Annotated in this window: 56 protein-coding genes, 1 tRNA gene and 2 pseudogenes (2 of these 59 running past the window's edge); 31 read left to right on the forward strand and 28 right to left on the reverse strand. The window is 70.3% G+C overall.

The annotated features are described in order from the left end of the window. Together ACTWOL_RS10965 and ACTWOL_RS10970 are read left to right on the forward strand one after the other, a co-directional pair. On the forward strand, positions 1-657 hold the 3' portion of the coding sequence (locus ACTWOL_RS10965; RefSeq protein ID WP_474296432.1) for an ECF transporter S component. The gene continues 219 nt to the left of window position 1, outside the view; only the last 657 of its 876 coding nucleotides appear in the window; its start codon lies beyond the left edge, outside the window; the stop codon is at positions 655-657. A 462-nt stretch (positions 658-1,119) separates the two neighbouring features. Then, positions 1,120-1,365: pseudogene (locus tag ACTWOL_RS10970) on the forward strand (aggregation-promoting factor C-terminal-like domain-containing protein); the annotation flags it as partial. Positions 1,366-1,545: 180 nt separating this feature from the next. Here ACTWOL_RS10970 and ACTWOL_RS10975 read toward each other — a convergent pair. Further along, entirely contained in the window at positions 1,546-2,715 is a 1,170-nt protein-coding gene (locus ACTWOL_RS10975; RefSeq protein WP_474296434.1) for a steroid 3-ketoacyl-CoA thiolase, read from the reverse strand. Between the two features lie 237 nt (positions 2,716-2,952). Here ACTWOL_RS10975 and ACTWOL_RS10980 point away from each other — a divergent pair, with 237 nt between their 5' ends. Then, positions 2,953-4,206, forward strand: a complete 1,254-nt coding sequence (locus ACTWOL_RS10980; protein ID WP_474296435.1) for a cytochrome P450 — start codon at positions 2,953-2,955, stop codon at positions 4,204-4,206. Between the two features lie 105 nt (positions 4,207-4,311). Here the strand turns inward: ACTWOL_RS10980 and ACTWOL_RS10985 are convergent, their stop codons facing one another. The 3 genes from ACTWOL_RS10985 to ACTWOL_RS10995 form a co-directional block, all read right to left on the reverse strand. Then, positions 4,312-4,857 (reverse strand): Clp protease N-terminal domain-containing protein, encoded by a 546-nt coding sequence (locus tag ACTWOL_RS10985; RefSeq protein WP_474296436.1) that lies wholly within the window; start codon positions 4,855-4,857, stop codon positions 4,312-4,314. Position 4,858: 1 nt separating this feature from the next. Next, positions 4,859-5,101 carry a helix-turn-helix domain-containing protein gene (locus ACTWOL_RS10990; RefSeq protein ID WP_474296437.1) on the reverse strand — a complete coding sequence of 81 codons (243 nt, stop codon included), beginning with the start codon at positions 5,099-5,101 and terminating at the stop codon, positions 4,859-4,861. A gap of 126 nt (positions 5,102-5,227) precedes the next feature. Beyond that, positions 5,228-6,421 carry an alpha/beta hydrolase family protein gene (locus ACTWOL_RS10995; protein ID WP_474296438.1) on the reverse strand — a complete coding sequence of 398 codons (1,194 nt, stop codon included), beginning with the start codon at positions 6,419-6,421 and terminating at the stop codon, positions 5,228-5,230. Between the two features lie 212 nt (positions 6,422-6,633). Here ACTWOL_RS10995 and ACTWOL_RS11000 point away from each other — a divergent pair, with 212 nt between their 5' ends. The 6 genes from ACTWOL_RS11000 to ACTWOL_RS11025 all read left to right on the forward strand — a co-directional run bounded on the left by ACTWOL_RS11000 (position 6,634) and on the right by ACTWOL_RS11025 (position 12,413). Beyond that, entirely contained in the window at positions 6,634-7,215 is a 582-nt protein-coding gene (locus ACTWOL_RS11000; RefSeq protein ID WP_474296439.1) for a Chromate resistance protein ChrB, read from the forward strand. Positions 7,216-7,352: 137 nt separating this feature from the next. Next, a complete protein-coding gene (locus ACTWOL_RS11005) occupies positions 7,353-8,552 on the forward strand; it encodes an MFS transporter (protein ID WP_474296440.1) in 1,200 nt (399 codons plus the stop codon). Between the two features lie 105 nt (positions 8,553-8,657). Then, positions 8,658-9,359, forward strand: a complete 702-nt coding sequence (locus ACTWOL_RS11010) for a DUF6882 domain-containing protein (RefSeq protein WP_474296441.1) — start codon at positions 8,658-8,660, stop codon at positions 9,357-9,359. Positions 9,360-9,506: 147 nt separating this feature from the next. Beyond that, positions 9,507-10,388 (forward strand): GNAT family N-acetyltransferase, encoded by an 882-nt coding sequence (locus ACTWOL_RS11015; RefSeq protein WP_474296442.1) that lies wholly within the window; start codon positions 9,507-9,509, stop codon positions 10,386-10,388. Between the two features lie 262 nt (positions 10,389-10,650). Then, positions 10,651-11,748 carry a DUF2330 domain-containing protein gene (locus ACTWOL_RS11020; protein ID WP_474296443.1) on the forward strand — a complete coding sequence of 366 codons (1,098 nt, stop codon included), beginning with the start codon at positions 10,651-10,653 and terminating at the stop codon, positions 11,746-11,748. Beyond that, the gene (locus tag ACTWOL_RS11025; RefSeq protein ID WP_474296444.1) at positions 11,745-12,413 is read left to right on the forward strand and encodes an O-methyltransferase; all 669 of its coding nucleotides are present in this window, start codon (positions 11,745-11,747) and stop codon (positions 12,411-12,413) included. The genes ACTWOL_RS11020 and ACTWOL_RS11025 overlap by 4 nt, the downstream gene beginning before the upstream one ends. Before the next feature lie 347 nt (positions 12,414-12,760). On the opposite strand, the gene ACTWOL_RS11030 is transcribed toward ACTWOL_RS11025, so the two are convergent. Further along, positions 12,761-13,984, reverse strand: a complete 1,224-nt coding sequence (locus tag ACTWOL_RS11030) for a serpin family protein (RefSeq protein WP_474296445.1) — start codon at positions 13,982-13,984, stop codon at positions 12,761-12,763. 25 nt (positions 13,985-14,009) lie between these two features. Here ACTWOL_RS11030 and ACTWOL_RS11035 point away from each other — a divergent pair, with 25 nt between their 5' ends. The 3 genes from ACTWOL_RS11035 to ACTWOL_RS11045 all read left to right on the forward strand — a co-directional run bounded on the left by ACTWOL_RS11035 (position 14,010) and on the right by ACTWOL_RS11045 (position 15,613). Further along, positions 14,010-14,339 carry an antibiotic biosynthesis monooxygenase family protein gene (locus ACTWOL_RS11035; protein ID WP_474296446.1) on the forward strand — a complete coding sequence of 110 codons (330 nt, stop codon included), beginning with the start codon at positions 14,010-14,012 and terminating at the stop codon, positions 14,337-14,339. A 150-nt stretch (positions 14,340-14,489) separates the two neighbouring features. Continuing rightward, a complete protein-coding gene (locus tag ACTWOL_RS11040; RefSeq protein ID WP_474296447.1) occupies positions 14,490-14,990 on the forward strand; it encodes a GNAT family N-acetyltransferase in 501 nt (166 codons plus the stop codon). A 143-nt stretch (positions 14,991-15,133) separates the two neighbouring features. Continuing rightward, entirely contained in the window at positions 15,134-15,613 is a 480-nt protein-coding gene (locus ACTWOL_RS11045) for a GNAT family N-acetyltransferase (RefSeq protein WP_474296448.1), read from the forward strand. A gap of 44 nt (positions 15,614-15,657) precedes the next feature. Here ACTWOL_RS11045 and ACTWOL_RS11050 read toward each other — a convergent pair whose 3' ends face one another. Continuing rightward, a complete protein-coding gene (locus ACTWOL_RS11050; RefSeq protein WP_474296449.1) occupies positions 15,658-17,742 on the reverse strand; it encodes an MDR family MFS transporter in 2,085 nt (694 codons plus the stop codon). 213 nt (positions 17,743-17,955) lie between these two features. On the opposite strand from ACTWOL_RS11050, the gene ACTWOL_RS11055 reads away from it, so the two are divergent. Then, positions 17,956-19,245, forward strand: coding sequence for a peptidoglycan-binding domain-containing protein (locus tag ACTWOL_RS11055; RefSeq protein ID WP_474296450.1), 1,290 nt, complete (start codon positions 17,956-17,958; stop codon positions 19,243-19,245). Between the two features lie 57 nt (positions 19,246-19,302). Here the strand turns inward: ACTWOL_RS11055 and ACTWOL_RS11060 are convergent, their stop codons facing one another. Then, the gene (locus ACTWOL_RS11060) at positions 19,303-19,788 is read right to left on the reverse strand and encodes a hypothetical protein (protein WP_474296451.1); all 486 of its coding nucleotides are present in this window, start codon (positions 19,786-19,788) and stop codon (positions 19,303-19,305) included. Positions 19,789-20,190: 402 nt separating this feature from the next. Between ACTWOL_RS11060 and ACTWOL_RS11065 the strand changes: the two genes are divergently transcribed. Then, entirely contained in the window at positions 20,191-20,859 is a 669-nt protein-coding gene (locus ACTWOL_RS11065; RefSeq protein WP_474296452.1) for an HAD-IA family hydrolase, read from the forward strand. A 190-nt stretch (positions 20,860-21,049) separates the two neighbouring features. Here the strand turns inward: ACTWOL_RS11065 and ACTWOL_RS11070 are convergent, their stop codons facing one another. After that, entirely contained in the window at positions 21,050-21,634 is a 585-nt protein-coding gene (locus ACTWOL_RS11070) for a TMEM165/GDT1 family protein (RefSeq protein WP_474296453.1), read from the reverse strand. A gap of 394 nt (positions 21,635-22,028) precedes the next feature. Next, entirely contained in the window at positions 22,029-22,778 is a 750-nt protein-coding gene (locus ACTWOL_RS11075; RefSeq protein ID WP_474296454.1) for an ABC transporter permease, read from the reverse strand. Between the two features lie 188 nt (positions 22,779-22,966). Here ACTWOL_RS11075 and ACTWOL_RS11080 point away from each other — a divergent pair, with 188 nt between their 5' ends. Further along, positions 22,967-23,620, forward strand: a complete 654-nt coding sequence (locus ACTWOL_RS11080) for an HNH endonuclease family protein (RefSeq protein WP_474296455.1) — start codon at positions 22,967-22,969, stop codon at positions 23,618-23,620. A gap of 128 nt (positions 23,621-23,748) precedes the next feature. Here ACTWOL_RS11080 and ACTWOL_RS11085 read toward each other — a convergent pair whose 3' ends face one another. After that, positions 23,749-24,159, reverse strand: coding sequence for a hypothetical protein (locus ACTWOL_RS11085; RefSeq protein ID WP_474296456.1), 411 nt, complete (start codon positions 24,157-24,159; stop codon positions 23,749-23,751). 401 nt (positions 24,160-24,560) lie between these two features. Here ACTWOL_RS11085 and ACTWOL_RS11090 point away from each other — a divergent pair, with 401 nt between their 5' ends. The 3 genes from ACTWOL_RS11090 (at position 24,561) to ACTWOL_RS11100 (ending at position 27,956) form a co-directional block, all read left to right on the forward strand. Continuing rightward, complete coding sequence (locus ACTWOL_RS11090) at positions 24,561-26,267, forward strand: alkaline phosphatase D family protein (protein ID WP_474296457.1); 1,707 nt, start codon at positions 24,561-24,563, stop codon at positions 26,265-26,267. 242 nt (positions 26,268-26,509) lie between these two features. Next, positions 26,510-26,980 carry a DoxX family protein gene (locus tag ACTWOL_RS11095; RefSeq protein WP_474296458.1) on the forward strand — a complete coding sequence of 157 codons (471 nt, stop codon included), beginning with the start codon at positions 26,510-26,512 and terminating at the stop codon, positions 26,978-26,980. Between the two features lie 322 nt (positions 26,981-27,302). Then, the gene (locus ACTWOL_RS11100) at positions 27,303-27,956 is read left to right on the forward strand and encodes a DedA family protein (RefSeq protein WP_474296459.1); all 654 of its coding nucleotides are present in this window, start codon (positions 27,303-27,305) and stop codon (positions 27,954-27,956) included. On the opposite strand, the gene ACTWOL_RS11105 is transcribed toward ACTWOL_RS11100, so the two are convergent. Together ACTWOL_RS11105 and ACTWOL_RS11110 are read right to left on the reverse strand one after the other, a co-directional pair. Further along, complete coding sequence (locus ACTWOL_RS11105) at positions 27,916-28,173, reverse strand: DUF2277 domain-containing protein (protein WP_474296460.1); 258 nt, start codon at positions 28,171-28,173, stop codon at positions 27,916-27,918. The two genes, ACTWOL_RS11100 and ACTWOL_RS11105, sit on opposite strands and share 41 nt — an antisense overlap. Before the next feature lie 147 nt (positions 28,174-28,320). Then, the gene (locus tag ACTWOL_RS11110; protein WP_474296461.1) at positions 28,321-28,557 is read right to left on the reverse strand and encodes a hypothetical protein; all 237 of its coding nucleotides are present in this window, start codon (positions 28,555-28,557) and stop codon (positions 28,321-28,323) included. 53 nt (positions 28,558-28,610) lie between these two features. Here ACTWOL_RS11110 and ACTWOL_RS11115 point away from each other — a divergent pair, with 53 nt between their 5' ends. After that, entirely contained in the window at positions 28,611-29,252 is a 642-nt protein-coding gene (locus tag ACTWOL_RS11115; protein WP_474296462.1) for an HAD family hydrolase, read from the forward strand. A 245-nt stretch (positions 29,253-29,497) separates the two neighbouring features. Then, complete coding sequence (locus tag ACTWOL_RS11120; protein ID WP_474296463.1) at positions 29,498-29,986, forward strand: protein-tyrosine phosphatase family protein; 489 nt, start codon at positions 29,498-29,500, stop codon at positions 29,984-29,986. Positions 29,987-30,177: 191 nt separating this feature from the next. Here the strand turns inward: ACTWOL_RS11120 and ACTWOL_RS11125 are convergent, their stop codons facing one another. Next, complete coding sequence (locus tag ACTWOL_RS11125) at positions 30,178-30,435, reverse strand: hypothetical protein (RefSeq protein WP_474296464.1); 258 nt, start codon at positions 30,433-30,435, stop codon at positions 30,178-30,180. Positions 30,436-30,726: 291 nt separating this feature from the next. Continuing rightward, on the reverse strand, positions 30,727-31,716 hold the full coding sequence (locus ACTWOL_RS11130; RefSeq protein ID WP_474296465.1) for a glycerophosphodiester phosphodiesterase family protein: 990 nt from the start codon (positions 31,714-31,716) through the stop codon (positions 30,727-30,729). Between the two features lie 345 nt (positions 31,717-32,061). On the opposite strand from ACTWOL_RS11130, the gene ACTWOL_RS11135 reads away from it, so the two are divergent. Then, a complete protein-coding gene (locus tag ACTWOL_RS11135) occupies positions 32,062-33,810 on the forward strand; it encodes a protein kinase domain-containing protein (protein WP_474296466.1) in 1,749 nt (582 codons plus the stop codon). A gap of 105 nt (positions 33,811-33,915) precedes the next feature. On the opposite strand, the gene ACTWOL_RS11140 is transcribed toward ACTWOL_RS11135, so the two are convergent. Beyond that, entirely contained in the window at positions 33,916-34,809 is an 894-nt protein-coding gene (locus ACTWOL_RS11140) for a LysR family transcriptional regulator (RefSeq protein WP_474296467.1), read from the reverse strand. Positions 34,810-34,891: 82 nt separating this feature from the next. Between ACTWOL_RS11140 and ACTWOL_RS11145 the strand changes: the two genes are divergently transcribed. Then, positions 34,892-35,767 (forward strand): DMT family transporter, encoded by an 876-nt coding sequence (locus ACTWOL_RS11145; protein WP_474296468.1) that lies wholly within the window; start codon positions 34,892-34,894, stop codon positions 35,765-35,767. A 176-nt stretch (positions 35,768-35,943) separates the two neighbouring features. Here ACTWOL_RS11145 and ACTWOL_RS11150 read toward each other — a convergent pair whose 3' ends face one another. Continuing rightward, positions 35,944-36,294, reverse strand: coding sequence for a hypothetical protein (locus tag ACTWOL_RS11150; RefSeq protein ID WP_474296469.1), 351 nt, complete (start codon positions 36,292-36,294; stop codon positions 35,944-35,946). Positions 36,295-36,521: 227 nt separating this feature from the next. Here ACTWOL_RS11150 and ACTWOL_RS11155 point away from each other — a divergent pair, with 227 nt between their 5' ends. The 3 genes and pseudogenes from ACTWOL_RS11155 to ACTWOL_RS11165 all read left to right on the forward strand — a co-directional run bounded on the left by ACTWOL_RS11155 (position 36,522) and on the right by ACTWOL_RS11165 (position 37,384). After that, positions 36,522-36,782, forward strand: coding sequence for a hypothetical protein (locus tag ACTWOL_RS11155; protein ID WP_474296470.1), 261 nt, complete (start codon positions 36,522-36,524; stop codon positions 36,780-36,782). A 40-nt stretch (positions 36,783-36,822) separates the two neighbouring features. Then, positions 36,823-37,065, forward strand: a pseudogene (locus ACTWOL_RS11160) (DUF6879 family protein); the annotation flags it as partial. A gap of 43 nt (positions 37,066-37,108) precedes the next feature. Then, a complete protein-coding gene (locus ACTWOL_RS11165; protein WP_474296471.1) occupies positions 37,109-37,384 on the forward strand; it encodes a Scr1 family TA system antitoxin-like transcriptional regulator in 276 nt (91 codons plus the stop codon). A 260-nt stretch (positions 37,385-37,644) separates the two neighbouring features. Here ACTWOL_RS11165 and ACTWOL_RS11170 read toward each other — a convergent pair whose 3' ends face one another. From ACTWOL_RS11170 to ACTWOL_RS11180, 3 genes are all read right to left on the reverse strand, one after another. After that, positions 37,645-37,995 (reverse strand): hypothetical protein, encoded by a 351-nt coding sequence (locus ACTWOL_RS11170; RefSeq protein WP_474296472.1) that lies wholly within the window; start codon positions 37,993-37,995, stop codon positions 37,645-37,647. Positions 37,996-38,204: 209 nt separating this feature from the next. After that, the gene (locus ACTWOL_RS11175) at positions 38,205-38,738 is read right to left on the reverse strand and encodes a DUF4279 domain-containing protein (RefSeq protein WP_474296473.1); all 534 of its coding nucleotides are present in this window, start codon (positions 38,736-38,738) and stop codon (positions 38,205-38,207) included. 522 nt (positions 38,739-39,260) lie between these two features. Continuing rightward, positions 39,261-39,332, reverse strand: a tRNA-Val gene (locus ACTWOL_RS11180). Positions 39,333-39,593: 261 nt separating this feature from the next. Between ACTWOL_RS11180 and ACTWOL_RS11185 the strand changes: the two genes are divergently transcribed. The 4 genes from ACTWOL_RS11185 to ACTWOL_RS11200 all read left to right on the forward strand — a co-directional run bounded on the left by ACTWOL_RS11185 (position 39,594) and on the right by ACTWOL_RS11200 (position 42,867). Continuing rightward, positions 39,594-40,394 carry a DUF4097 family beta strand repeat-containing protein gene (locus tag ACTWOL_RS11185; RefSeq protein WP_474296474.1) on the forward strand — a complete coding sequence of 267 codons (801 nt, stop codon included), beginning with the start codon at positions 39,594-39,596 and terminating at the stop codon, positions 40,392-40,394. A gap of 73 nt (positions 40,395-40,467) precedes the next feature. Further along, a complete protein-coding gene (locus ACTWOL_RS11190) occupies positions 40,468-41,847 on the forward strand; it encodes a hypothetical protein (RefSeq protein ID WP_474296475.1) in 1,380 nt (459 codons plus the stop codon). Positions 41,848-42,054: 207 nt separating this feature from the next. After that, entirely contained in the window at positions 42,055-42,633 is a 579-nt protein-coding gene (locus ACTWOL_RS11195) for a DUF4383 domain-containing protein (RefSeq protein ID WP_474296476.1), read from the forward strand. 21 nt (positions 42,634-42,654) lie between these two features. Next, positions 42,655-42,867 carry an FmdB family zinc ribbon protein gene (locus tag ACTWOL_RS11200; RefSeq protein ID WP_474296477.1) on the forward strand — a complete coding sequence of 71 codons (213 nt, stop codon included), beginning with the start codon at positions 42,655-42,657 and terminating at the stop codon, positions 42,865-42,867. Between the two features lie 47 nt (positions 42,868-42,914). Here the strand turns inward: ACTWOL_RS11200 and ACTWOL_RS11205 are convergent, their stop codons facing one another. Genes ACTWOL_RS11205 through ACTWOL_RS11215 form a run of 3 tightly spaced genes read right to left on the reverse strand, consistent with a single transcriptional unit; the run spans position 42,915 to position 47,565 of the window. Then, complete coding sequence (locus ACTWOL_RS11205) at positions 42,915-43,820, reverse strand: HAD family hydrolase (protein ID WP_474296478.1); 906 nt, start codon at positions 43,818-43,820, stop codon at positions 42,915-42,917. Beyond that, a complete protein-coding gene (locus ACTWOL_RS11210; RefSeq protein WP_474296479.1) occupies positions 43,817-46,393 on the reverse strand; it encodes a phosphoribosyltransferase in 2,577 nt (858 codons plus the stop codon). Before ACTWOL_RS11210 ends, ACTWOL_RS11205 begins: the two co-directional genes overlap by 4 nt. An 8-nt stretch (positions 46,394-46,401) precedes the next feature. Then, entirely contained in the window at positions 46,402-47,565 is a 1,164-nt protein-coding gene (locus ACTWOL_RS11215) for an HpcH/HpaI aldolase/citrate lyase family protein (RefSeq protein WP_474296481.1), read from the reverse strand. 209 nt (positions 47,566-47,774) lie between these two features. On the opposite strand from ACTWOL_RS11215, the gene ACTWOL_RS11220 reads away from it, so the two are divergent. After that, complete coding sequence (locus ACTWOL_RS11220; protein WP_474296482.1) at positions 47,775-48,659, forward strand: TerD family protein; 885 nt, start codon at positions 47,775-47,777, stop codon at positions 48,657-48,659. 60 nt (positions 48,660-48,719) lie between these two features. Here ACTWOL_RS11220 and ACTWOL_RS11225 read toward each other — a convergent pair whose 3' ends face one another. The 6 genes from ACTWOL_RS11225 to ACTWOL_RS11250 form a co-directional block, all read right to left on the reverse strand. Beyond that, positions 48,720-49,457, reverse strand: coding sequence for a TerD family protein (locus ACTWOL_RS11225; protein ID WP_474296483.1), 738 nt, complete (start codon positions 49,455-49,457; stop codon positions 48,720-48,722). A 246-nt stretch (positions 49,458-49,703) separates the two neighbouring features. Next, complete coding sequence (locus ACTWOL_RS11230; protein ID WP_474296485.1) at positions 49,704-50,825, reverse strand: DUF475 domain-containing protein; 1,122 nt, start codon at positions 50,823-50,825, stop codon at positions 49,704-49,706. 62 nt (positions 50,826-50,887) lie between these two features. Next, entirely contained in the window at positions 50,888-51,463 is a 576-nt protein-coding gene (locus ACTWOL_RS11235) for a TerD family protein (protein ID WP_474296486.1), read from the reverse strand. A 117-nt stretch (positions 51,464-51,580) separates the two neighbouring features. Continuing rightward, the gene (locus tag ACTWOL_RS11240) at positions 51,581-52,156 is read right to left on the reverse strand and encodes a TerD family protein (RefSeq protein WP_474296487.1); all 576 of its coding nucleotides are present in this window, start codon (positions 52,154-52,156) and stop codon (positions 51,581-51,583) included. A gap of 113 nt (positions 52,157-52,269) precedes the next feature. After that, complete coding sequence (locus ACTWOL_RS11245; RefSeq protein WP_474296488.1) at positions 52,270-52,737, reverse strand: peroxiredoxin; 468 nt, start codon at positions 52,735-52,737, stop codon at positions 52,270-52,272. A gap of 220 nt (positions 52,738-52,957) precedes the next feature. Then, positions 52,958-53,395: a DUF3052 domain-containing protein gene (locus ACTWOL_RS11250; protein WP_474296489.1), complete on the reverse strand. Its 438-nt coding sequence runs from the start codon at positions 53,393-53,395 to the stop codon at positions 52,958-52,960. 361 nt (positions 53,396-53,756) lie between these two features. Between ACTWOL_RS11250 and aceE the strand changes: the two genes are divergently transcribed. Next, positions 53,757-55,906: the 5' portion of a pyruvate dehydrogenase (acetyl-transferring), homodimeric type gene (gene aceE / locus ACTWOL_RS11255; RefSeq protein WP_474296490.1), read on the forward strand. Its footprint extends 598 nt past the window's final position; 2,150 of the gene's 2,748 nt are visible here — the first part of the coding sequence; the start codon lies at positions 53,757-53,759; the stop codon falls past the right edge of the window.

Genomic DNA, 55,906 nt, shown 5'->3' on the forward strand with positions numbered 1-55,906 from the left:
CTCGTCGCCGTCGTCGTCGCGACGGTCTCCGACGGTGGTGTCGACGCGAAGGCCGTGGCGATGCTCGGGGTGCTCGCCGCGGTCGGGGCCGCACTGCGCCCGCTGGGTGCGGGGACGGCGGGGCTGGAGCCCATGTTCTTCCTGATGGTTCTGAGCGGCCGGGTCCTCGGTCCCGGCTTCGGCTTTGTCCTCGGCTCGGTGACGATGTTCGCGTCCGCCCTGCTCACCGGCGGTGTCGGGCCCTGGATGCCGTTCCAGATGCTGGCGATGGGCTGGTTCGCGATGGGCGCGGGGCTGCTGCCGGGCCCGCGGCGGGTACGGGGCCGCGCCGAGGTGGTGATGCTCGCCGGATACGGCTTCGCCGCGGCCTTCGCGTACGGCACGATCATGAACCTCTACGGCTGGACGATCGTCCCCGGCCTGGCCACGGGCGTCTCCTTCCAGCCGGGCGCTCCGGTGCACGAGAACCTGGTGCGTTTCGCGGCGTACTGTCTGGCGACCTCGCTCGGCTGGGATCTGGGGCGCGCGGTGCTGACCGCCGTACTGACGCTGGCGGTCGGATCCACGCTGCTGAAGGCACTCCGAAGGGCCACGCGACGGGCCGCCTTCGAGTCCCAGGTCACATTCGGGGCCCCGGAGGACCTCCCCAGCAGGTGAAGCGGCCCACAGGACCAAGGTCCCGAAACTACCCGTCTTCGTAGACATCTCCCGAGGACGGGTTTTTTGCTGACACGGCCACTGACCTGCACATACACCCCATATGTCCACTTAGGGACTTTGGTCCTCGATCCACCCTTCCTACTCGTATCCGGTAGGTGAGCCCGGTCACGGCAGGGGCCCTTCCCCCGCAGCTACAACTGTTCCCGTCGCAAGGCGCAGCAGGGCCTCGAGCCCGGCACACACGCCCCACTCGGCCCCGCCCTCGCGACCGAAATGCCCCCGACGTTAGGTATCGCCTTGTCTCGCTCGCTGTTCACCCGACTCGCCGCCCGCAACAAGTCCGTTGTCGCCGGCACCGCCGTGCTCCTCGGTGCGGCCGGTGCGGTGATGGGGACGACGACGACGGCTTCCGCCGCCACCGCCACCCCGCAGGACATCGCCAAGCAGATGATGCCCGCCGACCAGTTCCAGTGCTTCGACAAGATCGTGGAGCACGAGTCCAACTGGAAGCACACGGCGACCAACGCATCCTCCGGCGCCTACGGTCTGGTCCAGGCCCTGCCCGGCAGCAAGATGGCCAGCGCCGGCGCCGACTGGAAGACCAACCCCAAGACCCAGATCAAGTGGGGTCTGGAGTACATGAACGAGCGCTACGGCAGCCCCTGCGGCGCCTGGAACTTCTGGCAGGCCAACCACTGGTACTAAGCCAGTACCAAGCCACACCCGCCACGGGGACAGGGCACGCCTGACTTCGCAGGGCTCCGGAGCGACGACCGTCGCACCGGGGCCCTGTTCCCGTACATACGGGGCCCGTTCCCACAGGCGCCCGGTGAAGACGCCCGTGGGAACGGCAAGATCCAAACGAAGACCCCAGGTCGTGTCTTCCTAGAGCCGCTGGATGATCGTCCCCGTCGCCAGTGCACCGCCGGCACACATCGTGACCAGCGCGAACTCCTTGTCCCTGCGCTCCAGCTCATGCAGGGCCGTCGTGATGAGCCGAGCCCCGGTCGCCCCCACGGGGTGTCCCAGCGCGATGGCCCCGCCGTTGACGTTCACCTTCTCCAGGTCCTGCCCGAAGACCTGGGCCCAGCTGAGGACGACCGAGGCGAACGCCTCGTTGATCTCGACGAGGTCGATGTCGCCGAGCGACATCCCCGCCTTCCCCAGCACGGCTCGCGTCGCGTCGATCGGCCCGTCGAGGTGGTAGTGCGGATTCGCGCCGACCAGCGCCTGTGCGACGATCCTCGCGCGCGGCTTCAGCTTCAGCGCCCGCGCCATCCGCTTGGACGCCCACATGATCGCCGCGGCCCCGTCCGAGATCTGTGACGAGTTCCCCGCCGTGTGGACCGCGGTCGGCATCACCGACTTCAGACCGGCCAGAGCCTCCATCGAGGTGTCCCGCAGGCCCTCGTCGCGGTCGACGAGCCGCCACATCCCCTGCCCCGCGGCCTGCTCCTCCTCCGTGGTGGGCACCTGGACCGCGAACGTCTCCCGTTTGAACCGCTCCTCGGCCCAGGCGACACCCGCCCGCTCCTGCGAGAGCAGCCCCAGCGAGTCGACCCGCTCCCTGGTCAGCCCCCGGTGGCGCGCGATGCGCTCGGCGGCCTCGAACTGGTTGGGCAGATCGACGTTCCACTCGTCCGGCCATGGCTTGCCCGGGCCGTGCTTCGAGCCACTGCCCAGGGGCACCCGCGACATGGCTTCGACGCCGCAGCTGATGCCGATGTCGATGACGCCTGCCGCGATCATGTTCGCGGTCATGTGCGCGGCCTGCTGCGACGAACCGCACTGGCAGTCCACGGTCGTCGCGGCGGTCTCGTAGGGAAGCCCCATCGCCAGCCAGGCGTTGCGGGCGGGGTTCATGGACTGCTCGCCGGCATGGGTCACGGTGCCGCCGACGATCTGTTCGACGCAGTCGGCGTGGATGCCGGTGCGGCCCAGGAGTTCACGGTAGGTCTCACCCAGCAGATACGCCGGGTGCAGATTGGCGAGCGCGCCGCCGCGCTTGCCAATGGGTGTGCGTACGGCTTCGACGATGACGGGTTCCGCGGCCATGAGCTCGTCCTCTCCTCGCACCCGGCGGAGGTCGTCCCGGTGCCCCCGCGCGGCGCACAGCGAAGAACTAGTACGCGTTCTAGTTCTCCTTGCAGTCTTATGAGGCTTACCCCCGGTACGCAAGGGTCTTGCACGGTCCCCGCACGCAACAGTTCCCGCCGTATCCCTTGCCAGTTGTAGAACCCGTTACTACCTTGCGGATAAATCTGATGGGTCGTCAGACGATGGAGCCGCCCCATGTCCTGTCCAGCGCTGCCCGACGGGTTCGACGCCACCGACCCCGACCTCCTCCAGAGCCGCATCCCCTTCCCGGAGTTCGCCGAACTGCGCCAGGCCGCGCCGGTCTGGTGGTGCCCCCAGCGCCGCGGCATCACCGGCTTCGACGACGACGGCTACTGGGCCGTCACACGGCATGCGGACGTCAAGTACGTCTCCACACACCCGGAGTTGTTCTCCTCGACCGAGAACACGGCCATCATCCGCTTCAACGAGCACATCAACCGCGACCAGATAGACGCCCAGCGGCTGATCATGCTCAACATGGACCCGCCCGAACACACCCGGGTCCGCCAGATCGTCCAGCGCGGCTTCACTCCACGCGCGATACGGAGCCTGGAGACGGCGCTGCGCGACCGGGCGCGGAAGATCGTCGAGGAGGCGAAGCGCAACACCGGGCCCGACGGCACCTTCGACTTCGTCAACAGCATCGCGGTCGAACTGCCCCTGCAGGCCATCGCCGAACTGATCGGCGTTCCCCAGGAGGACAGGGCCCGCATCTTCGACTGGTCCAACAAGATGGTCGCCTACGACGACCCCGAGTACGCCATCACCGAGGAGATCGGCGCCGAGGCGGCGATGGAGCTCATCGGCTACTCGATGAACATGGCCGCCGCCCGCAAGGAGTGCCCGGCCAAGGACATCGTGACGCAGCTCGTCGCGGCGGAGGGCGAAGGCAATCTGTCGTCGGACGAGTTCGGCTTCTTCGTGCTGCTGCTCGCCGTCGCCGGCAACGAGACCACGCGCAACGCCATCAGTCACGGCATGCACGCGTTCCTCACCCACCCCGAACAGTGGGAGCTCTACAAGCGGGAGCGTCCGGCGACGGCGGCCGACGAGATCGTGCGCTGGGCCACGCCGGTCGTCTCCTTCCAGCGCACGGCGACCCAGGACACCGAACTCGGCGGCCGCCAGATCAAGAAGGGCGACCGGGTGGGGCTGTTCTACTCGTCGGCAAACAACGACCCGGAGGTCTTCGACCACCCCGGCGTCTTCGACATCACCCGGGACCCCAACCCCCACCTCGGCTTCGGTGGCGGAGGCCCGCACTTCTGCCTCGGCAAGTCGCTCGCCATCCACGAGATCGACCTCATCTTCAACGCCGTCGCGGACACCCTGCCCGATCTGCGCCTCACGGGCGACCCCCGGCGGCTGCGCGCCGCCTGGCTCAACGGCATCAAGGAACTCCAGGTCAGTGTGGGCGGCGGCGCCTGAGCCGCCCACGCCGCGCCCGGACAGGGGGGACGGGGGCTTTCCCCACGCCCGCCCCCGTCTCCCGCCCGGGCCGCCGTCCGTCCGTTCCAGGGACCTCGGGGAACCTCAGGGGGCGCCCTCGTCCAGATGGCTGAGCAGGTCGGGCTGCAGCGATCCGACCCGCACACCGAGCGCGGTCAGGACCTCCATCGCCACCGTGTCGCCGTGCGCGAGGAGTCCGAGGAGCATGTGCCCGGTGCCGATGCGCTCCTGGCCCCGGGTGTGCGCCTCGCGTACGGAGAGCTCCAGCGCCCGCTTCGCGCCTTCGTCGTACACGGGGCGCGGGAACTGGAAGGCGCCCGGGCCGAAGGTGTCGTCGGCCCGCCGCTTGATCTCCTCCACGTCCACCCCGAGCCCCGCGAGGGCGTCCTTGGACGCCTGCGCGCTGTTCCCCACGACGCCGGCGGCCTCGAGGATCCGCGCGGTCTCCTGCCTGGCCCGGGCCAGCTCGACGCCATGCCGCCCCAGGGCCCGCCCGGCGGTGCTCTCTCCCGTGGCGGCCAGCCCGAGCAGCAGATGCTCCGTGCCGACGTGGTCGTGGTCGAAGGCGACGGCCTCGTCCTGCGCCGCAAGCACGGCCTGCTTGGCGCGATCGGTGAAGTACTCGAACAACTCAGCTCTCCTTGCCCATGGCTTTACGTCGGCCCGCGTGCTTCTCGTGGACCGACTGACGGCTGATCCGCAAGGCGTCGGCGATCTGCTGCCACGTCCAGCCCTTCTCACGGGCGTTGTCGACGTGCAGCCGCTCCAGTTCCTCGAGCAGCCGTCGCAGCGCCACGATGGCCCGCAGTCCGACGGCGGGGTCCTTGTCCATGACCTGCCCGGCCAGCGAGGCGGGTGTGTCGCCCTGTGTCATGTCCGTCAGGTTAGCCTGACACGCATCCGGAGTGTCAAGGATCCCTGACAGTCCGGTCCGGGATCCCTGCCAGGCCGGTCCGGCAGCCGGAGCGCACCGCCGGTGTTCACGGGCGACGGCGCCCGCTCACGCCTTCGCCGCCAGGATGGTGTCGAGCCAGTCGAAGACCCTCTGGTCGAACAGCGAGCGGTTCCACGCCTCGGTGTGGCCGAGTGCCGCGTCCTCGACACGGAAGTGGACCAGAGTCTTCGGCCCGTGCAGCGCCTCGTACAGCCGGGGCGCCTGCGCCGCCAAAGGGTCGTCGTCGTTGCCGACGACGAGCGTGGGGCAGCTGATGCCCTCGACGACTCCGGACAGCCGGTAGCGGTTGAAGTCGACGATGTAGGCGCCCAGCGAGTCGAGTCCGTGCACCCACATGCCCCGCTGGACCATGTGCCAGCGTGCGATGGGGTCTTCGGCGAACGGTGCCACCAGGGGATCGATCTCCTCGGGGTCGCCGCCGGGGAGCAGGTCCCACACCTCAGGCGCCAGCGGCATGGACTCGATGGGGTCGAGCAGGCCCGGGTCCGCGATCAGTGCGGCGACCCGGTCGTCCCCGGAGACCCCGCGCGGTGCGAGATAGCCGCCGAAGCTCCACCCCATGACGGCGATACGCGAACCGTCGATCTCGGGTCTGCCGATCGCGTAGTCCATCACCGGGCGCAGCACGGTCTCCCAGTCCGGGCGGATCGGCAGACCCTGCTCGATCAGTACGCGGCCCTGGCCCGGGCCGTCGACGAGCAGGCAGGCGTAGCCGCGGCGCACCGCCGGCAGGGCATGGGACCAGTACATCTCGTGGATGTCGGAGTCATAGCCGTTGACGCCGAGCAGGGTCGGCCGTGCGACGCTCCTGTCGTCGTCCGGCAGACAGAGGCAGCCCGGCAGGGTGGTGCCCTCGAAGGGGATCTCGACCAGTTCCACGGGCCGTTCCGCGAGGGCGGCCATGCGCGCGAAGCACTCGCTCTCCTGCCGGAACGACTCGGCGAGCCGCGGGTCGACGGGGGCACCGTAGAGCGGCTGGTAGGCGACGCGGTGGTACGTCGTCGCCCGCCAGAAGCCGTCCAGGGCGCTCACCCGGTGGCCGTGCGCCGCGCTGTCCTCGGCCGCCTCCGCCACCCGCCGGGCGGTGGCCGACCAGGCACGGTGCCATGCGTCGCTGTCACCCGCGGGAATCCGGCCGGCGGTGGCCAGGCACTCGCCGTACTCGGCACCGCCCCGGCTGATCAGCTCCAGCGCCCGGTCGGCGTGCATCTGGAACAGCGGGTCGTCGAACAGCTTCATGGCCGAACCTCTTCGCGGAGCGGGATGTCCGGGGGGCTCGTGTGTGGGCCGTCGTCCCGCTGGTCCGCCGCCGGTCCACGCCCGTATGCCCCGCCGATCCTCCACCGGCCCGCGTCCGCACGGCCGAGGCGCGCCGCGCGGACCACCGACCGGTCTACGGCCTCGGACGACCGGCACGGACTGCCGATGTAACAGCTGATACATTCGACCGTGTGACGACTTCCGACTCCGCACGCTGGCTCGTGCTCGTGATCCGGATTCCCGCCGAGCCCTCCCGGCACCGGGTAGCCGTCTGGCGGGAGCTGCGCAAGCTCGGAGCGCTCTCGCTCGGGCAGGGCATCTGGGCCGTGCCCGACGTGCCCGTCTTCGCCGGCGGTGTGCACCGCGCCCTGGAGCTGGCCGAGCGTGCCGAGGGCCAGGCGCTGGTCCTCGAAGCATCCGGACGAGGGGCGCAGGACGCCGAGCGTCTGCGGGCGATGTTCGACGAGCTGCGCCGCGACGACTGGACCGAATTCCTGGCCGACTGCGAGAAGTTCGAGCAGGAGATCGCCAAGGAGATCCGCATCGCGAAATTCACCCTCGCCGAACTGGAAGAGGAGGAGCAGAGCCTGGAACGGCTGCGTCGCTGGCACCGGGACCTGACCGCCCGTGACGTCTTCGGCTCACCCCTCGCCGCACCCGCCGCGCAGCGCCTCAGGCAATGCGCGAGTGCCTGCGAGCACTACGCCGAACTGGTCTTCAAGGCCCTGCACGAGCACCCCGGGGACGGCGGCAGGCCGGACGAGCTCACCTGAGGACGACCGAAGGCAGCCAAGAGCAGCCGTTGGACCCACCGAAGTCGAACCCATCCGAAGTCGCACGCATCCGAAATCGCACGCATCCGAAGTCGAACCATCCGAAATCGACCGACGACGACACCTGAGGACGGCCGATGAGCACGCCCACCGTGGGGACGCCCGCCCGCACCGCACCGATACGGCAGATGTGGCCGCTGTACGCGGCCGGCTTCACCACCGCCTTCGGCGCGCACGGTATCGCCGCCAACCTCGGCGGCTTCTCCGACGACGCGGTCACCTCCCTCCTCGTCCTCGGCGGCCTCCTCGCCCTCTACGACGGCGCCGAAGTCGTCCTGAAGCCGGTCTTCGGCACCCTCGCCGACCGGATCGGCGCCAAACCGGTCCTGGTCGGCGGGCTCATCGCCTTCGCCGCCGCCTCCGCGCTGTACCTGGCGGCCGGGAGTCCCGAGTGGCTGTGGGCCGCTCGGCTCGGTCAGGGAGCCGCCGCCTCCGCGTTCTCCCCGTCCGCTTCCGCGCTGGTGGCCCGGCTCAACCCGGCGGCCAAACACGGCCGCGCCTTCGGCAGTTACGGCTTCTACAAGTCGGTCGGCTACACCCTCGGCCCGCTGCTCGGCGGCGTCCTGGTGTGGGCCGGCGGTCTGCGGCTGCTGTTCGCCGTACTCGCGGTGCTCGGCGCCGCCGTCGCCTGCTGGGCGGCGCTCGCCGTACCGGCCGTACCGCCCCTGCCCAGGCAGCGCCAGACCCTTCTGGACCTCGACCGGCGGCTCGCGGACCGCTCCTTCCTCGCCCCGACCGGGGCGCTCGCGGCGGCCACCGCCGCGCTCTCCGTCGGCGTCGGCTTCCTTCCGGTGTCCGGCGCGGCCGCGGGCCTCGGCACGATCGCGACCGGGGCCGCGGTCTCCGTCCTGGCCGCGACCGCCGCCGTCGTCCAGCCCTACGCGGGCCGCGCACTGGACACGGGGCGCCTGGCCACGGGTACGGGGATCGCCGCCGGCCTCGGTGTCACCTCGGCCGGGCTGGTGTGCGCGATGGTGCCCGGACTCCCGGGCATCCTCGGCTCGGCCACGCTCATCGGGGCCGGGACCGGGCTGATCACCCCGCTCGGCTTCGCCGCCCTCGCCGCCGCGACCCCGGCCGAGCGCCTCGGTCAGACCATGGGATCCGCCGAACTCGGCCGCGAACTCGGTGACGCGGGCGGCCCGTTGCTCGTCGCCGCCGTCGCCACGACCGCCACGCTCACGTGGGGCTTCGCTGCCCTGGCAGTCGCTGTGGCCTTGTGTGCGGTGCCCGCGCTCGTGCGCCGTCGACCCGTCGGCACGGCGGAAGAGAGCTGAACTCCGGGATCCTGGAACGCTCCGGGATCCGAGAACGCTCCGGGATCCGGGAACGGCGCGCGTCGGGCCCGGACGGCACCCCCCACCCCCAATAGAGTGCTGATCATGACCATGACGTTCAGCGAACCGTTCCTCCGCCTCACCGAGCAGCACGCCGCCTGGGGCGCCGAACAGCTCGAGACCCTCAACGCGTTCCTGCCCGAAGGCGACTGGAGCGCCGATCTCGGGGAGTGCCTCTACCGGCAGGGCGGTTGCGAACTGCGGATATCGCTGCTCGGCACGTTCGACACCAACGAGCGGTCCTGGCTGTGGTCCTGGGCGAACCCCGGCTTCCAGGGCGGGCCGGCGGTCGCCGCGGCCGAGCGGATCAGGGAGTACGGACAGGCGCACGGCGTCCCCGAGTTCACCGGGGACGTGATCGACCTCTCCGCGCACGCCGACCCCCGGTTCGCGGCCGAGAACCTGGCCTTCACCGCGATGGGCGTACTCGGCGCCGCCGGCTACATCGGCGTGGAGGCGAGCCCCGACGCCCGGGCCTACTTCCTTCCCGACGACCCCCAGGTCCCACGGGCCGAGCCGCACGCGGTCAGGCTGCCGCGGATCCTGCTCACCGGCGCTCAGCTGCTCGGCGGGTCCGCACGCAGGGTCGTGGAAGGCTACTTCGCGCACCACGGCCTCCCGCAGCGCGCCGAGGCCGACCGGATCAGCGCGGGACTGGCCGACGGCGGCACCGTCGACGTGCTGTTCGACGAGTTCGACCGCATCGCCGCGGTGAAGGTCAACACCGGTGAGCCCACCTCCGATTGAGCCCGTCTTCGGTTGAGCCCGTCTTCGGTTGAACGGGACACAGCCCGAGCGGGACACCTCTCGAGCAGGACGCGGCTCGAGAGGCCGGCGGCGTAATCCGGTGGTCGATCGGGTCGGGGCGGTGGTTCCATGCCCGTCGTGACTGACATGGATCTTGAGAATGCCCCGGAACCGCTCGACCGGCTCGACCGACTGGACCGGATCGAGCGCTACTACGACGCGGTGCCGCGCTCCGGCGCCCGCGCCGAGGACTTCGGTCCGCTGAGGCTGTTCGTCAGGGAGGGCGAGGGCTGGCCGTTCTACGCCCGTCCCACCCCGGGATGGCAGGGCGCGGCGAGCGCCGCCGACGTGGACCGGGTGCGTGCCCGGCAACGGGAGCTGGGGGCGCCGGAGAGCTTCGAGTGGGTGGGCGACCTCGTGCCGGGGCTGCGGGCCGCGGTCGAGGCGTCCGGGCTCGTGGTGCACGAGCACCCGCTGATGGCCCTCGCCGGCGATGCACCGGCGCCTCTCGCCTCCGGCCCGTCCGACGAGGCTGCGGACGGCGCCCCCGGCGCCCCTGCGGTGCGAATCCTCGGCCCGGACGATCCGGCGCTGCCCAGCGCACTGGCCGTTCCGCAACTCGCGTTCGCCGAGCCCGGGACCCGCATCGGCACCGCGGGCGCCGACGAGCTGGCCAAGGCGACCGCGGCGGTGGTGAACGACGGCACGCTGGAGCGCGCTGCCGACCGGATCCGGGCAGGGCTGACCACGGTCGCCGCGGCCGTGGCGGACGGCGTGGCGCTGTGCGCGGGACAGCACCAGCGCGTGGGTGAGGTCACCGAGATCGTCGGAGTGGGAACACTGCCCAGCGCCCGGCGCCGCGGCCTGGGGATCGCGGTCACCACGGCTCTGGTGGCGGATGCACGGGCCCAGGGCGTCTCCACCGTGTTCCTGTCCGCAAGAGACGAGGACGTGGCCCGGATCTATGCCCGCGCCGGCTTCCGCCGGGTCGCCACGGCACTGATCGCGGAGCCGTCCGGCCCCGCGTAGCCGGCCCGCGGAGAACCGGGATCCCGCCATCGGTGCGGCTACGGAGTCCCGCTCGGCAGCGCCCCGTAGCCGCATCCGCACGGATACCGGCTGACGGACACGGACTGATCGACTGGCGAAGCCGGGGCCGCGGGCGGATCCTGGCTGGACGCGGCGATCCACCCGAGGGGGCGCCGGGACAGCTCGTCCCGGCGCCTCTTCGGGCCGCGAACCCGCAGGTGAGCGCGGGAACCGAACCGTCCGCCGCGTCGTCCGAAGGGTCATGTGGGGGACACGGGGGATACACAGGGTTCTGCTGCTGGTCTGCGCGCTGCTGGCGCTGCAGATCGGCTCACTGGTCGCGCCGGCGTACGCCTGCGGCTGCGGCGCGATGATCCCGTACGGACAGTCGCGGATGGCCGTAGAACGGGAGACGTCGGCCGTTCACTGGGACGGCCGCACGGAACAGATCGTCATGCGCTTCACGGTGGGCGGGAACGCGCCCCGCGCCGCCTGGATCATGCCCGTACCGACCAGGGCCACGGTCGAGCTCGGGGACCCGGAACTCTTCGGCGAGCTGTCTGACCTCACCGTCCCCGAACACCGCACCCGGCACTACTTCTGGCCGCGCTCCGGGGACTGGCCCTTCGGCTCCGCGGATGGGAGCGTCGGCGACGCGGCACCTCGACCGGGCGCCGCTGCACCGCCCGTCGGTGTGATCGGGCGCGAACGTCTCGGCGACTTCGATGTGGCCCGGCTGACGGCCACCGATCCGGACGCGCTGCGCGGCTGGCTCGACGACAACGGCTTCGAGCTGCCGGACCGGCTGACGCCGGAGCTGAGGCCGTACGTCGACAAGAAGTGGGAGTACGTCGCCGTCAGGCTCGCCCCCGACCGCAAGGACGCGGTGCTCGGCGGCACGCTCGACCCCCTCCGGATCCGGTTCGCCAGCGACCGGCTGGTCTACCCGATGCGGCTGTCGCGGCTCGCCAGGACCCCACAGTCGCTGAGCCTGTACGTCCTCGCGCCCCACCGGATGGAGCCCCGCGGCACGATCGGGGGCGACGCGCCCGAGGTGACCTTCGCCGGCGAGGTCCTGCCGGCCGGTGCGATCGGGCGGCTGACGGCGGGCGCACCGGTGTTCCTCACCGCCATCGACCAGGAGTTCCCGGTGCCGTCACACATCGACGGGGACCATGAACTGCTGCGGGCCTCGGCCGACACTCCGTACCGGCGGGTGCTGTGGCGGGACGAGTTGCTGACCGCCGCAGGAGTGCCGGTGTGGCTGGTCGCGGTGGCCGGGGTGCTGCTGGTGCCGGCGGTGGGCGTTGCCGTGACACTCAGGAAGCGCCGCCGTCGTCAAGGTAGGTTCGCGGTATGACCAACGACCAATGGAACGACGTAGACGCCTACTTCATCGATCAGCTCTCCCCGGACGACGAGGCGCTGAGCGCTGCCGTCGCCGCGAGTGACGCGGCTGGGATGCCCAGCATCGCCGTCGCCGCCAACCAGGGCAAGCTGCTGCATCTGCTGGCCCTCACCCAGGGTGCGCGGAAAATCCTCGAGATCGGGACGCTCGGCGGCTACAGCACGATCTGGCTGGGCCGTGCGCTGCCCGCCGACGGGCGGTTGGTCTCGCTGGAGTACAGCCCCGCGCATGCCGAGGTGGCCCGTACGAACCTCGCCCGGGCGGGTCTCGACAAGATCGCCGAGGTGCGTACCGGCGCCGCGCTCGACTCCCTCGCGCAGCTGGAGGCCGAGGGCGCCGGCCCGTTCGACTTCTTCTTCATCGACGCGGACAAGGTGAACAACCCCAACTACGTGGAGTGGGCGGTGAAGCTGTCCCGGCCGGGCAGCGTCATCGTCGTCGACAACGTGGTGCGCGGAGGTGCGGTGGCCGACGCGGCGAGCGAGGACGAGTCGGTACGCGCCACCCGCCGCATGATCGAGCTCGTCGCCGCGCACCCGAAGCTCAGCGCGACGGCGGTGCAGACGGTGGGGGCCCGGAGTTACGACGGGTTCCTCCTGGCCCGGGTGCAGGTCTAGGGGGTTTCTGATGGATCTCCGTGGAGGAAGGAGCGGCGTCCGGTGCGTGCTCTCGGGGTGCCGGCTGGAAGCCCTCGTACTGGACGTACTTGGGCTTTCGGCCGGTGCGGCGAGAGCGAGTGCCGGGCGTCGCGACGCCGCGGAGATCCGTCAGAAGCCCCCTAGTGCTGTGACCGGATAGGTTCACCGGCTCGCGGTGTCCTGCACGGCGTCTCGCTGCGTTGTCGAATCACCCGAGTACATCCAGTACAAGGCCGATTCTCCGCCTGGCGATACACCGCACAGGACGCCGCGAGCTTCCCGGCAAACCTATCCGGCCACAGCACTAGGTACTGACCAGGTCCGGACTACGTACCGTCCGGACGGCCCGGGTCTCCGGGACGACCCTGCGCTGACGACGGTGACGGCAGGGGCGGCGGAAGCAGCCCCTGCCGTCCCGCGCTCCCCGCGTCGATCGGCTCACCCGCCGGGGCACCCGCCTGCCACGCGGCGAACAGCGGCACCGTGCCGCTGCCGTCGAGGACGACGATGCCGAAGGGGCGGTCGAAGGCGACGCGCAGGGTCCTGCGCGGACGGGGCGGCGCTCCGCCCGGACTGGCGAGCACGACCGTCACGGCCGCCGCCTCGACACCGAGTTCGGCGACCTTGACGACCGTCTCCTGGACGACGTGGGAGATCGCGATCGGCTCTGGGGAGAGCCCGGAGAAGTCCGCGCCCGGGGAGGTCGCCGAGACCACTCCGAACGCGGGGAGCTGCGGCGTGACCTCGATCGTGGTGCGCAGCGAGAACCGGGGAAGTGCCAGAGCGATGACCTCCGCGTCGAGGGGCCCGTGCATCCCGGCCGGTGCCCAGGCGGCGGGCAGCACTTCGGCAGGACCCGCGCCCTTCGGCCCGAGCACCAGGCGCACCCTCGCCGGTGCGCCCCTGCCGGGCGGGGCGCCGGGTCCGGCGGCGCAGAGCAGTTCGACGACCGTGGCCCCGCCGGCGGTCCATGTCTCCGCCGGGCTCAACTGCCGGTGCATGGTGGGCACATGGTGCACGGCTCCCGCCGCGTCGGTGAACGGGGCGAGGCGGGTCCGGTGCGCGGGGAACGGCGTCTGCCAACGCGCCTTCAAGGCAAGGGCGTTGACCACGGCGAGCAGCGTGTCGGGCTGGATGGGGACGGGCAGCTTCTCGATCTGGCCGCCGGTTGTCTCGTTCACCCAGGCGTCGATCTCGTCCTGGTCGAGGTGTCCGAACCCGATGTCCGGCAGGGCCTCACGATAGGCGCGGTAGACGGGGATTCTGCTCCACACCCGTGTCGCGACGGCCAGGGCATCGGTGCCGGCGATCGCCCGCGCAGCCCCGGTGACCGCGTGCGCGGCGTCCTCGCCCGCGATCCCGAGCAGCGCCCGCAACTCCGTCTCGGTCGCCCCCCGCGCCCCGGCGGCCACCGCCCCCAGGGCCAGCCACAGCCCGGCGGGCGAACAGACGAAGTCGCCGCGCCCGCCCCGCTCAAGCAGCCGGAACCAGCGTGCCCCCAGCTCACGAACCGCCGGTGCGTGTCCGACAAGTCCCGCCCCGTCCGTCACGGCCGCCGCCCCCTATCCTGCCTGCATGAGCATCGTGAAGATCAATGTACTGACGGTTCCCCAAGAGCAGCGCGAGACCCTCGAGAAGCGCTTCGGCGCCCGCGCCGGTCTGGTGGAGTCCTCCGACGGCTTCGAATGGTTCGAGCTGCTCCGGCCCGTGGAGGGCACCGACCAGTACCTCGTCTACACGCGCTGGCGCGACGAGGAGTCCTTCCAGGCGTGGATGGAGGGACCGATGAAGGCGGCGCACCAGGGCGGCGGAGGCGAATCCGGCGACCGCCCCCGCCCGGCGGCGAGCGGCTCCCAGGTGTGGTCCTTCGAGGTCGTCCAGCAGGCCGCGCCCAAGGGCGAATAGGTCCGACCAGGGCCTGTCCGGCAGACGACACCGGGCGAAGACGACGAAGGGCAGGGAGTTTTCGCTCCTTGCCCTTCTCAACGTGTAGCTCACGGTGGGCCTTGCGGAATCTCCAGGTGGTCTCGGCGCACGGCTGGGTAGAGTCGTGCGATGCCCGAGCTGAAGCGGCTGCATGCCGGCCACGCCCCGGCGGTCCTGGCCTTCGAGCTGGCGAACCGCGCCTACTTCGCCGCCTCCGTCCCCGACCGCGGCGACGAGTTCTTCGACCGGTACACCGACCGGCACAACGCCTTGCTGGCCGAGCAGGAGGCCGGTGTCTGCGCCTTCTATGTGCTCGTCGACGAGGACGGCGCGGTTCTGGGCCGGTTCAACCTGTACGACTTGGAGGACGGCGCTGCCGCACTCGGCTACCGGGTCGCCCAGCACATCGCCGGCCGCGGCGTGGCGACCGCGGCCGTCCGGGAGCTGTGCCGGCTGGCGGCGGCCCGGCACGGGCTGCACACACTGCGGGCGGCCACCACACTCGGCAACGCCGCGTCCCAGAAGGTGCTGGCCAAGGCCGGGTTCCTTCCCGTCGGCCCGGCCGACCCGGCCGTCCTCGACGGTGAGGCAGGCACCTGGTACCGGTGTGACCTCGTGCCTCAGCCGTAGACCGCGACTCAGCCGGACCAGGTGGCGCCCACCCGCTGGGCACTCCGGAGGGTTGGCTGCACCCCCCTGGATGGCGCCCCTTCTCGGACCCTGCGCGCGATATTCGCTCGCGCCGTGACACCGGGGCCGCGTACACAGTCGGCGTGACGACTTGGTCCCTGCGCCCCGAGCACTTCGGCACCCCTGACGCGACCGCCCTGCGCCGCGCCTACTACGGCGAGGTCGCGGGCCGGTACTGGGGACGCCCCGCGACTGCGGCGGAGGTCGATGCCGGGCTGGCGGGCGACGGGGTGGAGCGGCTCGTGCCGCCCAGCGGGGAGTTCGTCGTCGGTCGGTACGGAGGCCGGCCCGGGGCGTGCGGGGGCGTGCTGATGCTGGATGCGGGCACCGCCGAGCTGACGCGGGTGTACGTACGGCCGGGATTGCGCGGTAGCGGCGGCGGGGCGGCGCTGCTCGGCTCCCTGGAGCGGGCGGCCCGGCGGCTGGGTGCGACGCGCATGGTGCTCAACACCCGGCTGGATCTCGTCGAAGCGCGGGCGCTGTACTCGCGCGGCGGTTACGCGGAGATACCGGCGTACTGCCAGGGGCCGTACATGGAGGTCTGGTACGGCAAGGAGCTCTGACACGGACGTCACCGTGCGGGCTCCCCCGCGGCCTCGGACAGGGGTCAGCGCGGCGGGCGCTGGTGGCGCCACGCCTCGTGGTCGCGGTGCGCCTCGCCGCTGTACGGCCTCTCGCCGTCCGAGCCGCCGAGCTCCGCGGTGAGCTCCTTGACCAGCTGCACCAGGTCCGTGGGCCGGTCCGGCCCCCACCAGTCGCCGAGCAGCCGGGCCAGGGACTCCTCCCGGGCCGCCGCCAGTTTCGCCGCCGCGGCGGCCCCCTTGTCGGTGAGCGTCAGGGACAGTCCCTCGCGCCGGGCCAGCCCGCGCTCCTCCACCTGCCGGGACGCCTCGGTGATCGCCTTGAGCGGTACGGCCGTGACGTCGGCGAGCCGGGACGGTTCGACCGTGCCGCACCGTTTGATGCGCAGCAGCAGCCAGCTCGCCGCAGGGGACAGATCGAGCCCCGCGGCCCGGGTGATCTTCACATAGATCGCCTTGCGGCCCTCGCGCGCACCCAGCACCGACAGGGCGCGGGCGCACTCGTCGTAGGAGGACCGTTCCACGGGGTTGGAGGCGAGTGTTTCGGTGACTTCCGGCGCGGTGACCGAACCGCGCAGCTTGTCCTCCCTCAGGTAGCAGGCGAAGACGAAGGCGATGAGGACGATCGGGGAGGCGTAGAGGAAGACGTCCGTGATGGCGGTCGAGTAGGCGTCCACCGCCTGCGGCTGCAGGGCCGGTGGGAGGTCGGCGATGGACCGGGGGTCCGCGGCGAGCGCGTCGGGGCTCGTGCCGGGTGGAAGCCGCCGTCCGGCGAGCGCGTCGGCGAGCCGCTCGTTGAGCAGGGTGTTGAAGATCGTGCCGAAGACGGCGACCCCGAACGACGCCCCGATGGAGCGGAAGAACGTCGAGCCCGATGTCGCGACGCCGAGGTCCTCGTAGTTCACGGCGTTCTGCACGGCCAGCACCAGCACCTGGATCACCATGCCGAGTCCGGCGCCGAAGACGAAGAAGAACGTGCCGATCTGCCAGGCCGGTGTGTCCCGCTCCAGCTGGTGCAGCAGAAGCAGGCCGAGCGCGGTGACGGCGGTGCCGAGGAGCGGGAAGACCTTCCAGCGTCCCGTACGGCTGACGATCTGGCCGGACACCGTGGACGTGAGCAGCAGCCCGAAGACCATCGGCAGCATGTGCACACCGGACATGGTGGGGGTCACGCCCTGCACGACCTGCAGGAACGTCGGCAGGAACGTCATCGCGCCGAACATCGCGAAGCCGACGATGAAGCTGATCACGGAGACGAGGGTGAAGGTGCGGATCCGGAACAGCCTCAGGGGCAGCACAGGCTCGGCCGCACTGCGCTCGACGTGCACGAAGACCGCGAGGAGTACGACTCCCAGCACGGCGAGGCCGATGATCTGCACCGAGTCCCAGGCCCAGGTGGTGCCGCCGAGGGATGCGACGAGGACCAGGCAGGTGGCGACCGCCGCGATCAGGAACGTGCCGAGGTAGTCGATGGTGTGGTGGGTGCGGCGCACCGGGATCTGCAGCACGGCGGCGATGACGAAGAGAGCGACGATGCCGACGGGCAGATTGATGTAGAAGACCCAGCGCCAGCTCAGATGCTGGGTGAAGAGCCCGCCGAGGAGCGGTCCGAGGACACTCGCCGCGCCGAACACCGCACCGAACAGGCCCTGGTAGCGGCCGCGTTCACGGGGCGGGACGACATCGCCGACGATCGCCATCGACAGCACGATCAGCCCGCCGCCCCCGAGGCCCTGCAGGGCGCGGAAGGCGATGAGCTGGCCCATGTCCTGGGCGATCCCGCACAGGGCGGAACCGATCAGGAAGATGACGATCGCGGCCTGGAAGAGCTTCTTGCGACCGTACTGGTCGCCGAGTTTGCCCCACAGGGGCGTGGCCGCGGTCGAGGCCAGCAGATACGCGGTCACGACCCAGGACAGATGCTCCAAACCGCCGAGTTCGCTGACGATCGTCGGCAGGGCGGTGGAGACGATGGTCTGGTCGAGGGACGCGAGCAGCAGGCCGAGCAGCAGCGCGCCGATCGAGACGAGCACGCTCCGGCGGCCGCGCGACCCACCCGCTCCGGGTTTCGGGCCGGGGTTCACGGCCGGGCTGGTCAGATCCTGCGCCATGGGCACTCCTCGGTACGCCGAGTCGCTTCTCACGCACGTCATCCCATCCTCGCGGTTTCGTCCTGTTATGGCCTGCCGAAGGGGGGCTCGGGGCGCGGTGGCTGGACGCGGGCTGCATAATCGCTGGCAGCTCATGGGGAGGGGATCACGATGACGGGACGCGTCTGTCCTGAATGTGGCGGCGCATCGCCGTCGCGGAGATGCGGCTGCGCGGTGCGGGCCGAGCGGGCGGCCGAGCGCGCGGCGCAGATCGCGGCGGCCGAGGACTTCGACCCGCTGCGCATCCGCCCGTATGTGACACTCCCGCCCCCGCAGGGGGTGGATCCGGGTCCGCCGCCCGGACCGCTGCCGGCGGCGTCCGGGGCCGCCGCGGAGACCTCTCCTCCCGCTGACTTCGGCGCCCACACGACATCGCCGTACGGCTTCGGCCCGGACGCACCGGCCCCGCACGACTTCGGCCCGGGCACATCCGCCCCGCACGACTTCGGCCCGGGCACATCCGCCCCGCACGACTTCGACCCGGGCACATCCGCCCCGCACGACTTCGACCCGGGCACATCCGCCCCGCACGACTTCGCCTCGCAGACAGCGGGCACGCAGGAGACGGGCTCACAGGAGACGGGCTCTTACGAATGGGCCCCGGACGGCTTCGCCGCGGGAATGCCGGCCGTACCCGGTCGCACGGACAGCGCGTTCCCGGTGCCTCCCGGGCCGCCCGCGTACGGTCGGGCGTTCCAGGCCGACTCCGCGGCCTACTCGCCCGCCGCGCAGGAGACCACGTACGAGTTCGAGATCTCGGCTCCGGGGCCGGCCGGCTCCGCCGCCCCCGAAAGGCCGGTTCGCCGGAGGAGTCCCGGCGTGTTGATCGCCTCGGCCGCCGCCGTCGTCGCCCTGGGCACCGCCGCGGCGTTCGCCGGTGGGCTGCTCTCCGACGGCGAGGGCGAGCAGGACCGGGCGCTCCCCGAGATCGAGACGATGGCGCCGTTCCTGAGCGCCGCCCCCAAGGCGCCCTCGTCCGGAAAGCCGTCGGCCTCGAAGAAGCCGGGCAGCTCGCCGTCGGCATCGCCCTCGGAGGCCCCTTCCCCGGCGGCTTCGGAGAAGGCATCCCCGTCGCGCTCCGCGACATTGGCTCCGCGCTCCGGTGCCCCCGTGTCGTCGTCCTCCCCGACCCGCGCCACCGGACGGGTGTCGCGGGGCCCTGCCTCGCCCGCCACGGCGGTCACCCTCCAGCGGGGCGACAGCGGCTCCGAAGTCGTCGAGCTCCAGGAGCGCCTCGCGCAGTTCGGGCTCTACGACGGCCCCTCGCACGGCCGCTTCGACGGTGAGGTGGAGTGGGCCGTGGCGTACTTCCAGTCGATCCGGGAGATCTCGGGCGACGCCCAGGGCGTCTACGGCCCCGCCACCCGCCGCGCCCTGGAGGCGGAGACGCAGTACCAGGGCGGCAGCGGCGGGGGCGACGGCGACGACTGGAACGGCAACAACGGCGGAGGACGCGGCCGCTGAGCTCCGGGCGGCGATGCTCCGCCGCGTCCCGCCTTTTCGCGGTACGCGGCCCCGCCCTCACAGCTTGCGCACTCCGCGCCAGGTCCATCCGGCGCCGAGGACGGTGTTCCGCAGCGGATCCTTCATGTCACGCGTGTCCAGCCGGAAGGTGACGACCTTGCGGCGACGGCCGTCGGCGCCCTTCTCGTACGTCCACTCCACGTGTTTTCTGCGGATCGGCCCGCGTCCGCGCTCGCGCCCCACGGTCACACCGGGTGCGGGCCCGGCCCGGGTCACCGCCCACTGCTGGTCCACGGCCCGCACCTCGCGCTCCCCGGGGACCAGCCGCATCGAGATCTTGAACGTCCGCTCCACCTGCCGACGGCTCAGACCGGAGCCCGTGGCGGGTTCCGTGATCTGCCACATCGCCACCAGTTCGGCCCCATCGGCGTAGGCCTCGCGCAGGCTGAACGGCACACCCGTACCGTCGAGTGCGAGCAGCGCGGCCCGCAACTCCATGGTGGGGATCGCCGTGACGCCGTCGTCCGGGTACTTCGTGCCCATGTACCGGTCCCGGAGTCGTCCCACCGCTACGCACCCCTTCCGGCACCCGGGCCCCGGTGGCCCCACAGCTGACCCAACTGACCCAACTGACCGGATTCCTCTGGCATGTTCGCGTCTCCCCCGTCGGCAGTTGTCGATCTTATGCATGGCGGACGGGCGAGCGGCCCCCGGTGCAACGCTCGGTGCACCACTCGATGCGTCCAAGGGAGCGGGTTGGCGTTCCGGCGCCGCTTTTTGTATCGTAAGAAAACAAAGTGGTTCCCGCTCGCACTCCCTGACCGGCGGGCGGGGACCGCTCTGTCCCGGGCCGTGCGTTGGCCTGCCAGGCAGCACCTTGCCTTCGCCCGCCCGTCGCACGTTTCGACTGCTGGAACTTTCGACTCCTGGAACCGGAGTACGCCGATGCCGGCCACCCCCACCCCGTCCACACTGACCGCCCGCGCCCTCCTGCTCGACATGGACGGCACCCTCGTCAATTCGGACGCCGTCGTGGAGCGCGTGTGGCGCGGCTGGGCCCTCAAGCAGGGACTGGACCCCGACGAGACGCTGAAGGTCGTCCACGGCCGCCAGGGCTACGCCACGATGGCCGCGCTGCTGCCGGACCGGCCCATGGCGGAGAACCACGCCGAGAACCGCGAGCTGCTCGCCCAGGAGACCGCGGACCTGGACGGCGTCGTGCCCGTGGCGGGAGCCCCGGCGTTCATGGCGTCCATAGCGGCGCTGCCGCATGCGCTGGTCACCTCGGCCGACGAGGCACTCGCCCAGGCCCGGATGCGCGCCGCGGGACTGCCCGTGCCGCAGATCAGGGTCACCGCGGAGAGCGTGGGCGCGAGCAAGCCCGACCCCGAGGGCTTCCTCAAGGGCGCGGCGGAGCTCGGCTTCGCCCCGGCGGAGTGCGTGGCGTTCGAGGACTCCGAAGCGGGCATCACCGCCGCCCGCGCCGCCGGGATGCGCGTCGTCGGTGTGGGGCCGCGCGCGGCCGTCTTCGCGCCCGACGTGCACGTGGACGACCTCACCCGGCTGCGGGTCAGAGGTGACGCGACGGGCACGATCACCCTCAGCTTCGCGTAGTCGCGTGGCGCGTGATGTTCGGTGTGTGACATGTCACACACCGAACATCACACACCGAACGTCACGCGCCACACCCCGGGCGTCACACACCACACCCCGGGCATCGCACGCCGGGCGTCACACGTCAGGGCTTCCCGGGACGGAGGCCCGTCGGGCGCCCCGGCTGGACGAGGCCCGGCGCCGCCTCCGCTCAGCCCGCCAGTGCCTCGTAGAGGCTGAGGCCGGCGAGCACGGTCATCAGCGCCGCCGCCACCTTGGTGATCAGCGGCAGCGGCACGTACTTCATCAGGGTCTTGCCGCCCACGATGCCGATTCCCGCCACGGCCCACAGCGCCAGCACCGCCCCGAGTCCGACGGAGAGCGGGTTGTCGAACCGGGCGGCCAGGTTCGCCGTCATGATCTGCGTCAGATCACCGAACTCGGCGATCAGGATCAGCATGAAACCCGCGCCGGAGACCCTCCAGAAGGACTGGTCCTCCGGCGCCTTGATCTCCTCGCCGTCCTCGTCGTCCTTCTTCAGCAGCAGTACGGCCGCGCCCGCGAGGAAGAGGACGCCGACGACCGCCTGGACCAGCCGGTGCGGCAGGAGCGTCAGCACACTGCCCGCGGCGATCGCCAGCGCGACATGGACGGTGAAGGCCGCCGCGACTCCGGCGAAGACGTACGAGGCCCGGTAGCGCGTGCCGAGCATCAGCCCGGCGAGGGCCGTCTTGTCGGGGAGCTCGGCGAGGAAGACGACGCCGAAGGTGATCGCGAGGATCGTGAAGCTCAGCACAGCTGGGGTTCCTCAATCGGTGGGGCTCCGCCGCACCGAGAGACCTGATCGCTTCCGTTTCCGGGGTCGCTTCGGCACGGCAGCGCCATGAACGGTCATGGTCATGGATCACTGCTGGCCGAAGGTCTCGCTGGCGGGCCGCTCACGCGGCCGCCTCCGGGCGCCGGCCGAGACGAGCTCGGCAGTATGTCGACGTTCCGGCGAAGAGCTACTCCCCTTCTGCTCCTGACAGGGTACGCGACGCCCTCGGCGATCGGGGGCCCACGGCCTCGGCCCCCGGGGCGGTGCCCCCAGTCCCAGGCGGCGAGGCGGGCCCGTCACACCGGCGGCCCCGCACACCGGTGGCCGCTCAGACCGGCACCCCGAGCCTCGCCATGCTCAGCCGTCGCCGTCCTCAGCCGTCGCCGTCCCGGTGCAGCAGCCCCCGCGCCACCAGCTCCAGCACCAGCGCCACCGCGATCGCCTGCACCGCCATCAGCCCCACCAGGACGAACAGCTGCACGGCGCCCGCCTGCAGGGGTGAGGCCCCGCCCAGCAGCATGCCGACGAACGCGCCCGGCAGTGTGACCAGGCCCACCGTCCTGGTCTGGTCGAGGCCCGGCAGCAGCGCGTCGGACGCCGCGTCCCTGGCCACCTCCAGACGGGCGTCGCGGTCGGGGAGCCCCAGGGCCAGCCCCGCGTCCACTTCACCGTGACGGGTCGCGAGCTCGTCGAGGGCGCGACGTCCGCCGAGGACCGTCGCGGTCAGCGCCCCTCCGATGAGGATTCCGGTGACCGGGATGAGCGCGATGCCCTTGAGCGGGACGAGCCCGGTGAGCAGCAGCACCGCGACAACGGGCGCGACGCCCGCGCCGATCGGGAGTGCCGTACGCCACCAGGTGCCGTTCTTGGTGATCCGTCGCCCGGCGGTGCGTACGGCGACGGCGTACATCAGCAGCAGGAAGGCGAGCAGCAGCGGGACCGCCCGCACCACCCAGCCGATGAGGAACGAGACCGCGGCGAGCTGGACCGCGGCCCTCAGCCCGGCGACCACGATCTCCCGAGCGCGGCCCGCGCCGAGGCGGGCGAGCGCCGCGACGGAGGCCGCGGTGGCCAGAAGCACGGCGAGTACGACCCCGAAGGTGACATTGACCGGCAGCAGCACGTGTCAACCCTAAGCCGGACAAAGCGATCTGGTGCACCGTCAAACCCCTTGATCTGACGTGCTCATGTCGCCACTCTGTTACCTGGCGCCCACCCGGGTGACACCTGCCGGCGCCACGATGACCCGGGTCCCGCCTCGACACGGGGACCCGTAAACCCTCACCACCCCCCACCCTCATGGGAGTTCGCATGTCTGGTGTCTACGCGCGTCGCGTGTCACGTGCCACCGTGCTCGCCGCATCCGCCGCGCTGGCCTGTGCCACCACACTGCTCACCGCACCCGCGGCCAACGCCGCTCCCCCCACCCCCGTCAGCGCCGCCACCGCCCGCGCGTACCTGGGCCAGCTGACGGTCAAGGCGGAAGGTTCCTCCACCGGTTACAGCCGCGACAAGTTCCCGCACTGGATCACCCAGTCGGGCGCCTGCAACACCCGCGAGGTCGTGCTCAAGCGCGACGGCTCCGGCGTGGTCCAGGACTCCAACTGCGCTGCGGTCAGCGGTAGTTGGTACTCCCCGTATGACGGTGCCACGTGGACGGCAGCCTCCGATCTGGACATCGACCACATCGTCCCGCTCGCCGAGGCGTGGCGTTCCGGCGCGAACTCCTGGACCACCTCCTCCCGCCAGGCGTTCGCCAACGACCTCACCCGTCCGCAGCTCATAGCCGTCACCGACAACGTGAACCAGGCCAAGGGTGACCAGGACCCGGCGGAGTGGATGCCGTCGCGCTCCTCGTACCGCTGCACCTACGCCCGGATGTGGGTCCATGTGAAGTACTACTGGAAGCTGTCGGTCGACTCGGCGGAGAAGTCCGCCCTCCAGTCGGTCCTCAACGGCTGCTGACCGTGCCGCGGCACCGGGGAAACACCCACCCCGGTGCCGCGCGTCCCGGCCCGTACACCCCGTTCCCCTCGGGGGAATCGAGGTTGAATTCACGGCCTGAGGGCGGCGGGTCCGGATCGCGGCCTGTATCAGGCGATGGCGTAGACCGTCTTGCAGTCGTACTCACGGCCCCCGTTCGTCTGACAGGACTTCACGGTGATCGTGGTTCCCTCGGAGTAATTGAGGTCCCAGGACCGGGTGGAATCGGCGCCGGTGGTGAGCGCGAACCGGTTCCCCTCGACATAGGCGACGACGCCCTCACCGTTGGCCACGTAGTCGGAAACGGTCAGCTTCTCGTCGTAGGCGTTGAAGTAGACGAAATCGACGTTCTGACCGGCGGAGCTCTGGTGCCGGATCACGCAGGAGCGGCCGCCCTTGTCGGTGGCGTCGCTCGTGTCCCAGCAGTTGTACGTGACGGCATGAGCAGCGCTGTGGGTCGTGGCGATGAACCCCGCGGCTATGGCGCCGACGAGTGCGAGACGTCCGAATAAGTGCTTCACGGCATTCCCTTCGATATATGCGCCGTACGAAAGTCGTCCGGCTTCGACCGGTTACCGGACACGGCGGACGCGTCAACCCCGTGGCCGTACGAACGCGTGCCGCCACCGGCGCCAGGACCACCGACGGCGCTTCGTGGGTCCGGCACAGCAAGCGTGCCGGGATCACCGAGCGGAGTCATGAGCACTCGGTACACGATTCTTGGCGATGAGTGGCCGTTCGGCGAATCCGCTGCGCGGTGATCCTGCGCCGGGGAACGCGCACACGGAAACCGGGCACACCGAACGGGACCCCCGCAACCACTCCGGAATCACGCAATCCGGAACCGCGCGGAACCACCCGGAACCCCGCTACCCTCCACCGTCGTTCTTCCGTACCGTACGAGGGCGATGGAGGAGGGCACATGGCAGCCGGGCTGCGCCTGGGACCACTACTGCGGCACGTCGACTGGGAGACCGGTGACCGCGCGACCGTATGGGTCGAGGCCGACCGGCCCTGCACGGCCGAGGTCCGGTGTGAGACGGCCGGCGCGGGCGGCTCGGCGCGTACGTTCCAGATCGAGGGCCACCACTACGCGCTGATCCCGGTGTCCGGGCTGGCCCCCGGTTCCACGACTGCGTACGAGGTGTTCCTGGACGGCCGGCGGGTGTGGCCGCAGCCCGGCTCCGAGTTCCCACCGAGCACGATCAGCACCCCGTCGGTCCCCGCGGACGAGGTGCGGATCACCTTCGGATCCTGCCGCTGGGCGGCGCCGCCTGCCGACGAGCACGACCCGATCGGGCCCGACGCGCTCGACGCCATCGCGGCACGGCTGGCCGCCGACCCCACCACCGAGCGCCCCGGCGTCCTGCTCCTGCTGGGCGACCAGGTGTACGCGGACGCGACGTCCAAGGCGACCCGGCAATGGCTGGCCGCCCGCCGCGATCTGGACGAACCACCGGGCACCGAGGTCGCGGACTACGAGGAATACACGCGGCTGTACGACGAGTCCTGGCTGGACCCGGAGATCCGCTGGCTGCTGTCCACCGTCCCGAGCCTCATGATCTTCGACGATCACGATGTGATCGACGACTGGAACACCAGCGCCTCCTGGCTCGCGGAGATGCGGTCCACGGCCTGGTGGCAGGAGCGCCTGGTCAGCGGTCTGATGTCGTACTGGGTCTACCAGCATCTCGGCAATCTCTCCCCCGCCGAGCTGGAGACGGACGAGGTGTACGCAGCCGTCCGGGCCACGCCCGACGGGACGGACGCCCTGCGCACCTTCGCGGCGCGGTCCGACAGCGACCGGGCGAGCGTCCGCTGGAGCTACCGCCGCGACTTCGGCAGGACCCGGCTGGTGATGGTCGACACCCGCGCCGGGCGCGTCCTGGACGAGGACAAGCGGGCGATGCTCGACGAGGACGAGGCCCTGTGGCTGCGCGACCAGGTGCTCGACGAGCCCGGCTCGTACGACCATCTCCTCATCGGGACCTCGCTGCCCTGGCTGATGCCACCGGCCATCCACGACGCGGAGAGCTGGAACGCGGCGCTGTGCCGCGGCGAGCGGGGCCCGCGCTGGGGCCGGTTCGCGGAGGACCTGCGCAGACGGGCGGACCTGGAGCACTGGGCGGCGTTCCCCTCGTCGTTCGTGGAGCTGACCCGGCTCATCGCGGAGGCGGGCAGCGGCCCCGGCGCACCGGCGACGGTGTGCGTACTGTCCGGGGACGTCCACCACGCCTATGTGGCGGAGCCCACGTGGCCGGACGGCGGTCCCTGGCCCGAAGGGGGCCCGGAGGCACGAGTGGTGCAGCTGACCTGCTCGCCGGTGCACAACGCCATTCACGCGTCGGTACGGATGGGCTTCCGCTTCGGCTGGAGCCGGGCGGGGCGGCGGCTCGGGCATGCGCTGGCCCGCCACGGCCGTACGGGCCGGCCCCTCATCGACTGGCGGCGGACGGGTGGCCCTTGGTTCGGAAACCAGCTGATGACGCTGGTGCTGCGCGGGCGTTCGGCGACACTGCGGCTCGAACAGGCGCGGGCGTTCGGAAAGCGGGCGGACCGACGGCGCGCGGACCTGGCGCACACGCGCATCGTGACCGTGGACGAGCGGGAACTGACGAAGGGTCCGTGAACGCGGGCGTCATCGGCCCGCAGACGCAGTCGCGCCGTGCCATGCCGTCACGGGCGGCGTCGTCACAGGCGGCGTCGTGACGGGCGGTGTCGTGACGGGCGGTGTCATCGCACACCGCAGCAGCACATGACGGCCGCTTGAACAGCACAAACCGGCCTGATGTTGAACTTGCAAGCATTGATTAGGCGGCCCTAACGTAGGTGACCCGATCGGTTTCACGTCCCCAGACCGAAGGAGTCCCCATGGCCACTCGAGCGCTTTCCTCACGGCTGGACCAGGTCCAGCCGTATGTGCTCGGCCTGTTCCGCATCGTCATCGGCCTGCTGTACACCTGCCACGGAGCCCGCTCGCTCTTCGGCGTTCTCGGCGCCGAGGCCGCCGGCGGCACCGCTCCCACCGGCGCCTGGCCGGGCTGGTACGCCGCGGTCATCGAACTCGTCGGCGGCAGCCTGGTATTGATCGGCCTCGGCACCCGCACGGCGGCGTTCATCGCCTCGGGCGCGATGGCGTACGCGTACTTCTCGGTGCACCAGCAGGAAGCACTGTTCCCGATCCAGAACAGCGGCGAACTGTCCGTGGTGTTCTGCTGGGCGTTCCTGCTGCTCGTGTTCACCGGCCCGGGTGCACTGGCACTCGACGGGCTCTTCTCCTCGCGTCGTACGGCCACCGGCGCCGGCGACCCCGAGAAGTCCACGGCGGCCGCGACGGCTTGATCCGGCCGCGCGACGGCAGCAGTCCCCGGATCCGGGCCCGGCGCTTCCGCCGGGCCCGGGCCCGTTGCCGGACCGTGCACATGACCCACCCGTTCCCGGCTCGCTTCCGGCCCGTTCCCGAGCGCGTGCCGGACCGAGTACGCGGACCGGCCGGACGGGATACGCAGACCAGCCCCGAGACCCGGGACACCCGTCGGCTTCATCCACCCCTGTCGATCTCCCCGTATGCCCCGGGCGTACGCTGGATCGCTGTCATGCCGCCCCTGCCGCTCCCCCGCGACGACGCGGCACTGTCTCTGATGGGGGAATTCGGGGAGTTCGGGTGCTCGACAGTGTGGGGCTGCTGACCGGCAGTCCATGGATCTACGCCGTGGTGGCGCTGTCCGTACTCCTGGACGTGTTTCTGCCCGTGCTGCCCAGCGGTGTACTGGTGATCACCGCGGCAACGGCGGCGGCCGCCGGGTCGACGGCGGCAACGGCGGGGTCCACCAGCGCGGCCGGCCAGGTTCCGCCCGAGGACGTTCCCTCACTGCTGGCGCTGCTGCTCTGTGCGGCCACCGCCTCGGTCCTCGGTGACCTCGTGGCCTACCGGGTCGCCTGGCGCGGCGGCGAACGGCTGGACCGCGCGATCGCCCGGTCCCGGCGGCTGACCTCGGCGCAGGAACGTCTCGGCGCGGCGCTGGTACGCGGCGGCGGCCCGCTCGTCGTCATCGCGCGGTTCGCCCCCGCGGGCCGTTCCGTGGTCTCCCTGGGCGCGGGCGCGGCACACCGCAGGATCATGGAGTTCCTGCCGTGGTCCGCCCTCGCGGCCGTCGCCTGGGCCGGTTACAGCGTCGGCCTCGGCTACTTCGGCGGCCAGTGGCTGGGCGCCACCTGGGTGGGAGTGGCGGTGTCCGTCGTCGCCCTGTTCGCTGCGGGCGCGCTGGCCGCGTACGTCATGCGACGTCCGGCACCGGCTCCGACCGGGGCTCCGTAGCCCGCTTTCCGCCGCGTACCTCGAGACCGTCGAGGAGCACGCGCGTCGCCTCCGTGATCTCGTCGACGGCGCGGTCGAACACCTCCTGGTTGTGCGCGGCGGGTGCCCGGAAGCCCGACACCTTCCGTACGAACTGCAGAGCCGCCGCCCTGACGTCCTCATCGGTGGCCTCATGAGGGAGAACGGGCGGTCGGAGAGTCTTGATGCTGCGGCACATGCCTCCAGTGTGGGCCACCGGGCCAGACGACGGGACGCCTCTGAGGCAACGCTCACCGCGGCAGACCGGAACCCAGGAATCATACGGAGATGCCGGAGGTGCGGGAGATCCGAAATATCCCGGACGTTCGGGCCCGGAGGCCGTGCCTCAGGCCGCTTCGCGGACTTCCCCGTCCACGACCGCGGCCATGGTCAGGACCTCGTCACTCGCCGACACCTCCGACAAGTCCGCCACGGCAGCCGCCCACTCCACCAGCAACCGCTGGTAGCGAGCCTCGTCCACGGCGGACAACCGGCTGCCGGACCGGGCCCAGAGCGCACGGATCTCCGCATTCACATCGGCAGCGGACCGCACAGAACCAGGCTTGCGAAGGTCGGGGGACATGGCCACAAGGCTACGGCTCCCCACGGACAACAGGCACCCGTAGGCTGGGTGCGGTGACGGAAACCATAGTTTTCGACATCGGTGGCACGCTCGTACGCGACGACCGCTACTGGGCCGCGTGGGCCGACTGGCTCAGCGTCCCCCGGCACACGCTCGCCGCTCTCGTCGGTGCCGTCACCGCCCAGGGCCGCGACAGCGCCGACGCGCTGAGACTGCTGCGCCCCGGGATCGACGTCGGCGCGGAGTACCGCGCCCGTGAGGCCGCGGGCCACGGCGAGATGCTCACCGAGGACGACCTCTACACCGACGTCCGCCCGGTGCTCTCCGATCTGCGGGCCCGTGGCATCCGTGTCGTGGTCGCCGGAAACCAGACCGCCAAGGCCGGCCGGCTCCTGCGTGCCCTGGATCTGCCCGCCGACCTGGTGGCGACATCGGGCGAGTGGGGCGTCGCCAAGCCGGCTCCCGAGTTCTTCGCCCATGTCCTCTCGGTCTCCCGGGCCGCCGCGCGCGACACGGTCTATGTAGGTGACCATCCGGTCAACGACGTCTTCCCCGCCAAGCGCGCGGGTCTGCGCACCGCGCATGTGCGCCGTGGGGTGTGGGGTCATCTGTGGGCGGACGACCCCGAGGTGATCGCAGCGACGGACTGGCGCATCGACGCACTGACCGACCTCACCGCCCTCGTCGACCACTGACGGGCGGGCCGGGCCGGCGCCGACACGGCACCCCGCCCCGGCGCGGACGCCTCGTGACCTTCGAGGAGTCCGGGCGACGGCGGCAACGCAAGCACGTTGCCCTTCGCCACCTTGTCGTCGCTCGGCGCGTTGCTCCTCGAGCGCATGGCTCCTCGAACGCGTTGATCCACAAACGCGTTGATTCGCAAACGCATTGATTCACGAGCGCGTTGTTCGTCGGCATCGCCAGGCCTACGGTGAGCCGGATGAGCGAGTCATGGAATCCGAGCACTCCCGGCGTTATGCGGCTGCCTTCGGGTCGGCTGATCCGCGGCCGTGCGCTGCGGCGCCCGCTGCCGCCGGGCCCGGTACCCACCTTCGCGGTCCATCTGTACGGCAAGGAGCCACCGTCCGTGCCCTGGGAGTCCCACTGGCTCCGCTGGCCGGACTTCCGCCTCCCCCGTGATCGCGCCCACGCCCGCGTCCTGTTCCACGAAGCCTGGACCCGTGCGGCCACGGACCGGGTCGAGGTCGCCTGCGGTGGCGGCCGGGGCCGCACGGGTACCGCCCTGGCCTGCATCGCGGTCCTCGACGGCGTACCGCCGGAGCAGGCCGTGGCCTTCGTACGCGGGCACTACGACCCCCACGCTGTGGAGACCCCGTGGCAGCGGCGCTACGTGCGCCGTTTCGCATGCGGGGGCAGCGCGGGGACAAGCACCGGGACCGGGACCGGGACCGGCACCACGGGCGCCTGAACGGCGGCGGGCCGGGCCCGGGGTTTCCCCCTGCCCGGCCTGGCGTCCGGAGCGTCGCCGCCGTCACGCCGTCACGTCGTCACGTCGTCACGTCGTCACGTCGTCACGTCGTCACGTCGTCACGTCGTCCGAAGCGTCGCCGTCGTCACGGACCGCCTGTAGCCGCCCCTGCCGGAGCAGGCAGCCGATGCTCAGGCATCGTGGGTCCTGCTCTTGACCTTGATGGAGATCTTGACCTTTCCTTCCTTGATCACAATCTTGATCTTGGTTTTCCGGAAATCCCCTCCACGACCGTCGTGATCGTCATGGGACACCACCGAGGTGACCTTGTTCGTGGGCTGGGCCGCCGGGGCCGCGAAGGCGGTGGTGGGCATCAGCGCACCCCCCGCGACCAGGGCGGACGAGGCGGTGAGCATCACGAGACGCTGAGTGCGGGTCGTGCGGGTCATGGGAATCTCCTTGGATGAACGGTGAGGGTGGAATCAGCGGGACGGGTGTCCCGGGGGATGCGCCGCCACGGCTGTTCCGGACGATGCGGGTGGGTCACCGGTACTGCGTGAACCCTTGACTCCATTGAGCCCTGGCGCCCGCGGTCCGTCATGCCGCTGGATCTCGGGGCTTGACAGGAGGCCGCCGCCATGCTGTCCACCCCCCTCAAGCCGTCGGCCGGTATCGCGACCGACGGCTTGAGAGAGCCCATGGGGCACAGGACAGCACGGTCCCGGCCCCAGGCCGACCGGCTACCTGAACAGGCGGTCACCGCTGTTGGCCATGCGGTGGGTGCCGCTGTGGCGGTTCACCCAGTCGCGGATGAGGTTGATGGAGTTGGCGCACTGCCAGCTGTAGTCGTACTCACGCACTCCGGTGAAAGCCCCGTAGCCCGCGATGATGCCGTCCACGCGCCCATCGCCCAGCAGTTTGTCGACGTACCACGGATCGTTGTAGGTGGTCGTCCAGGACAGTGTGGCCGCGAGCTGCCCGGCGTCACGGTCCCAGGCGCCCTTCTTCAGTTCCGCGCACGTGTAGTAGGTGGCTTCCGTGCAGTTGCCGAAGCCCTTGGTGATGTCGCTGTCGCCGTAGTCCATCACCCGGCGACCGAGCGGGAATCCGGAACCGGACCGGTTGAAGGCGTTTCGGACCTGGTCGCGGGTCCCGGTCGTCGTGATGCCCTCCAGGCTGCCGAGCCTGCCTTCCAGGCTCTTCCACCCCCGGCCGCCGACGTCGGGGGTGCTGCCGCCGTGGTACTCGTAGAAGCCGTAGAGCACCTGGATCCCGGCAGCGGTCAGCCTCTGCGCCTTGTCGCGCAGTCCGGCGACGCTGCACCCACGGTTCTGCTGTTCTCCGCAGTAGTTCGGGTCCTTGATGTCCAGCCAGACCAGCGCCAGCCGGCGCCCCGCGTTGGCGTGGGAGAGAATGCGGTCGATCATGCTGTCGAAGCTGGGGCCCCGGCGGGTGTCACCGGCCGAGGAACAGTCGTGATAGGCGCGCCATTCGTTCGGATTCCACCAGGCGCAGACGTCTATCTCGATGCTGTTGGCGCCGTGGCTGATCGCGGCGTCCACGCCCTCCAGGGTGTCGACGCGATGGGCGATGGCGTAGATCGGGTGACGCTGGTCGGCTGCTGCCGCCGGGGTCGCCATGAGCGTGGTGGCGCCGATGATGGCGCACAGTGCCACCATCAGCGTGCGTAACATCCGAAGTCCGGCGCCACGCTTGAGGTGAGTGGTCAAGAGAGTTCTCCTTCATGTCGGTGTCCTGAGGTTGGCAACCGATTGACGGAGTTCACTCAAGAATGGTTCACCATCGGGTCGTTGATCCCTCTGTGAGCGAACTGGCCCTGGACACACGGCAGTTGTAGCCGAGAAGCACAAGTAGCTTTCGGCTGCGCACGGTGGCTGCGCCGGCGGCGGGCAGGGCTCGCGAGGATGTCGCCACGGTGTCCCGGGGCTCGCGCTCGGGCACGCGGCGGGCAGCCACATACCTGCGCACGGCCACCGCATTCCCCTCACGCCCCTGCCTCTACCCTTGAGGACTCGGGTTGATGGTTCACAAACAACGACGGAACGGAGCGTGCGGTGACCGCGGGGGAAGCGCATGGCGGAGAGCTGACGGGCAAGGTACTCGGCGGGCGTTACCGGGTGACCTCCATGATCGGGCGCGGCGGCATGGGAGTGGTCGCCCGGGCGGTGGACGAACTCCTGAACCGAGAGGTCGCCGTCAAGGTCCTGCGGGCTTTCACCGACGCCTCCGCAGCCGAACTGGCCGACCTGCGGACCCGGATGCAGCGGGAGGCGCAGGCCGCCGCCCGTATCCGGCACAGCGGCGTGGTCACCGTGCACGACGTGGCCGAGGAGCAGGGCCTCCCGATCATCGTCATGGAACTCGTCGACGGGCCCTCGCTCGATGACATGCTGATGGAGCGCGGCACACTGGAGCCGCACGAAGCCGCCGCGATCGGCGCGAAGTTGATGGACGCGCTCGACGCCGCCCACCGGGCCGGCGTACTCCACCGGGACGTCAAACCGGGAAACGTGCTGATCGAGCGCGGCGGCAGGGTCGTGCTCACCGATTTCGGCATCGCCAGCATGGAAGCCTCCGGCGACGACGCCATGGCCAAGTTGACCCAGAGCGGTCAACTCGTCGGTTCCCTCGACTATTTGCCGCCGGAGCGCGCACAGGGCAGGGAGCCCGGTCCTGCGTCGGACATCTGGTCGCTCGGCATGACGCTCTACGCGGCTGTTGAGGGCAATTCGCCGTTCCGCCGCACGTCCGCGTGGTCCACCCTGTCGGCGATCGTCACCGAGCCCCTGCCGGAGCCCCGCCGGGCGGGACCCCTCGCCCCGGTGCTCCAGGCGCTGATGGCGAAGGAGCCGGAGAACCGGCCCACCGCGGAACAGGCGCGCGGCATGCTGGAGCGCGTCGCCTCGGGCGGGACGGTGTACCTCGCATCCGCCGCTCCGACGCCGCCACCCACGCCGACACCCGCTCCCACAGTAGGTCCCGGAGCTGCGGCCGCCGCCGCACCGGCCCCCGGGTTCGGTCCCCCGCTGTTCCCCCAGCCCGCTCCGCAGCCTCAACCTCCGTACGCCGCTTACGCGCAGCCCGACCTGCCGCAGCGCGGCGCGCCGGTCGCGGGCCACGCCGGAGTCCCCGCTCCCGAGACGAGCGGGATGGCAGCGCGTCCCGCACGGCGCCGAAACCGCACCGTCGTCGCGGCAGCGGCCGCCGTCGTGCTCATCGCCGCAGGCGCCGGCATCACCTACGCCCTGACGTCCCAACAGGGCGGCACGACCACGAACGGCGCACAGGCGGCGCCGCCCGACGTCGCCTCCCCCGCGGACAACCCCTGGCCGACCGGGGGCAGCGCCCCGTCGTCCGCCGGTTCTCCCGGCGCCCCGTCCTCGAAGCCGTCGACCTCGAAGGAGCCGAGCGGTCACGGGGACGAAGAGCAGGACCCCAGGAAGAAGCCCGGCGCCGAGGGCGACAAGCCGACCGAGAGCCCGTCGGCCTCCCCGAAGACCAAGCCCAGCCCGACGGTGAAGGAGCCCACCCCGGTGTCGACGGCCTGCACCGGTTGGGCCCACGACAACCGCAGCGACGGCTACGGCTACCTGGCCTCAACGTCCCACCTCTACACCGGGCCGTACGCGGAATGCCAGTACGTGACCGTGGTCAAGACCGGTGTGAAGCTCTACTACCACTGCTACATCACCAACGCCTACGGCAACAAGTGGATCTACGCCCGCATCGAGGGAACGAAGACCGAAGGCTGGGCCTCGAGCACCAAACTCACCAAGGAGAGCGGCACTCTGCCCCGCTGCTAGGGGGCTTCTGACGGAAACATGCTGGTGACGGAGCCATCTCGCGAGCGAAGATTTCGGTACGGCGGGCAGGCGTTGAAAATGCGTCGTCTGCTACCTCAAGGCCCATCAGCCAGCCCGGGATTTCGCCCCGCACACCAGGCCTTCCAGCAGCTCGACGGCGCGCCGGGCGGCGGGGTGCCGCGCGATCGACTTCTTCACCGCGAGACCGACATACCGGACCGGGGTGGGGGACACCAGGGCGACGGTCGTCAAGCCCTCCGGCAGCTCGCCGATACCGAGCGCCGGCACCACAGTCAGCCCGATTCCCGTTGCCACGAAGGACATCGCGGTCCGGTAATCGTGTGTTTCCACCACGAAACTCGGGGAGAACCCTGCTTGCGCGCAGGCGTTGAGGAGCACCTGGCGGCACGCCCCTTCGCGGAGGTCGTTGTCCACCCAATGCCGCTCGGCGAGGTCCGCCAACGACACCTCCGGCTCTTCGGCGAGTGGGTCGTCGACGCGGACGACGGCGAGGTAGGGGTCCTCGGCGAGCCTGTGCACATCGACGGACCCGGGGCGCTCGGCACCCGTCTCCTCCACGAAGATGTCGACGTCCGGGTCGCCCGGCGTGAACTCGGTCAGCAGCAGGTCCAGCCGGACGTCCGGGAACTCGGCACGCAGCGCGGCAACGGTCGGTGCCAGCCACGCCGCGCCGGCCGAGCCGAAGTAGCCGATCGAAAGGCTGCCGACCCGGCCGGCGCGCAGATTCCCGACCACCCGCTCGACCCGGCTGAACGCCTCGAACAACGTGTCGGCTTCGGCCGCGAGGGTCCGGCCGGCCGGGGTGGGCTCGATGCCGCGACCAGATCGTTCGAACAGCTGCAGCCCGGTCTCCCGTTGCAGTGTGGCGAGCTGCTGGCTCACCGCGGACGGAGTGAAGCCGAGCGCGGAGGCGCTCGCGCGGATCGAACCCGTCGCGACGACCGACCGCAGGACGCGGAGCCGTGGGATGTCCAGCATGCTGTAAATGTACATCCTTGCTTAACAGATGTATAGAACTCGTCGCTTGTGCTGAACAGAAGGCGGGGATGACGATGCCTGGGTGACCGATCTAGTAGTTGAGACCGCCCGGCCCACCGGCACCAGCAAAACAGACATCGTCAAGATCGCGGCCGCGGCCGGGCTCGCGGTAGTGCTGTGGTCCTCTGCATTCGTCGCCATCCGCGGCGTTGGGCACGCGCTGTCCCCTGCGCCGCTGGCGCTGCTCCGGCTAGGCGTCGCGGCCGTCACGCTCACAGTGATCGCGGTGCCCAAGCGGGCGGTCCGCGTCCACCTGTCCCGCAAGGCGTTCCTGCTGATCGCGGCGTACGCCGTGCTGTGGCTCGCCGGCTACACCGTCGCCCTCAACGCGGGGGAACGGCACGTCGATGCCGGGACCGCGGCATTGCTGGTGAACCTCGCGCCGCTGCTTGTCGCTGTCGCTGCCGGGAAGTTTCTCGGTGAAGGCTTCTCACGATCTCTCATCGTCGGCTCGCTCGTCGCGCTGGGCGGAACCGCGATCATCGCGACCGGGGCCACCGCACAGCGCGACTGGGCAGGCCTTCTGCTGTGCCTGCTGGCCGCCGTGCTCTACGCCGCGGGCGTCATGATCCAGAAGGTCACATTGCGCCACGCCGACGGGTTCACCGCGATTTGGCTCGGCTGTGTCGTCGCCACGGTTGTCCTGCTGCCCTGGGTTCCGCAGCTGGCCGGCGAGCTGCAGGTGGCGTCCACCGGAGCGGTGCTCGGCGCCGTCTACCTGGGCGTGTTCCCCACGGCGATCGGTTTCACCGCGTGGGCTTACGCGCTGCGCCGCATGAACGCCGGTCGACTCTCCGCGGTGACCTACGCCGTTCCGGCCGTGTCGTGCTGTTGTCGTGGCTGCTGCTCGCCGAGATCCCGACGGCATACGGGCTCGTCGGCGGCGTGCTCTGCCTGACCGGTGTCGCCATCTCCCACCGACGGTGAGTCACCGGCGACCACCACCGCCGGGGCTCCTGACCGTTCAAAATCATCCCATTGCCCCTTTGATGCCTTGAGGTAGCAGGCGCTGCGTTCTCAACGCCTGCCCGCCGTACCGAAATCTTCGCTCGCGAGATGAGACAGCCGACGTCGTCACCGGTCGGGCCCAACTCCGTTGGAAATGCCGCGTCTGCTACCGCAAGGCCCGCCACGGCCGATCAGCGCGTATCTCCTCCGCCCACCAAGGACGTTCTGCGCCCGGCGCATCAGTTCGTGGTCCTCAAGGGTGAACCGGCCGACGTGGAGCCGGTCGTATCCGTACATCGTCCTGCCCAGCTCCACGCTCCGGTCGAGGTCCAGCGTCCAGGCTGCGCCCTTCAGCTCACCCCCGAGCGGAGTGAGCCCGCGCTGCTCGCGGCACGGCGCGCACGCGTACAACGCCACGGGCGGACCGGAGGACCGCTCCCCGTACTGGATCAGTTCGGCGGTCTCAGACGAGCCCACGTGCCAGACACCAACCAGGATTCGCCGCGTTGACGGCCGCGGACAGCCGGGTTCCCGTCCCCATGACCAGGACCGTAGGGAGCACATGCACGCGCACTCCAGCGATGTGCAGATCTGTGCGCGTTCCCCTCCGTGGCGGAATCAACGGCTGCATCAGCCCTTGACCCAGCTACCCAGATGGATAGCCGTGGTGCACGTAACTGCACATCCTGCCGACGGAGGCTGACATGTCGTTACAGTTCATCGGGATCGATCCGAACACAGGGGACAAGCAAAGCCCCACCGTGTGGGTTGACCAGGAGAAGAAGGAACTTGTCCTTCAAGGCTGGAAGCCGAGCCCGGAACTCGAAGCTGAATGCGCTGCATTCGAGGTGCCGGGCCACGCGCGCGGCATCCCAGAGGGAGAAGCGGTGATCCCTATTCCGGCCAGGATGGTGCACATGATCAGGGAGGCGTGCGATGTCGTCGAGCGTACCGACGTTCGATGAGCTGATCGCCGGGTGCAGGCACTCGGCCGTCCACCTGGAGATGCGCGACAGCTACGCCGTGGACTACGAGGCAGGCCCCTTCGCCGACTGGAAGAACGGCTTCCGCCACGATCCAGAGAACCCGGCCTCATGGTGGCGTCCGTGGCTCGACCTCATCCAACAAACGGTCTCACGCGGTGTCGTCGTACGACGGGCCCGGATCGTGTCGGAGCCCGTCAGCGATTACACCCGATTCCTGTATGACGGCACGTTCACCAACGTCGCTGCCGGGGAGGAGGTTCGGTGGCTTCCGAGGCGCCGCGCATCCGACCTCGCGCTGCCGGGCAATGACTTCTGGCTTGCTCACTGCTGGCGCGCTGCCTGCAGTGTCGCTGGGGATCATCCCCATGGCGACCCAGGAGCGGAAACAGTGGCCTCGGGAGACGTTCCACGTCTACGACGATGCTCTGGTGTCCATCGAGCTGGTGTCTGCCCAGGTGAAGATTACGCAGCCGTCCGAGATCGCCCTGTACGTGAAGGCGTTCGAGGAGCTGAGGAGCCTGGCCGTGTACGGCGCTGAAGCCCGGGCGTTGGTCACGAAGGCGATCGATGCCCTGCACTGATCCCAGACGCAAGAAGTCGCCCCTTGCCCGGCCCGAAGGCCAGACAGCGGGCGTTGTCGTTTCAGCGGGCGGTCGGCTGGTACAGCGACAAGATGAGGCCCGCGACCCCACGATCGAGGAACGTCGTACGTAGCCCGCGAGGGTGCGCTCCACGGTGTCGATCGGGCGGAAGGTCGCCGTTTAGCGGCGTTTGGGATCCGGCACCGGCTGCTGCAGCCCACCCCCTCCGGAGTGGTCCGGAGGGGGTGTTCTCGTTGCCGCTAAAAGGGGGCCTGGATGCGGGTCTGGACGCCGGAGTCGTCGGTGCTCGGTGAGGTACTGCCTCGTTCATTGACGCCATCAGGGTCTTCCTTGGCGCGCGCGTCGTCTTCTTTGGCTCGTGCGTCGGTGTCGCCGTCTCCGTGGTCACCGTGATCACCGCGAGTGTGGTTGCCGCCCCGATCGGTACGGCCTTGTCCGTTGTCGCCGTGACGGTCGCCGTGCAAGGCGACCACGCCACGCTGGGGGGCTGGTGCAGCCATGGCAGTCGCCGGCACGGCCATACCGCCACTGGCCAACGCCACGGAAGCAGTGGCCATAACAAGACGACGGTTCCAGAAACGCTTGATCATCAGAATTCCCTGTTCGGTAGTGCGGGGGCTCTGCTTCCAATGAACCAGGACCGGAGGCCTCCCGGCACGACACGACAAGACGTGGCTTGACAAAACAACGAGAGCATCATCCAGGCCACGCAGCACGAAGCGGTGAGTCATACGGATCGGCTGCTCAGGAGCCGTCCCCGGTCGTGATCGACTGGCCTCGTTGATGGCAGAAGTAGATGTCAAATGCCCTTCGCCATGATCGGCGAGGGGCCTTTGCACTGGTGGGCGCGGACGGTTTCGAACCGCCGGCATCTGCTTTCTGAGCCTGGCGAGTGTCCAACCGGTCGCGGCAGGTCAGCAGGCCTATGGCAATGCTGGGGGAACGCCAGTACGTCTCGGCCAAGGTGCCAGCCGAAGAGGTTCGGGCCTGACCGCTCCGCGTTACCGGCGCACTCGTCATCTGTGAAGTAACGCACGACCTGGAGCACCGCGGAGGGGCCATCTCCCTCCTGATCCAGCCGGCGCGCGAGTTCCGCGATGCGGCCTACATGGGGCCGAAGCCGGTCCAGAACCTGGGCGACCTGCTCATCGACCCGCAAGCCCGGTGCGCGACACACGATCTTCCAGCTGTGGCAGACCGGCACGGGCGGCTCAGCCAGGCGGCTTGCCCGCACAGTTGTCTCGTCTGGTTCGATACCCAGCACCGCGGCCATCTCCTTCGCGGTGGTCCGTTCGCTGGACAGCGCGCAATAGACGTACTGGTTCCGAGGCATCCGCAGAGGATATCTGCCCACCCTCGTCCCGGCACGCTCGAGCAGTCACGTGCACGCCCACACCTGCCCTGTAAGTTCGCCCGGCGCGCCGCACTTGCCGCGCTCACCCCCGCTCCGGTCGCCGACGCGACGGCCTGGAGCTGCATCCGTCCGCCTCGTTGATGTCAGGCGTGGATGTCAGAACCTGCAAGTCGGGGCGCCGTTACCGCTTCTTCCGGAGCTTCCCCATCTTCGCTCCGGCCTCCTTCTTCTTTCGCTGCGCGGCTGTACCTGAGGCCGCCGAAGAACAAGTACAGCGCGAGGAAGTGGACGTCCCTCCCGCCTCAGTAAAGCCCCTGGGCGCCCACACCGAGTCGTGGCCGTACGAGCCCCCGTTCACTACTCCGTCGGGCGACTGGTGGCGGCGTGGGAGCTTCAGCCATGACTGCCCTGCTGGAGTTGATCTCCCAAAATTCTCCCAAACGATCGCAACAGAGCCCCGAACCGATCTTGGTTCGGGGCTCCGTTGCTGGTCAACCACGGTGGGCGCGGACGGTTTCGAACCGCCGACATCTGCTTTGTAAGAGCAGCGCTCTACCCCTGAGCTACGCACCCGGAATGAGGCAACAGCGTACATGGCCCCCGGGTGGGTGCCGCAAACCAGATCCCGTGCCGATCTCGAGATGCGGGCGGTCCCCTGCGTGGTGACGTCGTTGGCCGGCCGGGGAGACCAGGTGGCCCTGGGGCGGGGAAGCGGTGGCTGGGTGGGTCCTGGGGATAGCCCCACCACGGAGCCGGTGGACGGCCGGATCGTGTGCGTCGGTCGGGGCTCCTACTGTGAGGGCTGCTGTACGAACCTATGGGGGAATGATCATCGTGGCCAGGACCGCCAACCGCGCCGGCACCCGCACTCGCACCCGCGCCAGCACCCGCACCCGCACCGCGTTCGGCGCCGTCGCCGCCGCGGTCGTCGCGTTCGCCGTCAGCGGGTGTGCGGACGCCGAGGACGCGCCGGTCGAGCGGAAGTCGTTCGCGCTCAGCGGGAAGTCCCTCACCATCGAGGCCGATGACGCGTCGGTCGAGCTGGTGCCGGCCGATGTGAGGGACGTGGAGGTGGAGCGGCAGGTCGACGGGTGGGTGTTCGTCGGAAGGGGGCCCGACCCGGTGTGGGAGATGCGGGACGGGACGCTGAAGCTCGGAGTGACGTGCGACGGCGCGGTGGCGGACTGCGAGGCACGGCATTCGGTGAAGGTGCCGCGCGGGGTCGCCGTGACCGTGCGGGCCGACAACGGGACGGTGAGCGCGAGCGGGTTCGACACGGCGCTGACGCTGGCGTCGGACAACGGCCTGGTGACCGTACGGGACTCCAGCGGCCCCCTGGAGCTGACCAGCGACAACGGCGAGATCACCGGGGAGCGCATCGCGTCCCGGAGCGTGTCCGCGCGGTCCGACAACGGAGCCGTGAGCCTCGGTTTCGCCAAGGCTCCGCACCTGGTGGAGAGTGAGAGCGACAACGGCGAGATCGCGATCGCGGTGCCCGGGACGCAGGCGTACAACGTCACGACGTCGGCGGACAACGGGGACACCTCGGTGGATGTGAAGCAGGACGGCCGAAGCCCTCACGTCATCAGAGCGAAGAGCGGTAACGGCGAGATTTCCGTGCGGATCGCGAACTGACGGGCCCGTGTGTTCGTCCTTACCGGGTGGGAGAATGAACCGGCAGGGGCGGACACGGGCACGGGAGAGGGATGTGAGGGCGAGACACACGCGGGCGTACGCCGGAGCGAAGGCCCATGCGAGTGTCGCGCGCGATGTCCTCGCGCTGGTGCTGCTGCCCGTGCCGTTGCTGGCCGTGGCCGCCGCAGCACTGCCTGCTGCCTTCGCGGGTGGCGGTACGCGGCGCTGGTTCGGGGGGCGCGCGGAAGGCCAGCGGGCCGAGGCGCAGGCCGCGAAGGATGCGGCCGCCGCGGCCTTCTACGAGCTCGACACGGCACAGCGCGATCTGCGGATCTCGATCGAGACGATCAGCGCCGTGGACAGCTCGCCGGGCGCGCGCCGTGCGGTGGACGAGTTCGCCGCGCTGGGGCGGCGGATCGACGAGGTCAGCCATGGCTACATTACGGCCGTCGACGCGCACGATCTCGACCGCGACGACCTCGACCCCTCCGTGGCCGCCCGCGCCCGCGGTGAGCTGACCAGGGCGAAGGACGAGCTGGTCCGGGTCAAGGGCGAGCTCGACCGGTTCGCCCAGTCGCTCGGACCGCTGCTCGACAAGGCGGAGACCCAGCTGGCCCGGCTCGCACCCGCCGTCGAACGCGCACGTCAGGGGCTGCTCGCCGCGAGCAACGCGCTCGACGCGGTACGGGCCTCCGGGCTGCGGGCGGACGACCTCGCGGCCCGGCTGGCCGCGCTGGCCCCCGAGCTGACGAAGCTCAACGAGGGTGCCGGACGTCACGGCGTGACGGAGACCCTGCAGCGGGCCGACCGTGTCGTACGCGATGCGGAAGCCGTACGCAGTGAGGCGGAGCGACTTCCCGAGCGGGCCGCCGAGATCGACAAACGCCTGGTGTCGCTACGGACCCGGGCCCAGGCCCTGACCACCCGTGCGGGCGGTGTCGAGCCCGTGCTCAGTGAGCTGCGCCGCCGCTACAGCGCCGCATGCTGGCAGGATCTGCAGCCCGTCCCCGCACAGGCCGCGGAGAACGTCCGGCTGGCCGAGGAGAAGCTCACCGAGGCCGGCAAGGCGCGCACCGAGCAGCGCTGGCCGGACGCGACCGCCCTCCTCGGAACCGTGCGCGCCCTGCTCAACAGCACCGACGAGGCCGTCTCCGCCGCCGGTGACCGCCTGCGCCGTCTGGACGCCGTCGCGAAGGACCCCCAGCAGGAGATCGAGCGCACCCGGTTCACGATCCGCGACGCACAGCGTCTGGCGATGGCGGGCCGCAGTACGCCCGAGCCCCGCCACGCCCGGCCGCTGGACGACTCCGTCTCGCGTCTGGAGCGCGCCGTCGCCGGTCTCGACGGCCGTCACCCCGACTACTGGCACTTCCTGACCGAGACGGAAGCGGTCCGGCAGACCGTGGCGCATGTCGTCGAGCAGATCCGTGAGGAGCGCGGCGGCGGATCCTGACCCGCACGCCCACCGGCGCTCAGGAGGTCACCCGTGCCCAGGAGGTCACCGGTGCTCAGGACCACCGGCGCTGAAGAGGTCACCGGTGCTCAGGGGACCACTGGGCTCAGGCCCGGGACGGTGGCTCCAAGATTGATTTGTCGGTGCGCCCGTGCGGGCGGATGCTGTAGGGAGGCATGGAGGTACGTACGGCCGAAGGGGGCCGCTATGGCATCCACTCATGTACAGCGGAGCTCCGAGCACAAGGGCGGCATCCGCATCGTGCTGGACGAGCATCTGCCCGTCGATCACCGCCTCAGCCAGGTCTACCGGATCGGTGCCGGAATCATGGGCCTGGTGCTCGTGGCCTTCGGGATCCTCGGTCTGACCCACAACATCGGCTTCTTCGACATCGGCAATTCGACCGTCGCGGGCCTCAACACCAACGGCGCGCTGAGCGTGCTGTCCATCCTGGTCGGGCTGCTGCTCTTCGTGGGCATGGTCATCGGCGGAAACTTCGCCTCCACGCTGAACATGGTCCTCGGCATCCTCTTCATCCTCAACGGCTTCATCGGCCTGGGGATGCTGGACACCGAGATCAACTTCCTCAACTTCCGGATCCAGAACGTGATCTTCAGCTTCGTCGTCGGGATCATGCTGATGTGGTTCGGGATGTACGGCAGGGTCGGAAGTGCCCTCCCGCACGACAACCCGTACTGGAAGGCCCGCCACCCCGAGGAGGCGGCCGAGGAGGAGCGGCTGCGCCGGAGTCCGCTCGCCGGGGGTGATCCCTCCCGTCGGCGCTGAGCAGGGCTTAATCTGTGGGGCATGCCCCGTTACGAGTACCGCTGCCGCTCCTGCGACGACACCTTCGAGCTGAGCCGTCCCATGGCCGAGTCCTCGGCCCCGGCGGTGTGCCCCGAGGGACACGACGACACCGTCAAGCTACTGTCGGCGGTCGCCGTCGGCGGTACGGCGGCCGCGGGCCCGGCCCCCAGCGGCGGCGGTGGCGGCTGCTGCGGTGGGGGCTGCTGCGGCTGACGCGCCCCCGGGCAGCGTTCACCGCAGGCAACCGCTGCGCGCCGGGCTCAGCCCCTCGCCGCCTCCGGCACCTGCGCCGCGCCCGGCACCGGCTCCGTCCCCGGTGCCGGTACCGACGCCCGCGCCGCCCCCGTCTGCGTGACCGTCTGCCCCGTGACCGTCCCGCTCAGGCGGCGCAGGATCTCCTCGCCCGCCGCGACCCCACTCTCCGGGATCACGGTCACCTGCGGAGCCGACCAGCCGGTGTCGGCGAGTTCACCGTGGGACGGACGGAAGGCGTGGTCCGCGGTCAGCAGCAGATCGGCGTCGAGCAGGGAGTCGCCCGCGGCCAGGACCACCCCGGCATCCGTACGGCGTACGAGTTCGTGGACCGCCGCGCTCTTGGTGAGCGGCTTCGGGACGGCGTAGATCTTGCGGCCCTGGAGGGAGACCGTCCAGCCCCTGGGCTCGGCCCACGCGGCCAGTTCCGCGGTCCATCCCTGCGGCAGCCGTGCGCGGTCGACCACGAGATAGGCGAACAGGTCCTCGGCGACCCGTTCCTTGAGCACCCAAGCGGGATCGGCCGATGCCAGCAGGTGTGCGCGGACTTCGCCGAGCGAGGCGCAGTCGTCCGCGAGCCGGGCCGTGACCGCGCGCTGCCAGTCGGGGTCGGAGACACCGTCGACCAGCAGATGTCCGCCGTTGGCGCAGATCGCGAAGCGGGGCGCGGGTCCCGGGAGGCGGATGCGCCCGTACTGCTCGCGGGTGCGTGTCGTCGTCGGGACGAACACCGAGGTGCGGGCCAGTTCCGTGAGGAGGCCGGCCGCGGTCTCCGTCAGATACGACAGAGGCTTGCTCTGGTACACCTCGACGCAGAGCAGCCGGGGCGCCTCCGGGTCCGGCACGGTCAGCCCGAGCGCCGCGGCCGAGTAGATGAGGGTGCGGTCGAGATCGCTGGCGATCAGGTGGTTCACGGCGCGGCCACCGCCTTGCCGTCGGCGCCGATCGCCCCGCGGGTGAACCGGGGGTGGATCAGCCCGACGCAGGTGTACGGCAGGTCGTCGATCTCCTCGACCGGTACGCCGCGCTGTTCGGCCAGCAGGCGTACATGGTCGAGGTCCGCGCCCGCCCCCCGCTTGGCGAGGATCTTCCAGGGCACCCGGCGCAGCAGGACCCGGGTCGTTTCGCCGACTCCCGGCTTGACCAGGTTGACGTCGTGGATGCCGTACTCCTCGCTGATCCGCTCCACGGCGGCCCAGCCGGCCCAGGTGGGCGCCCTGTCCGCCGCCAGCAGCTCCTTGACCTCGGCGTCGACACCGTCGGCCACCTCGTCGAAGCGGGCCGAGACCGTGTCCAGGAAGTGCCCGGAGACATCGGCTCCGGCGAGCTCGCGGTAGTACTTCGCGCCGTGGAAGTCGTGCGGACCGACGAGGTCGGCACGCAGGACCGTACGGGAGACCAGTCCGGAGACGGTGGAGTTGAGGCAGGCGGAGGGGATGAGGAAGTCCTCGCGGGTGCCGTAGGTGCGGACGCAGCCGCCCGGGTCGGCGAGTACGGCGATCTCGGGGTCGAAACCGTCGAACTCGCTGATCGCGGCGGCCAGTTCGCGGGTGATGGCACCCTTGCCCGTCCAGCCGTCGACGAACACGACGTCGGCCGGGTCGTGGTGGGCGGCGAGCCAGCGCAGCGCGTTGGCGTCGATTCCGCGACCGCGCACGATGGACACCGCGTAGTGCGGCAGGTCCAGGCCGTGGCGGTGCCGGGCCCAGCGACGCATCAGCACGCCGACCGGGGTGCCGGCACGGGCCAGCGAGACGAGCACCGGACGCGGCCGGGGGTCGCGCCCGGGGCGATGCCCCTGAGGGAGGTCGTTCCGGGAGCTCCGGGAGCGCCGCCGGTGGGGGAGCTCGGCGAGGACGGTCTCGGTGACGGCGCCGACGGCGCGGGCGATCCGTGCGGCCGATGCGTCCAGCGCGGCGCGGAACAGCTGCTGGTACTCGGCGCTCGGCTGGTACTCGACCGGCAGCGACTCCGCGTAGTGGGCGCCGCCGCTCTGTATCGCCTCCTCGCGTTCCTCGGTGGGGGCCTCCAGTTCGACGTCCGAGAGGTCCTGGAGCAGCCAGCCGACCTCGTCGGGGGCGTAGGAGGAGAAGGCGGGTCCGCGCAGCGGGCCGGGGAGCATGGGTTCCCTTCCGGGAGTGGGAGTGCGAGTTCGAGTGGGAGCGGTTCCGGCAGCGGGAAGGTGGCTGGGGACGACGGCGAGCACGACCTGCGGTATGTGCGCGGAGAGCTGCGCCAGCAGTCCGTGGGGGGCGTGCAGCTCGGGTGTGTCGGCGGCCGAGTCGACGACGGCGACGACCGCGTCGAAGCCGCCGCCTGCGATGTTGTACGCGTAGCGCTCGCCGGGGCCGTCGGCGGGGTCGTCGTGGGCGGGGAAGACCAGCCTGGTGCGTATCGCATAGCCGGGATCGTCGACGGCGAGCACCGGGGAGCGGGTGGTCGTGGAGTAGCGCACCTCGCTGTCGCCGCGCTCCTCCAGGGCCTCGGCGAGCCTGAGGGGCGCGTACATCAGCTCTTCGCAGCCGAGCACCAGAACGCGCCGCGGTGCGGGACCGCCGCTCGCTCCGGCACCGAGAGCCTCGGCGGTGCGCGCCGCCATGGCGGGCAGCGCGGCCTCGAGCTCGGCCCGGTGTGCCTGGGTGAAGCCGTGCCGTCCGCCGTCGGGCACCCCGGCGGGCCAGCCGAGGTCCACCCGCCTGTACGCACGCCCCGCGACCGGCGCCGCGGCGGAACCGTCACCGGGGCCGCCGCCGGACCCGGCTCCGGACTCGTACGCGGCGACCAGGTCCTGCCCCTTCTCCAGCACGCCGTCGGGCAGCAGTACCGTGCCGGAGGCCATCGCCACCAGGTCGATCCCGGCGCCGATCTCCTCCGCGAAGGCCTCCAGCCGCACCGTGTCCGCCGCCGAGCGCATATCGACCAGGGCGACCACCACATACCGCTCGCGTGGATGGCGCTCGTGCAGATCACGGATGGTGTTCAGGACGGTGTTGCCGGTGGAGAACTCGTCGTCGACGAGGACGAGGGGCCCGCCTCCCGCCAGCAGCTTGGGGTCCTCCGGGAGCAGCAGATGGCTGGTGGCGTGGGAGTGGGACTCCTCGAAGCCCCCCGCCGGGGCGACACCGGCGACAGGGCGGCGGGTCGAGTGCAGATACGGCGCGAGGGCCAGACCGTCGGCGACCGAGTGGCCGAGGCCGGTCGCCGTCTCCGCGTATCCGAGGACGACCGCCCGCGCGGCCTCCTCGTCCCCGAGCAGCTCGCGTACCCGGGCACCGAGCGCGAACCCGTGCCCGTAGACGGTCGCCGGGCTCTGCGGCACGTGCTTGCCGAGGACGTGGGACACCAGCAGATGTGCCCGTTTGGGGTTACGCCGCAGGGCCAGCCCCAGCAGGTCTCTGAGCCCGTCGTCGCCGACGAGCTCGACTCCCAGCCGCTGGGCGACCCAGCTACCCGACCACATCACTGTCGTACCGCTCTCCTTCGTCATCTCCATCATCAACCGGCGAGCCCGGCGGTGAGCAGTTCGACGAAACCGACGTCCTCACGTGCGACACCGAACGCCTCCGCGCGCTGGAGCGTACGCTCCGCCCAGGCCCGGTGCGGCTTCACCTCGTTCATCTTGTTCGTGTACGCCGAACGCATCACTCCCCCGCCTCCCCGCTCCGGGCGAAGGATGTCCTGCGCGTCGCTGAACTCCTCATGGCTGACGACCGACAGTGCGTGGACGGGCAGCACGTGGGAGGGGTGGATGCAGGTCTTGCCGAGCAGTCCGTTGGCGCGGTCCAGCTCGATCTCCCTCAGCAGTCCGTCGAGGTCGTGCTCGATCAGTGCGGTACGCAGTTCCTCGGCCCGCACCTCGAGGAAGGGGCTGCGCCGCAGCTGGGGCTTGAAGATGCGTTCCTGGAGCCGGAAGTACTCCCACACCGGGCCGGTGATGGTGAATCCGGTGCCGTCGGAGCGGCCCAGCACATTGACCACGTCCGCGATGACATTCGCGACGATCTTGACGTCGTACGCGGTCATGTCGGGCGAGCGGCGCAGCCCGTACGCCGAGCAGAAGTCGGTGACGCCCAGGCGCAGTGCCAGGACCCGGTCCCGGTACTTGTCGACGGTACGGGCGATGCCGGCCAGGGTTTCGAACCTGCTTTCGAGATGCAGCAGCTCGGGCGACTCCAGTACGGGCATGGCGTAGAGGCGGCGGCCACTCACGGCTTCGGCGGCACTGAGCGCGTCGAGGAAGGCTCCGCCGCGCTCCTCGGTGAACTTCGGCAGTACGAATCCGGACAGCAGCCGGGCCGTCTCGCCGAGGCGCTCGACCAGGTCCGGGATCTGGCCCGGCTCACGGACCCGGATGAACAGCAGGGGCACTTCGACACCACGGGCCGCAAGGTGCGCGAACTGGCGCACGAGGTTCTCCTCGGCGCCCGGCACATCGCCGTCGTCGATGGAGTCCTCCAGGCAGAGCACCATGGAGACCACTCCGCGGGCGGTCTGCTTCAGCACGTCGTCGGCGAGCTGCGGCCGGGTCGCGGGGCTGTAGAGCGTGGCCCCGAGCGCCACCGAGAGCAGCCGCGCCGGAGAGCCGGCTCCGAACTCGGACGGCTCCTTGTAGAACAGTTCCCTCCGAGCAGTGTCCGGGATATGCCCGAAATGACGCATGTGAATCCCCCGTACTGCCGTTACGGCCCTGTCGTGTGAGTGGCCGGTAATAGTACGTAGGCGCAGGTGTCACGAGTTCCCCCACCATATGAAATCCAGGTAACCGGCCCTCGCTCCGCCCCCGACTCAGGATGCCCGGCCCCGCCCACGCGCATGCGGCCCCGCCCCCGCGTTGTCCGGGCGGGGGCCGGGAAGGCAGGATGACGGACATGACGCACGCGATGCTGAAGGGCTCCAACGTTCCGCTCGGAGCAACGGCGGTACGGGCCGTACTGCGCTGGACCCCCGGTCCGGGGGTCCCGGATGTGGACGCCTCGGCGCTCCTGCTGGGTTCCGACGGCCGTGTGCGCTCGGACGAGGACTTCGTCTTCTACAACCAGCCCCGGCATCCCTCCGGGCTGGTGCGGCTTATGCCGAAGAAGCGGATGGCCGACAGCGTGACGGACACCGTCCAGGCGGACGTCGGCTCGCTCGACGCCTCCGTGGACCAGGTGGTGCTCGCCGCCTCGTCGGACGGCGGCAGCTTCGCCGGAGTCCCGGACCTGCGGATCGCGGTGTACGAGGCGGGGACGGAGGACGGGGAGCCGCTGGCCGTCTTCGACGTCCGGGCGGAGACCGGCGAGGAGACCGCGATCATCTGCGGTGAGCTGTACCGGCGCGGGGACGGCTGGAAGTTCCGTGCGGTGGGACAGGGCTATCCGACCGGGCTGATCGGGCTGGCGACGGCGTTCGGCATCTCGGTGGACGAGTCCGAACCGGCGGCCGAGACGCCGGGGGGCGAGCAGTCCGCCGCCGGCGCGTCCGGGCCGGAGACGGGGAGCACCGACGAGACGCATGCGTTGCCCTCCGCGCCCTCTCCCACGTCCTCCCCCTCGCCCTCGTACGGCTATCCGCAGCAGCCGTCGACCGGGCCGGCCTACGGCTACCCCCAGCCGGCCTCCCCCGCGCCTCAGCCCGCCTACGGCTATCCGCAGCAGCCCCAGCCATCGGAACGGCCTGGCTACGGCTATCCGCAGCCCGCCGCGGCGGCCGCGCCCGCGCCGGACCCGAACTTCCGGATGCCGCCGATGGGCCCCCAGTTCATCCGGCAGTGACCGGGCCGCTCATCCACCACCGTCCAGGTCGGGAGCTCCGGTCCTGCGCGCCCCCGGGCCTTATGTCTGGGTCTTGTAGCCGCGGCCCCACTGCAGGCCCCAGCCGTACAGCCGGTCCAGCTCCGCCTGGAAGCCGTAGACGAACTTCACCTCGCGGCGCACGATCAGCTCCCCCTTGACGTTCGCCAGCGAGAACAGCGCGCAGGAGCGGGCCTGGGGGGCGCGCTCGTCCAGCTCGATCTCGACCCGCGGCCCGTTGCCCGGGTAGAGCGTCACCTTGGCGTGCGTACGGTCGAAGGCGGGCGTCTGGTCGTAGATGTAGACGAAGAACAGCAGGCGCCTGATCTTGTCGTGGTGGTCGAGATTGACGAAGAGGGTCTCGCCGGACGGCGCGCCGAAGCGGTCGTCGCCACTGAGCCTGACGTACGGGGGCTCGTTCAGGCTGCCGAAGAAGCCGCCCAGCGGCTGCACCACCCCCTTGCTGCCGTCGCTGAGCTCGTAGAGACAGCCGAGGTCCAGGTCCACGTTGACCACGCCCTGTGTGTGGGCCTGGACCACCTCCGGCTGGAAGAGCTTGAACGGGTGCCGTAGCAGCCCGCTCTGCCGGGAGCGTCCCTCGATGTCGGAGGTCCGCATCCGCCACGACAGATTGACCCGCAGGTTTCCGCTGACGGCGCCCTGCTTGGTCAGCGAGACCTGCTGATGCCGTCTGGTCAGCTGGATGGAATTGGTCGACGCGTTCCCGGAGTCGAACTGCGCCGCCGCTCCGCCCCGCCGCCATCCGTCCCAGAAGCCCATGTCCCACCCCTGACTGCGTCCGGCCGTTCCCGGGCCGGTCCCGATGGATCCGCGCGGCCGTGCGCCGCCGCGCCGCCGCCGTGGCATCGCACCACGGCGCCGGTCATGCCGCGGGGCGGCCCGGAGGCCTTCCTTCGCCTCCTGGCCGCCCCGCTGAGAGCGTTCCTCAAACCCCGGGCCGTCACACGTGCCGGGTCCTGGTCGGGCAGGACGTGCCACGTCCTGCCCGGACCGCACCCAGGCCTACTAGGCCGCGGGCTCCTTCTCCGGTGCTTCCTTCGCCTCGAGCGCCTTGTTGCGCAGCACGGAGGACAGGAAGGAGGCGGCGATCAGCACCACACCGATGAGTCCGGTGATGATCTCGCTGATCTGGTGCTCGATGGTGACGAGCAGGATGACGGCGAGCGCGCCGATGGCGTAGTGCGCGCCGTGCTCCAGGTAGACGTAGTCGTCCAGGGTGCCCTGGCGGACCAGGTAGACCGTGAGGGACCGGACGTACATGGCGCCGATACCGAGGCCGAGGGCCATCCAGAAGATCTGGTTGGTGATCGCGAAGGCACCGATGACGCCGTCGAAGGAGAACGACGCGTCGAGCACCTCCAGGTAGAGGAACAGGAAGAAGGCGGCCTTGCCCGCCAGGCCGACGGCCGAGATCTGCTTGCCCTCGGCCTTGGCCTTCTCCTCCTCCTCGTGCTCGCGCTCCTCCTCTTCCTCGAGCTTGTCCTCGAAGTAGCCGGAGAGGCCGCCGACGATCAGATAGGTGATCAGTCCGGCGACGCCGGCGAGCAGCACGGTGGCGGACTTGTCCGCGTAGCCGGAGCTGGTGTGGGCGTGGGTCGCGAAGGTCATCGCGGTGACCAGCAGGGCGATCAGGGCGATGCAGACCGACAGCATGTCGACCTTGCCGAGCTTGGCGAGCGGGCGCTCCAGCCAGGCGAGCCACTTGATGTCCCGCTCCTCGAAGATGAAGTCGAGGAAGATCATCAGCAGGAACATGCCACCGAAGGCGGCGATCGCCGGGTGGGCGTCGGTGACCAGCGCCTCGTACTGCTCGGGGTTGTCCATCGCCAGATTGACGGCCTCGATGGGCCCGACCTTGGCGCTGATGGCGACGATGGCGACGGGGAAGACCAGCCGCATGCCGAAGACGGCGATGAGGATGCCGACGGTGAGGAAGATCTTCTGCCAGAAGGCGTTCATCTTCTTCAGGATTCCGGCATTGACGACCGCGTTGTCGAAGGACAGCGAGATCTCGAGGATCGACAGGATCAGGACGACCCCGAACGCCTCCCACCCCCACTGCCAGGCGGCGAATGCGAGGCCGAGCGCCGTAATGGCGAACGACCAGCCGAATGTTCTCAGGACCACTGCCTATCCCATCGGTTTGTACGGACCCCGCGAGATCGGTCTCCCCCGCGCCGCGCCCGGCTTTACGAAACGTTGACCCCGAAGTCTAGAGCGATGCCCCGCAGCCCCGACGCGTACCCCTGCCCCACCGCACGGAACTTCCATTCGCCTCCGTACCGGTAGAGCTCGCCGAAGATCATCGCGGTCTCGGTCGAGGCGTCCTCGCTCAGGTCGTAGCGTGCGAGCTCCTGGCCGTCCGCCTGGTTCACCACTCGGATGAAGGCGTTGCTGACCTGGCCGAAGGTCTGGCCGCGGTTGTCCGCGTCATGGATGGAGACAGGGAAGACGATCTTGTCGCAGTGTGCGGGCACCTTGGTGAGGTCCACGATCAGCGACTCGTCGTCGCCGTCACCCTCGCCCGTGAGGTTGTCACCGGTGTGTGTGACCGAACCCTCCGGGCTCGTCAGGTTGTTGTAAAAGACGAACCATTCGTCACCGAGCACACGCCCCGACTGGCAGAGCAGCGCGCTCGCGTCGAGGTCGAAGGGCGCCCCGGTGGTGGAGCGCGCGTCCCAGCCGAGGCCCACCAGGACCTGAGTGAGGTTCGGTGCGGCCTTGGAGAGGGAGACATTGCCTCCCTTGGCGAGCGTGACGCCCATGACGTGAGTCCTCCCCTTGGATGTGCGGAATTGCAGGCGCGTCCGGCGCCGCACGGATGGTGTGCGGCGCCGGACACGGACGTACGGACGGCTTCTGAGACAGACGCCGGTGGCGGCTCAGACGTTGACGCCGAAGTCCTGCGCGATGCCGCGCAGGCCCGAGGCATAGCCCTGACCGATGGCGCGGAACTTCCACTCCGCACCGTTGCGGTACAGCTCGCCGAAGACCATGGCGGTCTCGGTCGAGGCGTCCTCGCTCAGGTCGTAGCGGGCCAGCTCCTCGCCGTTCGCCTGGTTCACGACGCGGATGAACGCGTTGCGCACCTGGCCGAAGGACTGCTGACGGCTCTCGGCGTCGTAGATGGAGACGGGGAACACGATCTTCTGGACATCGGCGGGGACACCCGCGAGGTTCACCTTGATCTGCTCGTCGTCCCCCTCGCCCTCACCGGTGATGTTGTCACCGGTGTGCTCGACGGAGCCGTCGGGGCTCTTGAGGTTGTTGAAGAAGACGAAGTTTCCGTCGATGGCGACCTTGCCCTCGGTGTTCGTCAGCAGGGCGCTGGCGTCGAGGTCGAAATCGGTGCCGGTGGTGGTGCGGACGTCCCAGCCCAGACCGACGGTGACCGCCGTCAGGTTGGGGGCGGCCTTGGTCAGCGAGACGTTGCCGCCCTTGCTGAGGCTGACTCCCACGAGTCCTCCCATATAGATGTAGGGGCAGCGCCCCCGTCGTGCGTTGGCATCGGATCAACGAGTGGATCCTAGTGACGGGTTCCCTGCCGAAACAGACACATCGGCCGATGAAGTCAGAGCGCGTCGATTGCCCCGACCGCCTTGATGTACTCCTGGGGATCCCGGGCGTCGGGCAGGTCGTTGACCACGCTCCAGCGCACGACACCGCTCTTGTCGATGACGAAGGTGCCGCGGACCGCGCAGCCCTTGTCCTCGGCGAAGACGCCGTAGGCCCGTGCGGCCTCGCCGTGCGGCCAGAAGTCCGAGAGCAGCGGGAACTCCAGACCCTCCTGCTCGGCGAACACCCGCAGGGTGTGGATCGAGTCGGTGGACACGGCCAGCAGCTGGGTGTCGTCGTTGACGAAAGCCGGCATGTCGTCCCGGAGCGCCGCGAGCTCACCCGTGCACACACCGGTGAAGGCGAACGGGTAGAAGACCAGGACCACGTTCTTCTCGCCGCGGAAATCCGCCAGGGCCACGGTCCGCCCGTGGTTGTCCTTCAGCGTGAAGTCCGGGGCCGTGCTGCCGGCCTCGATCGCCATGTCCGCGTCCTCCCGTGTGGCTCGGTCCGCCTCCGTGGCCGCCTCGGCGCGCGCCCCTTCGGACCGGGGTGGTCCGGGGCGGGGCCCGGACCGGGTAAGCCAAGCCTAGTGCCCTGCGCACCGACCGGGCCCGGTCCGGTCGGGGCGCGGGGGCCCCACGCACAGCACGCACAGGGGCCCCCGCCGACGGTCGTCGGCGGGGGCCCTGCGGACAGCCCGCTCAGCGCTTGGACTTCGCCGCCTTGGGCGTGACCAGCCTGCTGCCGGTCCAGTCCTTGCCCGCGTTGATGGTCTTGGTCTGGGAGAGGCCCGCCGTCTGGGCGGCCTCGTTGATGTCGCTGGGCTCGACATAGCCGTCACGGCCGGTCTTCGGCGTCATCAGCCAGACCGTCCCGCCGTCATCGACCAGCCCGATGGCGTCCACCAGGGCGTCCGTAAGGTCTCCGTCCTCGTCGCGGAACCACAGCAGGACGACGTCCGCCACGTCGTCGTAGTCCTCGTCGGCGAGTTCCTGGCCGGTGACGGCCTCGATGGCCTCACGGAGCTCCAGCTCGACGTCGTCGTCGTAGCCGATCTCCTGGACCACCTGTCCGGGCTCGAACCCCAGCTTCGACGCCGGGTTGGTCCGCTCCTCCGCGTGGTCCGCGGTCGCGCTCACGGCTTGCCTCCTGATCGTGTTTCGGAAAATGCTTCAGCCGCGCGCGTACGCGAGGCATTGGCCGTAGTCCACACGGGCGGGGCGGATCGCGCAAGTACCCGGCCGTCGAGACCGCCGAAACGGTGACGTTTACGGCCGTCCCGCCGCAACTCCAGACGCCTTTGGCATCCGGTTTGTATCCGGGGAGTCGGACCGCCCCACCCCCTTCGCCACCTTTGTACGCTTCCGTGGCGCCGGTCCGCCAATCGGGGACGCATGGTTACTCATCGGTAGAGATGACGTAATTGCTCCCGGGGTACACGATGGGGAGCGGCGTAATCCCCCAGCACCACCCCCAGCAACCGAAGAGTGAAGGAACAGCGTGGCTTCCGGTTCCGATCGCAACCCGATCATCATTGGCGGCCTGCCGAGCCAGGTCCCGGATTTCGATCCGGAGGAGACCCGGGAGTGGCTCGACTCCCTCGACGCCGCCGTGGACCAGCGCGGCCGTGAACGGGCCCGCTACCTCATGCTGCGGCTGATCGAACGGGCCCGTGAGAAGCGCGTGGCCGTGCCGGAGATGCGCAGCACGGACTACGTGAACACCATCGCGACCAAGGACGAGCCGTTCTTCCCCGGCAACGAGGAGATCGAGCGCAGGATCCTCAACGCGACCCGCTGGAACGCCGCGGTGATGGTGTCCCGCGCCCAGCGGCCCGGTATCGGCGTCGGCGGCCACATCGCGACCTTCGCCTCCTCGGCGTCGCTCTACGACGTGGGCTTCAACCACTTCTTCCGGGGCAAGGACCAGGGCGACGGCGGCGACCAGATCTTCTTCCAGGGCCACGCGTCGCCCGGTATCTACGCGCGCGCGTTCCTGCTGGACCGGCTGAACGAGACCCAGCTCGACGCCTTCCGCCAGGAGAAGTCGAAGTACCCGAACGGGTTGTCGTCCTACCCCCACCCCCGGCTGATGCCGGACTTCTGGGAGTTCCCGACGGTGTCGATGGGCCTCGGCCCGCTCGGCGCGATCTACCAGGCGCGGATGAACCGCTATCTGGAGGCGCGCGGGATCGCCGACACCTCCCGCTCCCATGTCTGGGCCTTCCTCGGCGACGGCGAGATGGACGAGCCCGAGTCGCTCGGCCAGTTGTCCATCGCCGCCCGTGAGAGCCTGGACAACCTCACCTTCGTGGTGAACTGCAATCTGCAGCGGCTCGACGGCCCGGTGCGCGGCAACGGAAAGATCATCCAGGAGCTGGAGTCGATCTTCCGCGGGGCGGGCTGGAACGTGATCAAGCTGATCTGGGACCGCACCTGGGACCCGCTGCTGGCCCAGGACCGCGACGGCGTCCTGGTCAACAAGCTGAACACCACTCCGGACGGCCAGTTCCAGACGTACGCCACGGAGACCGGCGACTACATCCGCCGGCACTTCTTCGGCGACGACCACCGGCTGCGGGCGATGGTCGAGAACATGAGCGACGACCGGATCCTGCACCTGGGCCGTGGCGGCCACGACCACAAGAAGATCTTCGCGGCCTACTCGGCGGCCCGTGCCCACAAGGGCCAGCCGACCGTGATCCTCGCCCAGACGGTCAAGGGCTGGACGCTCGGCCCGAACTTCGAGGGCCGCAACGCGACCCACCAGATGAAGAAGCTGACGGTCGCCGACCTGAAGGGCTTCCGCGACCGGCTGCACCTGCCGATCACCGACGCGCAGCTGGAGAGCGGCCTGCCGCCGTACTACCACCCGGGGCGCGACTCCGAGGAGATCCAGTACATGCACGACCGCCGCCAGGGCCTGGGCGGGTACGTCCCGACCCGGGTGGTGCGGTCGAAGCCGCTGGTGCTGCCCGAAGAGTCGACGTACGCGGCGGTGAAGAAGGGCTCCGGCCAGCAGTCGATCGCCACCACCATGGCCTTCGTCCGGCTGCTGAAGGACCTGATGCGGGACAAGGAGATCGGCAGGCGGTTCGTGCTGATCGCGCCGGACGAGTACCGCACGTTCGGCATGGACTCCTTCTTCCCGAGCGCGAAGATCTACAACCCGCTGGGCCAGCAGTACGAGGCCGTGGACCGCGAGCTGCTGCTCGCGTACAAGGAGTCGCCGACCGGACAGATGCTGCACGACGGCATCTCCGAGGCGGGCTGCACCGCGTCGCTCATCGCCGCGGGCTCCTCCTACGCCACGCACGGCGAGCCGCTGATCCCGGTCTACGTCTTCTACTCGATGTTCGGTTTCCAGCGGACCGGCGACCAGTTCTGGCAGATGGCCGACCAGCTGGCGCGCGGATTCGTACTGGGCGCGACCGCGGGGCGTACGACCCTGACCGGTGAGGGTCTGCAGCACGCGGACGGCCACTCGCAGCTGCTCGCCTCGACGAACCCGGGCTGCATCGCCTACGACCCGGCCTTCGGCTTCGAGATCGCGCACATCGTCAAGGACGGTCTGCGGCGGATGTACGGCTCCGACGCCGAGCACCCGCACGGTGAGGACGTCTTCTACTACCTGACCGTCTACAACGAGCC

The organism is Micromonospora sp. IBHARD003 (assembly GCF_056106285.1).

Bases quoted from the DNA above. Each gene is read 5' to 3' on its own strand.
- ACTWOL_RS10975 (WP_474296434.1), bottom strand. From the start codon at position 2,715: ATGGCCGCGGAACCCGTCATCGTCGAAGCCGTACGCACACCCATTGGC.
- ACTWOL_RS10980 (WP_474296435.1), top strand. From the start codon at position 2,953: ATGTCCTGTCCAGCGCTGCCCGACGGGTTCGACGCCACCGACCCCGAC.
- ACTWOL_RS10990 (WP_474296437.1), bottom strand. From the start codon at position 5,101: ATGACACAGGGCGACACACCCGCCTCGCTGGCCGGGCAGGTCATGGAC.
- ACTWOL_RS10995 (WP_474296438.1), bottom strand. From the start codon at position 6,421: ATGAAGCTGTTCGACGACCCGCTGTTCCAGATGCACGCCGACCGGGCG.
- ACTWOL_RS11005 (WP_474296440.1), top strand. From the start codon at position 7,353: ATGAGCACGCCCACCGTGGGGACGCCCGCCCGCACCGCACCGATACGG.
- ACTWOL_RS11010 (WP_474296441.1), top strand. From the start codon at position 8,658: ATGACCATGACGTTCAGCGAACCGTTCCTCCGCCTCACCGAGCAGCAC.
- ACTWOL_RS11015 (WP_474296442.1), top strand. From the start codon at position 9,507: ATGGATCTTGAGAATGCCCCGGAACCGCTCGACCGGCTCGACCGACTG.
- ACTWOL_RS11020 (WP_474296443.1), top strand. From the start codon at position 10,651: ATGTGGGGGACACGGGGGATACACAGGGTTCTGCTGCTGGTCTGCGCG.
- ACTWOL_RS11025 (WP_474296444.1), top strand. From the start codon at position 11,745: ATGACCAACGACCAATGGAACGACGTAGACGCCTACTTCATCGATCAG.
- ACTWOL_RS11035 (WP_474296446.1), top strand. From the start codon at position 14,010: ATGAGCATCGTGAAGATCAATGTACTGACGGTTCCCCAAGAGCAGCGC.
- ACTWOL_RS11040 (WP_474296447.1), top strand. From the start codon at position 14,490: ATGCCCGAGCTGAAGCGGCTGCATGCCGGCCACGCCCCGGCGGTCCTG.
- ACTWOL_RS11050 (WP_474296449.1), bottom strand. From the start codon at position 17,742: ATGGCGCAGGATCTGACCAGCCCGGCCGTGAACCCCGGCCCGAAACCC.
- ACTWOL_RS11060 (WP_474296451.1), bottom strand. From the start codon at position 19,788: ATGGGCACGAAGTACCCGGACGACGGCGTCACGGCGATCCCCACCATG.
- ACTWOL_RS11065 (WP_474296452.1), top strand. From the start codon at position 20,191: ATGCCGGCCACCCCCACCCCGTCCACACTGACCGCCCGCGCCCTCCTG.
- ACTWOL_RS11080 (WP_474296455.1), top strand. From the start codon at position 22,967: ATGTCTGGTGTCTACGCGCGTCGCGTGTCACGTGCCACCGTGCTCGCC.
- ACTWOL_RS11090 (WP_474296457.1), top strand. From the start codon at position 24,561: ATGGCAGCCGGGCTGCGCCTGGGACCACTACTGCGGCACGTCGACTGG.
- ACTWOL_RS11095 (WP_474296458.1), top strand. From the start codon at position 26,510: ATGGCCACTCGAGCGCTTTCCTCACGGCTGGACCAGGTCCAGCCGTAT.
- ACTWOL_RS11105 (WP_474296460.1), bottom strand. From the start codon at position 28,173: ATGTGCCGCAGCATCAAGACTCTCCGACCGCCCGTTCTCCCTCATGAG.
- ACTWOL_RS11110 (WP_474296461.1), bottom strand. From the start codon at position 28,557: ATGTCCCCCGACCTTCGCAAGCCTGGTTCTGTGCGGTCCGCTGCCGAT.
- ACTWOL_RS11120 (WP_474296463.1), top strand. From the start codon at position 29,498: ATGAGCGAGTCATGGAATCCGAGCACTCCCGGCGTTATGCGGCTGCCT.
- ACTWOL_RS11125 (WP_474296464.1), bottom strand. From the start codon at position 30,435: ATGACCCGCACGACCCGCACTCAGCGTCTCGTGATGCTCACCGCCTCG.
- ACTWOL_RS11140 (WP_474296467.1), bottom strand. From the start codon at position 34,809: ATGCTGGACATCCCACGGCTCCGCGTCCTGCGGTCGGTCGTCGCGACG.
- ACTWOL_RS11155 (WP_474296470.1), top strand. From the start codon at position 36,522: ATGTCGTTACAGTTCATCGGGATCGATCCGAACACAGGGGACAAGCAA.
- ACTWOL_RS11165 (WP_474296471.1), top strand. From the start codon at position 37,109: ATGACTTCTGGCTTGCTCACTGCTGGCGCGCTGCCTGCAGTGTCGCTG.
- ACTWOL_RS11170 (WP_474296472.1), bottom strand. From the start codon at position 37,995: ATGATCAAGCGTTTCTGGAACCGTCGTCTTGTTATGGCCACTGCTTCC.
- ACTWOL_RS11175 (WP_474296473.1), bottom strand. From the start codon at position 38,738: ATGCCTCGGAACCAGTACGTCTATTGCGCGCTGTCCAGCGAACGGACC.
- ACTWOL_RS11195 (WP_474296476.1), top strand. From the start codon at position 42,055: ATGGCATCCACTCATGTACAGCGGAGCTCCGAGCACAAGGGCGGCATC.
- ACTWOL_RS11200 (WP_474296477.1), top strand. From the start codon at position 42,655: ATGCCCCGTTACGAGTACCGCTGCCGCTCCTGCGACGACACCTTCGAG.
- ACTWOL_RS11210 (WP_474296479.1), bottom strand. From the start codon at position 46,393: ATGACGAAGGAGAGCGGTACGACAGTGATGTGGTCGGGTAGCTGGGTC.
- ACTWOL_RS11215 (WP_474296481.1), bottom strand. From the start codon at position 47,565: ATGCGTCATTTCGGGCATATCCCGGACACTGCTCGGAGGGAACTGTTC.
- ACTWOL_RS11220 (WP_474296482.1), top strand. From the start codon at position 47,775: ATGACGCACGCGATGCTGAAGGGCTCCAACGTTCCGCTCGGAGCAACG.
- ACTWOL_RS11225 (WP_474296483.1), bottom strand. From the start codon at position 49,457: ATGGGCTTCTGGGACGGATGGCGGCGGGGCGGAGCGGCGGCGCAGTTC.
- ACTWOL_RS11235 (WP_474296486.1), bottom strand. From the start codon at position 51,463: ATGGGCGTCACGCTCGCCAAGGGAGGCAATGTCTCCCTCTCCAAGGCC.
- ACTWOL_RS11245 (WP_474296488.1), bottom strand. From the start codon at position 52,737: ATGGCGATCGAGGCCGGCAGCACGGCCCCGGACTTCACGCTGAAGGAC.